The organism is Pseudomonas sp. LBUM1656 (genome assembly GCF_059716065.1).
In genome coordinates this window covers 4,744,869-4,802,539 of record NZ_CP166800.1, presented here as the reverse complement: position 1 = coordinate 4,802,539, position 57,671 = coordinate 4,744,869, and the positions used below count along the sequence as shown (strand labels likewise).

Here is a 57,671-nt window from a genome sequence, read left to right as displayed (position 1 = left end):
CGGTCTTGCTGTAGCCGAAAATCAGCTCGGCGCCTTTGTTCCAACTGGTGATCACCCCTTGCTCGTCAAGGGTGATGATCGCGTAATCGCGGGTGCTTTCGGCCACCAGGCGCATGCGTTCTTCGCCCAGGCGCAGTTCTTCTTCGGCGGCGCGGCGCTTGGTGATGTCGATGAAGGTCAGCACCGTGCCGTCGATTTGGTCTTCGCTGGAGCGGTAAGGCAGCAGGCGGGCGATGTACCAGCGGTTGTCGGTGCTGCTGACCTCGCGCTCGATCATGTTCAATGACTCGAACACCGATGCTGCGTCGCCCACCAGGTCTTCGTAGTGCAGGCGATGGGTGATGTCGAGCAACGAGCGGCCCGTATCCACCGGCAACATGCTGAAGATGTCCGTGGCCCGCGGGGTGAACCATTTGATGCGCATGCTGCGGTCAACGAACACCGTGGCAATGTCGGTCGAGGCGATCAGGTTGGTCAGGTAGTCGTTGATCTTGTCGGTTTCTTCAACTTTGGTCTTCAGCTCGTAGTTGACCGTCAGCAACTCTTCGTTGATCGACTGCAGTTCTTCCTTGCTGGTTTCCAGTTCTTCGGTGGCCGAGCGCAGCTCTTCGTTGATCGCCTGCATTTCTTCATTGGAAGCCTTTAGTTCTTCGCTGGAGACTTCCGATTGTTCGATGGTGTCCTGCAAGTGCAACTTGGTGCGTTGCAGTTCGCGTTCAAGGTTGGACAGCACCTGGCTTTCGGTTTGCAGCAGGGTGGTGGCGGCCTGTTCCGAAGGATCGACTTCGGCCTCTTCGAAAATCACCAGGACGAACTCGCCGTCCGACTCGTCGTCCTTATAAGGCTGCGCCATCAGGTCGACCTTGTAGCGCCGATTGTCGCGGGTGATTGGCACTGCACGGGATTTCACGACCAAACCGCTCTGTTGGACCTGGAACAGTGTGGTGCGAATCTCCAGACGCAACTCGGGCAGGATCAGCGTCAGCAGGTTACGCGACAACTCACCGCCGACATGGCGCAGGAAACGCCCGGCGCTTTCGCTCATGTGCAGGACGTCGGCGTTGGCATCGACGATCATGCTAGGAGGCGCGGCGCGTTCGAGGGCGCGCTGATGAATGTCGGCAACGGACAGTTTGCGCTGCACCGCGCTTTGCGGTGCCTCACGGGAAATAGTGGTGCGCACGTAACCGCCACGGGGCATGGTCGGGGTGCGTCGGCTATTGGCGGTGCCGGTCTTCGCGCGAAAGATCCGGTTGCGTTTGTCCACCGGGGCGAACAGCTCGTGGCACGCATCCGCGCTCTCGGAAGAACCCAGGAACAGGAAGCCGCCCGGGCGCAGCGCAAAGTGAAACATCTGCAGGATTTCACGCTGCACTTCGCGATCCAGGTAGATCAACAGGTTGCGGCAGACGATCAAGTCGATCTGAGAGAAGGGCGGGTCGGACAACAGGCTGTGCTTGGCAAACAAGACCTTTTCGCGGATCTCCTTGCGGATCCGGTAATGGTCGTCTTCCTTGACGAAGTAATGCCGCAGGCGCGTTGGCGGCACGTCGGTCACGATTGCTTGCGGGTATAGACCGGCTCGGCCGATGCTGATCGCACGCTCGTCAATGTCGGTGGCGAACAGTTGCAGCGAGGCTTTGCTGGCGTCCAGTTGCAGCTGATCGTTGAGCAGCATCGCCAGGCTATAGGCTTCTTCGCCCGTGGAGCAGCCGGCGGACCAGACGCGGATTTCTTCCTTCTCGGGCTGCGCCGACACAGCGGCGCTGACCAGTTGCGGTAGGACGTCACGCTCCAGGACTTCAAAAGCCTCGCGGTCGCGGAAGAAGTTGGTCACGCCAATCAACATGTCGCCCAGCAGGGCTTTGGTTTCTTCGGGGTTGTTTTGCAGGTAGCGGAAATAGGCGCCCAGGTCGGGTTGCGCCGTGACCTGCATCCGGCGCTCGATACGCCGCAACACGGTCGCGCGTTTGTAGTGCTTGAAATCATGACCGGTGCCGGTGCGCAACTGGATCAGGATGTCGTGGAGCATCTGTTCGGCGAGCACCGCTTCACGCTCGGACACTGAGGCGAACGTTTGCAGTTCCGGGTCATTGGCGGTGGGCAGGCTGATTTCCTGTGAGTTTTGCCACAGCTCCAGCAGCTTTTGCGGCATCTCCACCACCGGCAACACCAGATCGACATTGCCGGTCTCGATGGCGGCCCTGGGCATGCCGTCGAACTCGGCATCTTCCGGCGCCTGGGCCATGGTGATGCCGCCGTGTTCCTTGATCCGCGACAAGCCGACCGCGCCATCGGAGCCGCTGCCCGACAGCACCAGGCAGAAGGCGCGCTCACGGTGGACTTCGGCCAGGTCGCGGAAGAACAGATCGATCGAGGCGTGTCGCGCTTCGCGCAGGTCGTTGCTGCTGACCTCAAGCACGCCGTCATTCATGGTCAGTCGCTGCGCCGGTGAAATGACGTAAACGTGGTTTTTCTCGATCCGCACGGTCTCGGTGACCTGCAGGACCGGCATCCGGGTCGATTCCTGGATGATCTTGTCCGCGATGCTCTGATGGTCAGGCGACAGGTGAAGAATGATCACGAAGGCCATGCCGTTGTCGTGCGGCATGTTCTCGAAAAACAGTTTGATGGCTTGCAGCCCGCCTGCCGACGCACCAATGCCCACCACCGGGAAGTCCAGTGTGCTGGGGCTCAGGGCCTCTCGCTCAGGAGAATCGGCCGAGGGTGGGGGAGTGGTGGTCATGACTTCAGCCTTATACCGGCGACGGGGGATGAGTTGAGTCCAAGAGGAGATAAACGCACTCCAATGAAGCAGGATAATCCCGTTTTTCAATAACACCTTCAAATATTTAGCGACACTTCAAAGGCGGGATTTCTCAAGGGAATGGCACTCCTGGCCGATAACCCGAACGGTCATGGTCTTCTTCTCAAATTGCCTGGAAATCTTCGATGCTGTCGTATCACCAAAAGAGTTTTCTGATCGTCGATGATTTCTCGGATTTCCGCAGTTCCGTCAGGTCCATGCTGCGCGAACTGGGGGTCAAGGACGTCGACACCGCGGACACCGGGGAGCAGGCGCTGCGCATGTGTTCGCAGAAGGCCTACGATTTTATCCTGCAGGATTTCCACCTGGGTGACGGCAAGAAGAACGGCCAGCAAGTCCTCGAAGACTTGATGATCGAGAAGCTGATCAGCCATGAAAGTGTGTTTGTCATGGTCACTGCCGAAACCAGTCAGGCCATGGTGCTCAGCGCGTTGGAACACGAACCCGACGCTTACCTGACCAAGCCGTTCAACCGCTCCGGCCTGGCCCAGCGCCTGGAGCGTCTGGAGCAACGCAAGAATCTGCTCAAACCGATCCTGCAGGCGCTCGATCGTGGCAAACCGCTTGAAGTGCTCAATGCCTGCATCGAGCTGTGCAAGAAAGACATCCGTTATTCGCCGCTGTGCCTGCGTTACCGCGCGGACGCCTTGCGCGACCTGAATCAGAACGAAGCGCTGGAACGCCTCTACGACAGCATCATTGCCGATCGTCCGTTGCCGTGGGCGTTTGCCGGGTTGGGCAAGTTGCTGTTCAAGCGTGGGCAGGTCAGCCAGGCCAAGGGCATTTACGAAAAAGCCCTGAAGGTGTTTCCGATGATGCCGGCGCTGTATGACGGCATGGCCGACGTGCTGGTGGTCGAAGGCGATACCAAAGGCGCGCAGAAAGTCTTGGAAGAAGCGATTCGCCTGTCGCCGCTGGCCGTGCGTCGGCAAGCGTTGCTGGGCAAACTGGCGATGACCAACGAAGATTACGACACGGCCTCCAAGGCTTATCGCCAGGCCGTGTCCCAAGGCGCGCAGTCACGTTTCAAGGATGCCGAAAGCAACCTGGGTCTGGCCCACGCCCTGATCAGCAAGGGCAGCGAGAAAGGTCTGGATACCCGCACCCGCCTGGAAATCAACACGACCCTCAGTCTGGTGGCCAAGGAGAATCCTTCCGACCCTGGTCTGCAGATTCGGGCGCGTCTGATGAAAGCCACCAGCCTGTTGCTCAACGACGCCGAAACCGCCGAGAAGCTCACCGAGCAGGCGATGATGCGCCTCGATGGCATGGAGCAGTTCATGAGCGCCGAAGCGGCGCTGCTGGTGGCCAAGCAACTGCAAATGCTGGGTCAGGCGAGCGCCGGTGCGTCGATGCTGAAAAACTGCGCGGAAATCTACGGTGACGATCCTGTGGTGATGCAAGGCATCGCCAAATTGACTGACGACCCGACGATTCTCAGCCAGAGCAACGCGGCCTCCGAACTCAACCGTCAAGGCGTGCAGGTGTACAAGACCGGCAACCTGGCCGAAGCCCGGGCGGTGTTTCGCAAGGCCCTGCACATGCAACCGAAGAACATCAGTATCGCGCTGAACATGGCGCAGTCGCTGCTGCACGGCACGGACACCAGCGTACCGTCGGCCGAACTGGATGAATGCCGGGCCTGCCTGAAACTGGTCGGCATGATGCCCGACACCGACGCGCGGTATCCGCGCTACCAGAAACTGAAAATCAAGGCGTTCAGCGGATGAGCCAAGACAACACGACACTGGATTTCTCGACGGTGATTGCCTCCACCGTGCACGACATGAAAAACTCCTTGGCCATGCTGATGCAGGCGCACAGCCAATGGCTGGCCCGTCTGCCCGATCCCGAGCAGCACAGCCCGGAGCAGGGTGTCATCGAATACGAATTCGCTCACCTCAACGGCATGCTGGTGCAGTTGCTGGGGTTGTACAAACTGGGCGTCAATCAGCTGCCGTTGCAGCCGGCCTACCATGATCTGGATGACTTCCTCGAAGCGCAGTTGGCCTGTCATCAAGAGGTGTTCGCCAGTCGCGGCATTGTCGCGACCTACGAAGTCGACCCGTTGAGCCCCCTGGGTTTCTTCGACCGGGAGCTGGTGGCCTCGGTGCTGGCCAACACCATCACCAACGCCATTCGTTATGCCCGCCAGACACTGCTGATCAGCGTCAGCGATGAGGACGGTCAACTGGTGCTGACCATCAACGACGATGGCGACGGTTATCCAGCACAGATGATCGAGCTTCAGGCGGACTACGTGCAGGGCATCAACTACAGCAGTAGCAGCACCGGCCTGGGCCTGTACTTCGCCGGACGGATCGCCGCGCTGCACCAGCGCAATGGCGTGGGCGGGCGCACCCGAATCAGCAACGGCGGCCCGTTGGGCGGCGGTGTGTTCAGTCTCTACCTCCCCTGATAAACACGAGACCCTGTAGCAGCTGTCGAGTGAAACGAGGCTGCGATCCTTGTTTTTCAAGATCAAAAGATCGCAGCCTCGTTTCACTCGACAGCTCCTACAAAGGGATCGTGATTTCTTTGTGTGCGCTGCTTGATATTCCGAACAGGCGGAGCCTATTTTGTACGGGTCGCCGTTCGCGGCTCGCACAATTACAAAGGATTGCGTCATGACAACCGATGGCCAGCGTTCACTCGCGCAGCGATTGACGGGCATTGATGAGATTGAATGTGTTACGCCGGATCTGAACGGCGTGCCCCGTGGCAAGGTCATGACCGCCGAGGGGTTTCTCGAAGGACGTCGTTTGCAGATGGCGCGGGGTGTGCTGCTGCAATGCATCATGGGCGGATACCCGCCCGCACGTTTTTACGGCAGCGATGATGGCGACCTGGCGCTGGTGCCTGACCCGGCGCACATCCACCGCTTACCCTGGAGCCAGTCACCACGGGCATGGGCCATTTGCGACGCCGATGAACTGACCGGCGAGAGCTCGAAGCTGTCGACCCGTGGCCAACTCAAGGCAGTCATCGCGCGTTACGCGGCACTGGGCCTGGCGCCAGTGGTGGCGACCGAGCTGGAATTCTTCGTGTTCGCGCCCAATCCCGACCCGACGCAACCGTTCCAGCCGCCGCTGGGCCTGGACGGTCGGCGCGAGGAAGGCCATTCGGCGTTCAGCGTCAGTTCCAATAACGGTTTGCGGCCGTTCTTCAGTGAGGTGTATGTCTGCATGGCGGCCCTGGGCTTGCCACGCGACACCTTCATGCACGAAATGGGCGTCAGCCAGTTCGAGATCAACTTGCTGCACGGCGATCCGTTACTGCTGGCCGACCAGACATTCCTGTTCAAGCATCTGCTCAAGGAAGTCGCACTCAAGCACGGCCTGACCGTGGTCTGCATGGCCAAACCGCTGGCGCACACGCCGGGCAGTTCGATGCACATTCACCAGAGCATCGTCGAGATCGGCAGCGGGCGTAACGTGTTCAGCGACGAGGCCGGTGAGCCGACGGCGACCTTCCGTCACTTCATTGGTGGCCAGCAGGCCGGCATGGCGGACTTCACCGCGCTGTTTGCGCCCAACGTGAACTCCTATCAGCGCTTGTGCCATCCGTTTGCCTCGCCGAACAATGCCTGCTGGTCCCACGATAACCGGGCTGCCGGATTGCGCATTCCCGCCAGTTCGCCGGCCGCTCGTCGGGTCGAGAACCGTTTGCCGGGGGCCGATGCCAATCCGTACCTGGCAATCGCCGCCAGCCTTGCCGCCGGTTTGTATGGCATCGAAAACCAACTGGAGCCGAGCGAGGCGATCCAGGGCGAGTTCGAGGTCCCGGATAATCTTTCGTTACCGTGTACCTTGCACGCCGCTCTTGAGCGTCTGAAACGTAGCCAATTGGCGAAGGAACTGTTTGGCAAGGAGTTCATCGAAGGCTACGTCGCTTCGAAGACCATGGAATTGACCAGCTTCTTTGATGAAATTACTCCCTGGGAGCGCCGTGTCCTGGCCACCCAGGCCTGACGACCTGTCGTCTTCGGGCTATCTTTTCGGATAGCCCGTTTCTCACCGCAAGGAGCCGCTCGGAACGCCGATGCGCCAAATCTGGAAACCTTTTCGAGCGCTTTATTTTGCCTCGCTGATGATGTTGATCGGCTCTGGCTTGCTGAGTACGTACCTGGGCTTGCGCCTGGCGGCAGATAATGTCGACAGCCTGTGGGTCGGTGCGTTGATGGCGGCCAACTATTTCGGCCTGGTACTGGGCGGCAAGATCGGTCACCGACTGATCGCCCGGGTCGGGCATATTCGCGCCTATTCGGCCTGCGCCGGGATCGTCGGCGCGGCAGTGCTCGGCCACGGCCTGGTCGACTGGCTGCCGGCGTGGATCTTCCTGCGGGTGATCGTCGGCCTTGGCATGATGTGCCAGTACATGGTCATCGAAAGCTGGCTCAATGAGCAGGCCGAAGCGTCGCAGCGCGGTACGGTGTTCAGCGGCTACATGATCGCTTCCTATCTGGGGCTGGTGTTGGGTCAGCTGATTCTGGTCATGCACCCGGCCTTGGGCCTGGAACTGCTGATGCTGGTCGCCCTGTGCTTCGCGCTGTGCCTGGTGCCGGTGGCGCTGACACGGCGGATTCACCCGGCGCCATTGCATCCGGCGCCGATGGAACCGCGCTTCTTCATCAAACGCGTGCCGCAGTCGTTGAGTACGGTGCTGGGGGCGGGGCTGATCATCGGTTCCTTCTACGGTCTGGCGCCGCTGTATGCGTCGCAGCAAGGGCTGTCCACCGAGCAGGTCGGTCTGTTCATGGGTAGCTGCATTTTTGCCGGACTGCTGGTGCAGTGGCCGCTGGGCTGGCTGTCCGACCGTTATGACCGGGCGTTGTTGATCCGCTGTTTTGCGGTGGTCCTGGCCCTGACCGCGTTGCCGCTGGCAATCATGCAACAGGTACCGCTGGAGGTTCTGTTTGTTGCCGGGTTCTTCTGTTCGCTGGTGATGTTCTGCCTGTATCCGCTGGCCGTGGCGTTTTCCAATGACCACGTCGAAGGTGATCGTCGGGTGTCGCTGACCGCGATGTTGCTGGTGACCTACGGCGTTGGCGCCAGTATCGGGCCGTTGGTGGCCGGTGTCCTGATGAAGCTGTTCGGCAGCCACATGCTGTATGCCTTCTTCAGTTTCTTCGCGTTGGTGCTGGTGTGGCGGATCCGTCCGAAAGCGGTCACCAATCTGCACCAGGTTGAAGATGCGCCGCTGCATCACGTGGCCATGCCGGACAGCATGTCGAGTTCGCCGCTGGTGGCGTGCCTTGACCCGCGGGTCGATGAGCAGGTGGTGCAGGATCAGATGCAAAACCCGATCAGCCCGGAACCGGAGCCTGAACCCGAACCGGATCCCGAAACCGATCCACCACCCGAAGACCCGGACGCGGGCCGCGAGCAAAGTTTTACCGAAGCCAGGCCTTAAACCGACGCATAAAAAACGGGCAGTCACCGCAAGGGACTGCCCGTTTTTTGTTGAAGCGTCGTATCAGATGTCGTCTTTATCGAAGCGGCGCGCTTCACGCTGAAGCTGATAGACGAACCGTTCGACCTGGCGCTGCACCAGTCCGCTCATGTTGTGGAAGCGGATGCCGGCGAAGGTGGTGGAGATTCTTTCTTCGAAGTGCAAGTAACGCAATTCTACCGGTGCGGTCATGCTGCCGAAGGGCAGGTCGGCAATAAAGCGGTCGTAGACCTGGCCCAGTTGCAGCCGGGGGGTGATGTCACCTTCAAAGCGCAGCTTGCAGCCAGTGGCGGAAATGTCCAGCAGCTTGCCTCTGATCGGGAACTTGAGCTTTTCGCCGCCCAGTTCGACATCGACCAGTTGCGCCAGCTTCAACGCAGCCCGGAAGGCATTGCGGCGCTGGTGGTAGACCACTTCATCGGGGAGGGTGCCGCGATAGCAGCGATCACCGGACTCATCGATGGTCAGCGGGCCGTTGCTTTCCCACGCGATGCGCACGCCGTCGTGGAAGCCTTCAACGCGAAAGGGTTCGCCGGCCAGCAGATAACGTTCGCCGTCGCGAGGCACCATTTCGTCCAGGGCAATGCGGTTGCCGTCACGGTCGACGTCCACCAGATAGCTCTGGAAGCGCTGGCTGCGTTCGTGGAACGTGATGATCAGCGGGTCGTGGCTCTCTTGCAGCTGCCGCAGACTACCGGCGATCTCCATCGGCGTGGATAGCACCTTGGGTGGCTGCGGAGCATCGTCCGCGTTTAAGGCATTGAACACGGTTCATCATTCTCCAGACAAAATTTGACTGCGACTTGCCAGCATACTGCCAGCATGTGACGCGTCTTGATAGAGCGTGCTCATTAACAGGCTCAAGCCTGACTAAGCGGGCGCGGCTTCGCGAGCATGGAGGTTGATCCGCGGGCATCGTAAAGCGCTGGCGGTTCGCCGCCGGTGAGGATTTTCAGCTGATTGGCCGTGGCGGCCTGCTGGACCAGGATCGACTGGCCATTATTGACGTTGGCCGCCTGGCATTGAGCCAGGAGATCGGTCAGTTTGTCGCTCTGTTCCAGCAACTGATCGCCGATGCTCGACTGGCTGGCGAGTTGCTCCAGGCCGTTACGATTGGTCGGCAGGTTCAGGCTGGCGAGGATTTCGCTGCGCTTGCGGCCATGCTGTTCAAGCAGAATGATCATTGCCTGTTTCTGCGCCAGAATATCTTCGAGCAGCGGCATGTCGCGACCGTGCAAAGCGATGGATTCGGTTTGCAGTAACTCCAGCAAGTAGTGTGCTGGAGCAAAATCGTCGGTGATCAGTTGCAGTAAATTAGTGTCGTGCATGGCTGGCCTTGGGGTTTAAGCGTCCAAAAGCCTGGCGCAGGCCGTGGCCTAGCGCTGGGCTTCGAAGTTGAGCAGTTTGCTGGCTACACGGTTGCTGTCGACTTTATAGCTGCCATCGGCAATCGCTGCTTTCAACTCCGCCACGCGGGCGTTGTCGACGGCAGGCTGATCACGCAGCTTGTCAGTGACCTTCTGCAACTGTTGAGCCTCATTGCTGAGGTGTACCGATTCCCCGCTTTTGGCGGTACTGGCCTGTTCGGCCGGGGTATTCAGCGGCGCGGATTTGCCGGTTTCGGCAGTTTCCTTCGCGGTGCTGGTACGCGTACTACCGGTAAGTGATGAGGAACTGTTCAAACGGCTGAAATCGATGACCATGATAAAAACCTCTGGGTATTTGGACGCTTGCCATGTTTTCGGCTCTCCCTGCGAAAACTTTAGGCCCATTTATCAATGAGCTTGCATGCGCCAGCGCTTGGCACAGTTTAGGGAACAGCCGGGCGGCGCGCCATCTTTCACCCTCAGATCGTTCTACATGGCTACTTCCACCTGGCCCGGCGCCATGACTTGCGCCTTGATGACCCGCTGGGAGTTGAGGTTTTTCACCCGAATCTGTTCACGCAGGCCGCCGTTGGACAGGGCTTCGCCCGGCATACGCACACTGAGCGTACCACTGCGGGCGGTAATCACCACTTGATCGCCCTTGCTGATGACCTCCGCCTGTTCAAGATGAACCAGCGTCAGCACCTGATTGGCAACCGTTGGTCGGGTAAGTTTCTGCCCGATGGCCTGTTCCATGGAGGTGAAATAACCCTGGTTGATCAGGCTGATGTCCCGCTCGCGCAGCATGACATCGCCGGGCTCGATGACCCCAGCGCGCTTGAGCGGCCGCGTGGTCGTGACAACGTCCCGAAACAGGCGGACTTGAGCGGGTACGAAGACCGTCCAGGGGGACGTACTGTCGCAGCGGACCTTGACCGTGACCCGTCCGATCGGGGTCGCCGGACTCTCCAGGGTGGCTGTCAATTCCTTGTCGCACATGGGCATGCGCAGTCGCGGATCGAGCTGGTTGACCTCGATTTCGTAGCGGCCTTCCGTTTGACTGGTGGCCAAATAGTCCTCTACGGTGAATTCAAGAAAGCCCTGAGTGACGCCGATAAGCATGTCAGGCAAGGTAACCGCGTCAGCAAGGGCAGGGCTGCCAGCGTTGAACAGGCAAACGGCCGACATCGCGCAAAGCCATTTGCGGGAAGTTGATGTCAGGCGTCGGAAAAATGTCGGTTCTGTGTTCATAAGAGTTAAAAAGCAAGCGCCGTGCCGTTTAGCAATAAATGTGCGTCGCAACACACTTAAGCGTTGGTGTAGGAGTCTGTGCATGGCTGGTGTAATGGATGCGGTAAACCAGCGCACGCAACTGGTTGGGCAGAATCGCCTTGAGCTGTTGTTGTTCCGTCTCGACGGCCAGCAGCTGTATGGGATCAACGTGTTCAAGGTTCGGGAAGTGCTGCAATGCCCCAAACTGACCTTGATGCCCAAGTCCAGTCCTGTCGTGTGCGGTGTGGCAAATATCCGGGGGGCGACCATTCCGATTCTTGATCTGGCGATGGCGACAGGCTCCGGCGCACTTAAAGATCAAAGCAACCCGTTCGTGATCATCACGGAGTACAACACCAAGACCCAGGGTTTCCTGGTGCGATCGGTGGAGCGCATCGTCAACATGAACTGGGAGGAGATTCATCCGCCACCCAAGGGCACGGGACGCGATCATTACCTGACGGCTGTGACTCGGGTCGACAATCAGTTAGTCGAAATCATCGACGTCGAGAAAGTGCTGGCGGAAGTCGCGCCGACACCGGAAGCGATTTCGGTCGGCGTAGTGGATGTCGAAACCCAGCACAAGGCGTTGTCGTTGCGGGTATTGACGGTCGATGACTCGTCGGTGGCGCGCAAGCAGGTGACCCGTTGCCTGCAGACGGTCGGCGTCGAAGTGGTGGCGTTGAACGACGGCAGGCAAGCGCTGGACTACCTGCGCAAGCTGGTCGATGACGGCAAGAAGCCGGAAGAAGAGTTCCTGATGATGATTTCCGACATCGAGATGCCGGAAATGGACGGGTACACCCTGACGGCCGAGATCCGCAACGACCCGCGCATGCAAAAGCTTCATATCATCCTGCATACTTCGTTGTCGGGTGTATTCAATCAGGCGATGGTCAAGAAAGTCGGTGCGGATGACTTCCTTGCCAAGTTCCGTCCTGATGACCTGGCATCCCGGGTAGTCGACCGGATCAAAGCAGCAGATATCAGCTAGGGGCCTTCTGCCCCTGGTGGTTAACACGATTTAAGAGGCGGCATCTTTGTCTACGGGTAATTTGGATTTCGAACAGTTCCGGGTATTCCTGGAAAAAGCCTGTGGCATTTTGCTCGGTGAAAACAAGCAGTACCTGGTCTCGAGCCGTCTCAACAAACTGATGGAGCAGCAAGGCATCAAGTCCCTGGGTGAGCTGGTTCAGCGCATCCAGACCCAGCCGCGCAGCGGTTTGCGCGAGATGGTGGTGGATGCCATGACCACCAACGAAACCCTGTGGTTTCGTGACACCTATCCGTTTGAAGTCTTGAAGAACAAGGTGCTGCCCGAAGCGATCAAGGCGGCTCCCGGTCAGCGTCTGCGGATCTGGTCGGCGGCGTGCTCGTCGGGTCAGGAACCGTATTCGCTGTCGATGTCCATCGACGAGTTCGAGCGCGTCAACATGGGCCAGTTGAAGATGGGCGCGCAAATTGTCGCGACCGATCTGTCCGGCACCATGCTGACCAACTGCAAGACCGGCGAGTACGACAGCCTGGCCATCGGCCGTGGTCTGTCGCCCGAGCGCCTTCAGCGTTACTTCGACCCGAAAGGGCCAGGACGCTGGGCCATCAAGGCGCCGATCAAGAGCCGCGTGGAATTTCGCTCGTTCAACCTGCTGGACAGCTACGCGGCCCTGGGCAAGTTCGACATCGTGTTCTGCCGCAACGTGCTGATCTACTTCTCCGCCGAGGTGAAGAAAGACATCCTGTTGCGCATTCACAGCACGCTCAAGCCGGGCGGTTATCTGTTCCTCGGCGCCTCCGAGGCGCTGAACGGTTTGCCGGATCATTACCAGATGGTCCAGTGCAGCCCGGGGATCATTTACCAGGCGAAGTGATTGGTTGGCAGCATCAAAAAACGGGAGCCCTCATCGGCTCCCGTTTTTTTGTGCCTGATGATTTCCCTAGAACACCTCAATCCCCTGTGGGAGCGGGCTTGCTCGCGAAAGCGGTGGGTCAGGCTATGCAGATGTCGACTGACACGACGTATTCGCGAGCAAGCCCGCTCCCACATTTGGATAGTCGTTGCCAGTGACAAGCGGCAGAAAAGCGGCAGGCGGCGGAAATCGGTTGCCGCTTTTCTGGCATTGCCGCCTTGCCACCGCCCGCAAAGCCCCGGTTTCCGGGCTTTTTTGAATTGGCACGCCGCTTGCTATGTCTCTGTTACGAAAAATCAGGTCACCCGAAGGTTTCCCGACATGAGCATCAGCTTCGATAAAGCGCTCGGTATCCACGAACAAGCCTTGGGCTTCCGCGCCCAGCGTGCCGAAGTCCTGGCCAACAACATCGCCAACGCCGACACCCCGAACTACAAGGCTCGGGATCTGGAGTTCTCCAAGGTGCTCGCCGCACAGAACGAGAAATCCAAGGGCGGCACGTTTGCCTTGAACATGACCAACAACCGTCATATCGAGGCCGAAGGCCTGGGCAATGGCGACGAGTCGCTGATGTATCGCACGCCGATGCAGCCGTCGATCGACCAGAACACTGTGGACGCCCAACTGGAACAGTCGAACTACGCGGAAAACGCCGTCGGCTTCCAGGCCAGCTTCACCCTGCTCAACAGCAAATTCAAAGGGCTGATGTCAGCCCTGCGCGGAGAGTAATTCATGTCCCTATCCAGTGTTTTCAACATTGCCGGTAGCGGCATGAGCGCTCAGACCACGCGCTTGAACACCGTGGCCTCGAACATCGCCAACGCCGAAACCGTCTCGTCGAGCATCGACCAGACCTATCGCGCCCGTCACCCGGTATTCGCCACCATGTTCCAGGGCGGCCAGAGCGGCGGCAGCGATTCGCTGTTCCAGAATCAGGACGCCGCCGGTCAAGGCGTGCAAGTGCTGGGCGTGGTCGAAGACCAGAGCAACCTGGACGCACGTTACGAGCCGAACCATCCGGCCGCCGATGCCAAGGGCTACGTCTACTACCCGAACGTCAACGTCGTCGAAGAAATGGCCGACATGATTTCCGCCAGTCGTTCGTTCCAGACCAACGCCGAAATGATGAACACCGCCAAAACCATGATGCAGAAGGTCCTGACCCTCGGTCAGTGATAAGGGGCGACTCAGATGAGTGTTACCGATACCACCAGCGGCGTGAACATCAAGGACGTCCTGGCCAATTCTTCGGTCAAGACCAATAACACCAGCAGCGACGGCCTGGCCTCGGCGACGAACAGCGCCACCGGCAAAAAGGCGTTGGGCAAGGATGCATTCCTGCAATTGCTGGTCACCCAGCTGAAAAACCAGAACCCGCTTGAGCCGCAGGACAACGGTGATTTCGTGGCTCAGCTGGCACAGTTCAGTAGCCTGGAAGGCATCACCACGCTGAACGATACCGTCAGCGGCATTGCCGGCAACTACAACTCCTCGCAGGCGCTGCAAGCGTCTTCGCTGGTGGGCCGTTCGGTGGTCGCGCAGACCGACACAGCGGTTGTCGATACCTCCAAGAGCTTCAACGGCACGGCCGTTGTCCCGGCATCGGTGGATCCAGTCATGGTCAAGATCACCGACGCCGATGGCAAAGTGGTCCGCACCATCGATCTGGGCAGCCAGAAAGCCGGCAACGCCAGCTTCATCTGGGACGGCAAGAACGATGCGGGCGAAGTGGCCAAGGCCGGCACTTACAAATTTGCCGCCACCGCGACTTACGACAGCAAGGCGACCTCGCTGGTGACTTTCCTGCCGGCAACCGTCAACAGCGTGACCATCAGCCAGACCGGCGGTGAGTTGATGCTGAACCTGGCAGGCCTGGGCAGTGTTGCCCTGTCCAAAGTACAGACCATTGGTATATAGAGCCGACTAACACGGCACAAAGGAGTGGAATATGTCTTTCAATATCGGCCTTAGCGGTCTCTATGCAGCCAACAAACAACTGGACGTGACCGGCAACAACATCGCCAACGTCGCGACCACCGGTTTCAAATCGTCCCGTGCAGAATTCGAAGACGTGTATTCGGCCACGCGCCTGGGTACCGGCAGCAAGACCGTCGGCAACGGCGTGCGTCTGGCCAACGTTGCCCAGCAGTTCGGTCAGGGCGATGTGAACAACACCGGCAACGTGCTGGACATGGGTATCCAGGGCAACGGTTTCTTCATCCTCAGCGACAACGGTTCCCTGAGCTACACCCGTGCCGGCGCGTTCAAGACTGACGCTGAAAACTATGTTGTCGACAACAACGGTAACCGTCTGCAAGGTTACGGCGTTGATGACAACGGCAAGATCATCAATGGTGTGCTGACCGACCTGAAAATCGACACCTCGAGCCTGTCGCCAAAGGCGACCACTCGCGTCGACCAGACCATGAACCTTAACTCCTCGGAAACCCTTCCGACCGTTACGCCGTTCAACCCGGCCGAGCCATTGAGCTATAACAAGCCAATCTCCACACCGATCTACGACAGCCAGGGTAACCAGCACACTCTGGATCAGTATTACGTAAAAACCGGTACTAACGCGTGGACCGTGTACACCTACGTGGACGGTCGTTCGCCTTCCAATCCGGCCACCGAACCTCCGGTGCCTGTGACGGCCAACGTGACCTTCAACTCTGACGGTACCGTCAACACCATGACCGGCAGTGCGGGTTTTGCCGTGACCGGCAAAACCTTCAATCTGACCGGTTGGGTGCCCGGCGTGGTAACCAACGGCAGCGTGACGCCGAAAGTCTGGGGCCCTAATGGTTCGGTTCCGGCCACTGGGGGGGTGAAATTCGACATGACCAAAACCACCTCTTTCAACTCGGCGACTGCCCGTACCCAGCAGTATCAGGACGGCTACGCCACTGGCCAGATCTCCAGCCTGACCATCGACGAAAGCGGCATCATGACCGCCAACTTCAGCAACCAGCAAACCAAGGCCATCGGCCAGGTTGCGGTCGCCAGCTTCGCCAACGAGCAAGGCTTGCAGCCAATCGGTGGTACGCGCTGGAAAGAAACCTTCGCCTCGGGCGTGGCCGGTGTCGATGCACCGAAAACCGGTACGCTGGGTGCGGTAGTGTCCAACTCCCTGGAAGAGTCCAACGTCAACCTGACCAACGAACTGGTTGATTTGATCAAGGCGCAGAGCAACTACCAGGCGAACGCCAAGACCATCTCCACCCAGAGCACCATCATGCAGACCATCATTCAGATGACCTGATGCTGGATAGCGCTGCATAAAGAACCCCTCGCGAGAGGGGTTTTTTTATGGCCGGGATTTGTCTCGGATGCCGAATTTTTCGTTGTCAGTGATGGCCCCTTCGCGGGCAAGCCCGCTCCCACATTTAATCTGCTGTGAACACAACACCTGTGAACACCCAGATCCAATGTGGGAGCGGGCTTGCTCGCGAAGAGGCCAGCCCAGTCACCACTTTCCTTGAGGCAAAAGAAAACCCCCGACCCATCCAGAGGACTGATCGGGGGTTTCCAGGTAAGCGCCTGTCAGCGCTCACCGGCTCAGCTTATTGGCAAGCTTCGCAATCCGGCTCGTCGATGGCGCAAGCCTTCGGCACTGGAGCAGGGCCGGCAGGTGCTGCCAGGACCGAATCTTCACCGTGGTTGCCGCCGCTGGAAACAGCGTTCAGCTTGCCGGTGTTGATGGTCGACTTCTCGGTGCTGGTCGCGGCCAGGGCACGGAGGTAGTAAGTGGTTTTCAGACCACGGTACCAGGCCATGCGGTAGGTCACGTCCAGCTTCTTGCCCGAAGCGCCAGCGATGTACAGGTTCAGCGACTGAGCCTGGTCGATCCACTTCTGACGACGGCTGGCCGCGTCAACGATCCACTTGGTGTCCACTTCGAAAGCCGTCGCGTAGAGCTCTTTGAGTTCTTGCGGGATGCGCTCGATCTGTTGCACCGAACCGTCGTAGTACTTCAGGTCGTTGATCATGACCGAGTCCCACAGACCGCGAGCCTTCAGGTCGCGAACCAGGTACGGGTTGATCACGGTGAATTCGCCCGACAGGTTCGATTTCACGTAGAGGTTCTGGTAGGTCGGTTCGATCGACTGCGAGACGCCAGTGATGTTGGCAATGGTCGCGGTCGGTGCGATGGCCATGATGTTGGAGTTACGAATGCCTTTCTGCACACGGGCACGAACCGGTGCCCAGTCCAGGGATTCGTTCAGGTCAACGTCGATGTACTTCTGGCCACGCTGTTCGATCAGGATCTGTTGCGAATCCAGCGGCAGGATGCCTTTGGACCACAGCGAACCCTGGAACGTCTCGTAGGCGCCGCGCTCGTCGGCCAGGTCGCAGGAAGCCTGGATCGCGTAGTAGCTGACCGCTTCCATCGACTTGTCGGCGAACTCGACGGCCGCGTCGGAACCGTAAGGAATGTGCTGCAGGTACAAAGCGTCCTGGAAGCCCATGATGCCCAGACCGACCGGACGGTGCTTGAAGTTGGAGTTCTTCGCTTGTGGCACCGAGTAGTAGTTGATGTCGATCACGTTATCGAGCATGCGAACGGCGGTGTTCACGGTGCGTTCCAGCTTGGCGGTGTCGAGCTTGCCGTTGACGATGTGGTTCGGCAGGTTGATCGAGCCCAGGTTGCAAACGGCGATCTCGTCCTTGTTGGTGTTCAAGGTGATCTCGGTGCACAGGTTCGAGCTGTGGACCACGCCGACGTGCTGCTGCGGGCTGCGCAGGTTGCACGGGTCTTTGAAGGTCAGCCATGGGTGGCCGGTTTCAAACAGCATGGACAGCATTTTGCGCCACAGGTCTTTGGCCTGGATGGTCTTGAACAGCTTGATCTTGCCCGGGTACTGGGACAGCGCTTCGTAGTACTCGTAACGTTCTTCGAAGGCCTTGCCGGTCAGGTCGTGCAGGTCCGGGACTTCGGATGGCGAGAACAGGGTCCACGGGCCGTCATCGAAGACGCGCTTCATGAACAGGTCAGGGATCCAGTTGGCGGTGTTCATGTCGTGGGTACGACGACGGTCATCACCGGTGTTCTTGCGCAGCTCGATGAACTCTTCGATGTCCATGTGCCAGGTTTCCAGGTAGGCACAGACAGCGCCTTTGCGCTTGCCACCCTGGTTAACGGCAACGGCGGTGTCGTTCACTACTTTCAGGAACGGAACAACGCCCTGGGATTTGCCGTTGGTGCCCTTGATGTACGAACCCAAGGCACGAACCGGGGTCCAGTCGTTGCCCAGGCCGCCGGCGAATTTCGACAACATGGCGTTGTCGTGGATCGCGTGGTAAATGCCCGACAGGTCATCCGGCACGGTGGTCAGGTAGCAACTCGACAGCTGTGGACGCAGGGTGCCGGCATTGAACAGGGTTGGCGTCGAGGACATGTAGTCGAAGGACGACAACAGGTTGTAGAACTCGATCGCACGGTCTTCTTTCTGCTTCTCTTCGATCGCCAGGCCCATGGCCACGCGCATGAAGAAGATCTGTGGCAGTTCGAAGCGGATACCGTCCTTGTGGATGAAGTAACGGTCGTACAGGGTTTGCAGGCCCAGGTAGGTGAACTGCTGATCGCGCTCGTGGTTGATCGCCTTGCCGAGTTTTTCCAGGTCAAAGGTGGCCAGGATCGGGTTGAGCAATTCGAATTCGATACCCTTGGCGATGTACGCAGGCAGGGCCTTGGCGTACAGGTCGACCATTTCGTGGTGAGTCGCGCTTTCGGCAACTTCCAGGAAGCTCAGGCCTTCGGCACGCAGGGTGTCCATCAGCAGGCGAGCGGTCACGAACGAGTAGTTCGGCTCGCGCTCGACCAGGGTACGGGCGGTCATCACCAGGGCGGTGTTGACGTCGGTCAGGGCCACGCCGTCGTACAGGTTTTTCAGGGTTTCGCGCTGGATCAGGTCGCCGTCGACTTCTTCCAGGCCTTCGCACGCTTCGGTGACGATGGTGTTCAGGCGGCCCATGTCCAGAGGAGCAAAGGTGCCATCGGCGCGGGTGATGCGGATCGACGGGTGAGCGTTGACCGCTTCCTCGGTCGGTGCGTGGGCAGCGCGCTCTTTCGAACGACCGTCACGGTAGATCACGTAGTCGCGCGCCACTTTCTGCTCGCCGGCACGCATCAGGGCCAGTTCGACCTGGTCCTGGATTTCTTCGATGTGGATGGTGCCACCCGACGGCATGCGACGCTTGAAGGTCGCGGTGACTTGTTCGGTCAAGCGGGCAACGGTGTCATGGATTCGCGACGAGGCGGCAGCGGTGCCGCCCTCAACTGCGAGAAACGCTTTGGTGATCGCGACGGTGATCTTGTCATCGGTGTAAGGAACGACAGTGCCGTTACGCTTGATCACACGCAGTTGGCCAGGCGCGGTGGCGGACAGATCCGAAGTCGAATCAGCGGCCTGCGGCAAGGTGCCCTGCGGGTTCTCGCGAGTTGTGTCGGTTTGCATGGGGGAGTGTCTCCACATTCTCTATGTTTGTTTGAGCACCTTCATGGTGCCCACCGTTCTGTCCTGAAGCACTACAACCGACGGGCGTCGGGCATAACAACTTCGGGACAGTAGGAAAAGGCTAATGATGCCGCTTCCTTGCCGAAGTCTTTGGTCGCGAGCCAGGGCCCGAAACCGGATTCCATTCAGGGTGACAGTCATGACAGCAACACCCGTACCGTTCCGGCTGTTCCGGCCTAAAAAAACGGTGCCATCCGCAGGTGCGGTTTGGGCTTTCAAAATCACGCTTGGTTCAACCAGAAACAGCAATAAAGCGCTTGAGTTTCTGGTCTGAAATGTGGTTGGGCTTTTTAAGCCAAAACCCTACATGTAGGGTTTTTTTGGCGCCGTGCTACAAGATAATGCGTTTTGGAGGGTGTTGCAACGTACTACCTGTGGATAAACCTGTGCGTAAATTGTGTGTGAAACAGGGAACAGGCGTGTAGGCCGCGACCTAGCTGGAGCGAACCGTTTTTCACCGATTTTCAGCGATTGAAAACAGTCATTCGGATTTTTAAGGGCGCGAACCCTATCACAAAAAACCGGGTTGTCCGAACGCATTTGCCGGCTTGTGTTCTCGGCGTTCGGCGTTTATACAATCGGCCAGTGTGTACGCATTCTTATCCTCCCCAATCATGACAAAAAGACGGGTGGATCCTTCCTTATAAGTGTTGTTGGCAAGCAGAGGTCACCGTGGAGCAAGAAGCCTGGCAGGTATTGATTGTGGAGGACGACCAGCGTCTGGCCGAACTGACCCGCGACTACCTGGAAGCCAATGGCCTGCGCGTATCGATCGAGGGCAACGGCGCCTTGGCCGCGGCACGGATCATCAAGGAGAAACCGGACCTGGTGATCCTCGACTTGATGCTCCCTGGCGAAGATGGCCTGAGCATTTGCCGCAAGGTTCGCGACAAGTATGACGGCCCGATCCTGATGCTCACCGCCCGCACCGACGACACCGATCAAATTCTGGGCCTCGATCTGGGCGCCGACGATTACGTGTGCAAACCCGTGCGTCCACGGTTGCTGCTGGCGCGCATCCAGGCCTTGTTGCGCCGCAGCGAAGCCCCTGAAGTGGCCCCGGAAAAACAACGGCGCCTGCAGTTCGGCCCGCTGGTGGTGGACAACGCCTTGCGCGAAGCCTGGCTGAATGACAACGGCATCGAACTGACCAGCGCCGAATTTGATCTGCTGTGGCTGCTGGTGGCCAACGCCGGGCGCATCCTGTCCCGGGAAGAGATTTTCACCGCGCTGCGCGGCATCGGCTATGACGGCCAGGACCGCTCCATCGACGTGCGCATCTCGCGTATTCGCCCGAAAATCGGCGACGACCCGGAGCATCCACGGCTGATCAAGACCATCCGCAGCAAAGGGTATCTGTTCGTTCCGGAAGCCTGCACCCTGTGAACTCGATCTTCCTGCGCATCTACGGCGGCATGTGCGCGGCGCTGATTCTGGTCGCGGTGCTCGGCGTACTGGCGTTGCACTTGCTCAATCAAGTGCGCAGCGAGCAGTACCGTGAACGCCTGGCCCATGGCACTTTCTCGCTGATGGCCGACAACCTGAACCCGATGAACGAAACCGAGCGGCACCGAGCCTTATTGGTGTGGGAGCGTTTACTCGGGATTCCCTTGGCGCTGAAGACCTTTGCCCAGACCGACCTCGACCTGACGCAGCGCACCCGCGTGCTGCGCGGCCAGGCGCTGGTGGAGCAGACCGGTCCGCATGCGGCGAAGGTGTATCGACTGGTCAGCGACAAGGAGCAACTTGTTCTCACGGGCGAGGTGCAGCAGATCAGCGAGCAACTGGCGCGAGCGACTATTTACCTGTTGGCCGACGAGCTGGTGCGCGTGCCGGTGGCCGAGCAGCCCAAGCGCCTGGCGCAATTGAAGCAAGACAAGGGCTTCGGTTTTGACTTGCGCCTGGTCACTGTCGACCAGGCGGACATGGACGAAGACCAGAGTCGCCGGATCTCCGAAGGCGACACGGTGATGGCGCTGGGCAAGGGCGGCGACTCGATCCGCGTGTTTGCCGGCATGGTCGGCACGCCGTGGGTTTTGGAAATCGGTCCGCTGTACCAGATGAATCCGTATCCACCGGAATGGCTGGTGCTGATCGCAGCCCTCGGCTTGAGCCTGATCGGTTTGATCGTCTATCTATTGGTGCGACAGCTTGAGCGCCGCTTGCGTGGCCTCGAAGCCGCCGCCACGCGCATTGCCAAGGGCAGCCTGGAAACCCGCGTGCCGGCGCGCGGCGCGGACTCGGTGGGGCGACTGGCCTCTGCGTTCAACGGCATGGCCGAGCACTTGCAGCAGTTGCTGGCGATCCAGCGTGAACTGGTGCGCGCGGTATCCCACGAGTTGCGCACCCCGGTGGCGCGCCTGCGTTTTGGCCTGGAAATGATCGGCTCGGCCACCACGCCACAGGCCCTGGAGAAATACCGCGAAGGCATGGACCACGACATCGAAGACCTCGACAAACTGGTCGACGAAATGCTGACCTACGCGCGACTGGAACAGGGCTCGCCCGCGCTGAATTTCCAGCGGATCGATCTGGATGCCTTGGTCAATCAGGTGATCGAAGAGCTGGCACCGTTGCGCGCCGACGTCACGGTGCAGCGTGGGTTGTGCCTGTCCGCTGCCGATTGCGACGACGCCTGGGTCGAGGCCGAGCCGCGCTATTTACACCGGGCGATCCAGAACCTGGTGAGCAACGCCATGCGCCATGCTTCGTCGCGGGTGACTGTCAGTTACCAGGTCGGGCAGCAACGTTGCCGGGTGGACATCGAAGATGACGGGCCGGGCGTGCCGGAGTCGGCGTGGGAGAAAATCTTTACGCCATTCCTGCGTCTTGACGACAGCCGCACCCGGGCGTCGGGCGGGCATGGGTTGGGGTTGTCGATCGTGCGGCGGATTATTCACTGGCATGACGGGCGAGCGTTGATCAGCAAGAGCAAGAGCCTGGGCGGGGCTTGCTTCAGCCTGAGCTGGCCGCGGAATCAGGAGAAGCGGTGAGATTGGCGCAGAACCTGTAGCAGCTGGCGAAGCCTGCGTTCGGCTGCGAAGCAGTCGCTAAACCATGCGCCGCAGTGTTTCAGATAAACCGCGTGCGCAGGATTAGCGACTGCTTCGCAGCCGAACGCAGGCTTCGCCAGCTGCTACAGGGAAAGCGCTCTCAGGCCTTGATACTGACCAGACTCAACAACTGCCCATCCACCACCCCGAACTGCGCATCCAGCTCTGTGCCATTGCGCCATTCGCTGGACAGATCAGTCAGCAATCGCAACCGCACTTCACCCGCCTCGGTCCATTCCAGCACTTCAGCATGCTCAAAATAAAACCGCTGCTGAACAATCGGATACAGCGCCTTGAACAAACTTTCCTTCACCGAAAACGTCAGCGTCACCAGCATCGCCAGCTGATCACGAGGGCCCGCGGCCATGCGCTGCAACTCCGGCGGGGTGAGGATTTCCCCGGCCAGGCGCTCGGCCCGTTCAGGGTTGAGCAGGTTTTCCAGGTCCATCCCCAAGCCGCGCCAATCGGTTTTCTTCGCCACAATCGCCGCAGCACGGCCGGTGCTGTGGGTGATTGAGCCGCTGATATGCGCGGGCCACACCGGCGCCCGGTCTTCACCGATGGCCGGGGTAAAACTCAGCCCTTCCAGTTGCTGCAATGCCGCCCGGGCGCAGACCCGGCCGGCCAGGAACTCGGCCTGACGCTTGGCCACCGAACGCTGGATGCTGGCTGGCGGCTCGATGGCGCTGCGCTGAAAGTCATCGCTGGCCAGTTGCGAGGTATCGAAGTGCGTGCTCAACAACACCGTATCGGGCAGCACAAACGGCAGCGGCCATTGGGCATCAAGCGGGGTGCAGCAGACGGGTAGGGCGGGGGCGGGATTCATGTCGGGCATTTTGCCGGGTTGCTCTCAGGCTGGGTAGTGCAAAGGTTGAGATCGGTGTCGCGGCCATTCGCGAGCAAGCCCGCTCCCACATTCAATCGCGTTTTCTTCTGATAGAACTCGGTCAAATATGGGAGCGGGCTTGCTCGCGAATGCCGCGACGCGGTCTACCTGATCAACCAAAGATCTTCTTGAAGAACGCCTGCATATCCGCCCAGGATTTTTCATCCGCCGCCTTGCTGTAGCCAATATCCGGCCCGCCATGATCGCCATGGCCCAACCGATCCGCCTCCGGATTGCTGAACCCGTGCTTGGCGCCCTCAAGGCTGACGAACTGATAGTTGGCCCCGGCCTTGTCCATCTCAGCCTTGAACGCCGCGACGTTATCCGCCGTGATCATGCTGTCCAGTGCGCCATGCTCCACCAGAATCTTCGCCTTCACACTGCCCGGCGTTGCAGGTGTTTTGGTCGCCAGCGCCCCGTGGAAACTCACCACCCCCGCCAACGGCACACCCTGACGCGCCGCATTCAGCACCACGCCGCCACCGAAGCAGTAACCGATGGCGGCGACTTTATCCGGATTGGTTTGCGGTTGTTTTTTCAGCAAATCGAGCCCGGCCTGGAAGCGGGCGCTGGACGCGGCACTGTCTTTCAACGCCGCTTGCATGAACGCCATGGCGTCCTTCGGATGTTCGGTGTTCTTGCCGTCGCCATACATGTCGATGGCCAGTGCGCTGTAACCCAGGCCGGCCAGATCACGGGCGCGGCGCTTGGTGTAATCGTTGAGGCCCCACCATTCGTGCACCACCACCACGCCGGGCCGTTGACCTTTTATAGCGTCGTCGTAAGCGTAATAGCCGATCAGCTGGGTGCCGTCGGGGCTCTGATAGGGAATTTCCTGAGTCTTGATCGCGGCTTGGCCGAGCCCGCTCAAGGCCAGTAATACGAGGGCGAGGAAAACGCGCATGGTCGGATCTCCTGCATAAAAGTCATTAAATCAGCCGAGTCGATTTGATTCAGCTCAGGTTCAGAGTGCGTTCAGGGGGAGTTCAGGGGTGGTTGCGTAACCTTGCCCCGTACCCAAAAAGCAAATAGCGCATGAGGAAATTCCCCAATGACTAACTTCAAAAAACTGCTTCTGGCTTTCACCGTCCTGGGCGCGAGCACCGCGGCGTTCGCCTCTGACGACAATTTCGCCAGCCTTACTCTTGGACAGACCAGCGACAAGATCAAAAAGTCCCACGCCCTGAACGACAACCTCAACAGCCCGAACGCCGACGGCGTGATCGGCAAGGACACCACCTGGGGTGTGCGTCTGGGCCAGCAAAACAGCCAAGGCCGCTACTACGCCACTTACGACAACGTGTCGGGCTCGCACAATGGCATTAAACTGCGTCAGGAAAACCTGTTGGGCAGCTACGATCTGTTCTACCCGGTGGGCGGCAGCACCAAATTGTTCGGCGGTGCCACGGCCGGTCTGACCAAAATGACTCAGGAGTCCCCAGGCTTCAGCCGCGACAGCAATATCGGTTACGCCATCGGCGGCCAGGTCGGCGTGCTGCAACAAGTGTCGCAAAACACCTCGGTCGAGATGGGTTACCGTTACCTGCGCAGCAACGCCAGCACCGAGATGAGCGAGCGTGGTGGCAGCAAGCAGGGTTCGCTGGACCTGACCAGCAGCGCCCAGACGTACCTGTCGGCGAACTACGCTTTCTGATAAGTAATGTCTGTCAGATAAGCGCAATCCCTGTGGGAGCGGGCTTGCTCGCGAAAGCGGTGTGTCAGGCGAAATTAATGTCGGCTGATACGACGCCTTCGCGAGCAAGCCCGCTCCCACAGGGTCGGCGGCTTAGCTGGCTGGCGTCTGTCGCGCACTAGAGGTGCGAAACTATGCTGCTGGAGATAATGATTTGCCTGGGAGAGCGTTATGAAACTGCTGGTCGTCGAAGATGAAGCGCTGTTGCGCCATCACCTGCAAACCCGCCTGACGGACAGCTGCCACGTGGTCGAGTCCGTGGCCAATGCCGAAGAGGCGCTGTACCAGACCGAGCAGTTCAATCACGACCTGGCGGTGATCGACCTCGGCCTGCCGGGCATGAGCGGCCTCGACTTGATCCGCCAGCTGCGCTCGCGCGGCAAGACCTTTCCGATCCTGATCCTCACCGCGCGCGGAAACTGGCAGGACAAGGTCGAAGGCCTCGCCGCCGGTGCCGACGATTACGTGGTCAAACCGTTCCAGTTCGAAGAACTCGACGCGCGCCTGAATGCCTTGCTGCGCCGCTCCAGCGGATTCACCCAGTCGACCATCGTCGCCGGGCCGCTGCTGCTGGACCTCAATCGCAAACAGGCGTCCCTCGATGAACAACCGCTGGCGCTGACCGCGTACGAATACCGAATCCTCGAGTACCTGATGCGGCATCACCAGCAGGTGGTGGCCAAGGACCGCTTGATGGAGCAGCTCTATCCGGACGACGACGAGCGCGATCCGAACGTCATCGAAGTGCTGGTCGGCCGTCTGCGCCGCAAACTTGAAGGCCCGGCGGGTTTCAAACCGATCGACACCGTGCGTGGCCTCGGCTACCTGTTCAATGAGCGCTGCACTTGATTCGATCCCTTCGTGTCCGATTGATGCTCGCCGCCGCCACCCTGGCGGTGCTGTTCATGCTGGCGTTGCTGCCAGCCATGCAGGGCGCGTTCAGCCTGGCGTTGCAGGACTCCATCGAGCAGCGCCTGGCATCGGACGTCACCACGCTGATCTCTGCCGCGCGGGTGGAAAACAACACCCTGCAAATGCCGGCGCAGCTGCCCGATGAACGCTTCAACCTGACAGACAGCCGTTTGATCGGCTACATCTATGACCGCGAAGGGCATCTGGTGTGGCGCTCGAAAGCCACCCGCGAAGAGAAGATCAACTACAAACCGCGTTACGACGGACGCGGCAATGAATTCGCGCGGATTCGCGAGGCCGATGGGCAGGAATTCTTCGTCTACGACGTTGAAGTCAAACTGCTCGGCGGCAAAAGCGCGGCGTTCAGCATCGTCGCCTTGCAACCGGTGCGCGAATACGAAGTCACCCTCGAAGGCCTGCGCGAAAACCTCTACCTCGGTTTCGGCGCCGCGTTGCTGGTACTGCTGGCGCTGCTGTGGATCGGCCTGACCTGGGGCTTGCAGGCCTTGCGCCGGCTCAGTCAGGAACTCGACGAAATCGAAAGCGGCGCCCGCGAAAGCCTCAGCGAACAACACCCGCGCGAACTGCTGCGCCTGACCGGCTCCCTCAACCGCTTGCTGCACAGCGAACGCGAACAGCGCAGCCGCTACCGCGACTCCCTCGACGACCTGGCCCATAGCCTGAAAACCCCGCTGACCGTGCTGCAAGGCGTCAGCGAAGACATGGCCCAACGCCCGGAAAACCGCGATCAGGCCTGGCTGCTGCAAACCCAGATCGAACGCATGAGCCAGCAGATTGGCTATCAACTGCAACGCGCCAGCCTGCGCAAAAGCGGTCTGGTGCGCCACCAGGTGCGCCTGCAACCGGTGCTGCAAAGCCTGTGCGACACCCTGGACAAGGTCTACCGCGACAAACGCGTGCGCGTCGCTTTCGACCTGCCGGATCAGTGTTACGTGCCGATCGAGCAAGGCGCGCTGCTGGAAATGATGGGCAACCTGCTGGAAAACGCCTATCGCCTGTGCTTGAGCGAAGTACGCATCAGCGTGCGTGAAACCCTTAGCGGCATTGAGCTGTGCGTTGAAGATGATGGGCCGGGCGTGCCACCGGATCAGCGCGCGCGGATTCTGCAAAGGGGCGAGCGGCTGGATCGCCAGCATCCGGGGCAGGGGATCGGGTTGGCGGTGGTGAAGGACATTATCGAGAGCTACAGCGCGAAGCTGACGCTCGGGGATTCGCCGATGGGCGGGGCGGCGTTCCGGATTCATTTTCCGGTGGTTTGAGGGTGTTCTTGCGGGCCTCTTCGCGAGCAAGCCCGCTCCCACATTTGATCTCCTGAGTTAACACAATTTTGTGTTCACTGAAGTTCCCTGTGGGAGCGGGCTTGCTCGCGAAGGGGCCCGCCCAGACAACGCAAATCCCACAGAATCTCAGCAGTAAACAGCGCTGTTTAAAACACATCTCCAGACACTCACTCAGGCTACACATCCTTGCGCCGCTGCCTACGACTACGCCAGAATCCGCCGGCTTGTGCGCCTGGGGCGTGGGTTCTATCGTTTCCGGGTCGCTGACGAATCAGCGATCGGGTTTAGCAGCCCGGGTTTCTCTAGACGCACAACGTCCGTCGTTCATGTCATGGCGGCTTTGCGTGGGGCACTTCGGTGCGCCGGGTTCTAGAGTCCTGGTCTGCTAACCCGCGTACAGCCGCCACCTCTTTTTCGTTTAGCAGCGATGTGTTGCGGCTCCATGACTCTAGGAGCTTCATATGTTCAAGATCACACCCAACCCTCCCGAAACCGACGACGTTTCTCCCTACGATTCCACCGACTCCAAAAAACTCAACGAAGCCGCCGACCGCGCTCTCGATTACTACCTCAAACCGGTCATTCCAAAAGACACCCCACGCAAACCCAGCACCATTTATCTCGTGGCCCCTGATACAGATGACGAAACGTTGCTGGTCAACGCCTGTGAGACTTTGGCGTCAGCGAGTGTGATGTTGAGTGATTTCGCGGGACAGCTGAACGGCCCGCAACGCCACACCCTGCTCGGCATCCAGCACTCCGTCATGTTGGGTGAGCTGGCGGTGAACCGGATGCTGGACAGGCTTGATCCGCCGTAGCCGTTTGGTCAGGTAGACCGCGTCATCGTTCTTCGCGAGCAAGCCCGCTCCCACATTTGATCTCCTGAGTTCACACAATTATGTGTTCACTGAAGATCCTGTGGGAGCGGGCTTGCTCGCGAAGGGGCCTGTCAGTTCAACCGAAGATTCAGCTCTCTTGCGCGCGATAGGCCCCAGGCGTCAACCCGGTCCACTTCTTGAACGCCCGATGAAACGCCGAAGGCTCGGAAAACCCCAGCTGCTCGGCAATCTGCTGCAACGACAGATCCGCCCGCCCCAGGTGATAAATCGCAATGTCCCGGCGCAATTGATCCTTCAACTCCTGAAAACTCGACCCTTCTTCACGCAAGTGCCGGCGCAAGGTCTGCGGGCTGATGTGCAAATGGGCGGCCACGGCTTCCAGATCCGGCCAGCGTGAACTGTCGCGGCTGAGCAAACGGCGCAATTGACTGCTCAGGCTGTCGCCATCATCCGGGCGCGACAGCAGGTCGGCGGGGGAGTGTTGGAGGAAATGCTTGAGGGTGCGTTCGTCCTGCAACAGCGGCATGTTCAGATAGCGGCTGTGAAACAGCAGGCTGCTCTGCGCCGAGGAAAACACCATGGGGCAGGGGAACAGCAAGTCGTATTCGGCGCCGTGCTCGGGCCTTGGGTAGCTGAACGTCGCCTGCTCCAGCCGAATGCGCTGGCCGATCAGCCAGCTGCCGAGGCGATGCCACACCATCAGTTGGGATTCGGTGAGGAAATGGTCCGGGTCCTGGAATTTCGAGTCATCGAGGCTCAGGCGGATCAATTCGTCTTCGCGGGTCAGGGTCAGGCTCGGACCGTCGGGGAACAGGCTATAAAACAATAGGCCGCGATGCAGGGCCTTATCGAGGTTGCGGCAGTGAATCACAGCGTGGCACATCATCGCGAAGGTGCCGGTTTTACTGGGGGTCGGCCCGAAACCGAGGTACTCGTCGTCGAGGGCCAGCCACAATCCCTGGATCAATCGCGTGAACTGCTCCGGCGCAATCCGCGCGCGCGGCTCGTCGAGCAATTCGGGGCTGATCCCCAATTGCTGCAACAACTCTGAATAGTCATACCCCAACCGGCGTGCGCCACCAAGGACGGCACGGGCGAAATGACTGGCGATGGTGCGTTCACGCATGGCAGGCAGGTCCGACCCATTGAACGACGGATGGTAGCTGTCGCTCCTGATGATGAACAGGCGGATATCCGCCAAATTGTAGGACGAGGTCTGGTGGATGGGCGGAAATCCGCCACATTGTTGTGACCGGTCAGTGGCAAGGTTGAACCTGTATCCCCTGATGTCATAAGGCTTGGAGGCACTTTTTGAAAGGTGGCACGGGCCTTGCGATGCAACAAGCAGATGCCTGCCGTTGCGCAGCTCGACAAAACAAATCCCTCCAGTGCAGGAGGGTTCGCAATTGAAGTGTCTTGGGCAACAGACGGATGTTGTCGCGGGGCACTCTTGAGGAACTTTGCAATGACGACTCGTCAGCCACTGTACAAATCCCTGTATTTCCAGGTGATCGTTGCAATTGCCATCGGCATCCTGCTTGGTCACTTCTATCCGCAGACCGGTGTGGCCCTCAAGCCGCTGGGTGACGGGTTCATCAAACTGATCAAAATGGTCATCGCGCCGATCATTTTCTGTACGGTCGTCAGTGGTATCGCCGGCATGCAGAACATGAAGTCGGTCGGCAAGACCGGCGGTTATGCGCTGCTGTACTTCGAAATCGTTTCCACCATTGCCTTGCTGATCGGTCTGGTCGTGGTCAACGTTGTGCAACCGGGCGCCGGCATGCACATCGACGTGACGACGCTGGACACCAGCAAAATCGCTGGTTTCATTTCGGCCGGTAAAGACCAGAGCATCGTTGCCTTTATCCTCAATGTGATCCCGAACACCATCGTCGGTGCATTCGCCAATGGCGATATCCTGCAAGTGCTGATGTTCTCGGTGATCTTCGGTTTTGCCCTGCACCGCCTGGGTGCCTACGGCAAACCGGTGCTGGACTTCATTGATCGCTTTGCTCACGTGATGTTCAACATCATCAACATGATCATGAAGCTCGCCCCAGTCGGTGCCTTCGGTGCCATGGCCTTCACCATTGGTGCTTACGGTGTCGGCTCGCTGGTGCAACTGGGTCAGTTGATGATCTGCTTCTACATCACCTGCATCCTGTTCGTGGTGGTTGTCCTGGGCGCCATCTGCCGCGTCCACGGCTTCAGCGTCTTGAAGCTGATCCGTTACATCCGTGAAGAACTGCTGATCGTGCTGGGCACTTCCTCTTCGGAATCCGCACTGCCTCGCATGCTGATCAAGATGGAACGCCTGGGCGCGCAGAAATCCGTTGTCGGTCTGGTGATCCCGACGGGTTACTCGTTCAACCTCGACGGCACTTCGATCTACCTGACCATGGCCGCCGTCTTCATCGCTCAGGCGACCGACACCCACATGGACATCACTCACCAGATCACCCTGTTGCTGGTGCTGTTGTTGTCCTCCAAAGGTGCTGCGGGCGTAACCGGCAGTGGTTTCATCGTGCTGGCCGCTACCCTGTCTGCCGTGGGTCACCTGCCGGTTGCCGGCCTGGCGCTGATCCTGGGTATCGACCGCTTCATGTCTGAAGCCCGCGCGCTGACCAACCTTGTTGGTAACGCTGTTGCGACCCTGGTCGTGGCCAAGTGGGTGAAAGAGCTGGACGAAGACAAGCTGCAAGTCGAGCTGGCTTCCGGTGGTCGCGGTATCTCCGACACTCGTGAAGAAGACGACCTGGGTGTGGCTGAAGGCCCAACCCCAAGCAACGTCAAGTAAGACTGGCTGCACTGAAAAACCCGCTTCGGCGGGTTTTTTCATGTCCGGGATTTGAGCGTAACGGTCACAGCTGCTGACACTTCAGGTGATTGCTGCAATGCCATTGCCTGCCTAGGCTGGAGGCATCGTTCACGGAGATCACTCATGCCCGGTCCACTGGCAACACTCAAGGTTCTGGATTTCTCGACACTGCTGCCGGGGCCGTTTGCTTCGTTGCTGCTGGCGGACATGGGCGCGGAAGTCTTGCGCATCGAATCGCCGACCCGCATGGATCTGCTGCGGGTGTTGCCACCGCACGACCACGGGGTCTCGGCGAGTCATGCCTACCTCAATCGCAACAAGCGCAGCCTGGCGCTGGACCTCAAGCAGCCCGAGGCGCTGGAGGTGATCAAGCAATTGCTGGCGGACCACGACATCGTGCTGGAGCAGTTCCGTCCCGGCGTGATGGAGCGCCTGGGCCTGGGTTATGAAGCCTTGAAGGCGGTCAATCCGCGGCTGATCTACGTGTCGATTACCGGTTACGGCCAGACCGGCCCCTACAAGGACCGCGCCGGCCACGACATCAACTATCTGGCGCTGGCGGGGCTGGCCAGCTACACCGGCCGCACCGAGAGCGGGCCGCTGCCGTTGGGCATGCAGGTGGCGGATGTCGCCGGGGGCTCGCTGCACGGCGTGATCGGGTTGCTGGCGGCGGTGATCGCCCGGCAGCACAGCGGGGTGGGGCAGCATCTGGATGTGAGCATGACCGACTGTGTCTTCAGCCTCAACGCCATGGCCGGCGCCGGGTACCTGGCTTGTGGCATGGAGCCGGGCAGGGAGGACCAGATGCTCAATGGCGGCAGTTTCTACGACTATTACCGCTCGCGGGACGGGCGCTGGTTATCGGTGGGCAGTCTGGAGCCGGTGTTCATGCAGCAACTGTGTTTGGCGCTGGGGCGGCCGGAACTCGCGGCGAAGGGCCTGTCGCCCACGCCCGCCGAGCAACAGGCGCTGAAGAATGAGTTGAAAGCCGAATTCGAGAAGCATGACTTTGCGCAGCTGTGCGAGTTGTTTGCGGGGGTTGATGCGTGTGTCGAGCCGGTGTTGAGCCTGAGCGAAGCGGTGCAGCATCCGCAGTTTCAGGCGCGGGAGTTGGTGACGGAGGTGCCGCGGGGGGATGGTTCTACTCAGTCGCAGATGGCTTGTCCGTTGAAGTTTTCCGAGGGGTTGCCGGCACCACGGTATACCGGCGCAACGCTGGGGCAGCATACGGATCAGGTGTTGGGGGAGTTGGGGGTTGGTGCTGAGCGGATCGCAGGTCTGCGCCGTGCCAAGGTGATTCTCTAGCGTCTGTGCCGGCCCCTTCGCGAGTAAGCCCGCTCCCACATTGGATCTGTGTCACGGCGAAGATCAAATGTGGGAGCGGGCTTGCTCGCGAAGGGGCCGGCACAGCCACCACAAATCCTGCTACTCGACCCGCATCTCCCCACTGAACACCAACGTACTCCGGCACCGCCGGCACAAATACCGCCGTCCCTGGCGCACCAGGCCATGGCGCTGCGCGGAAAACGGGAAGTCGCTGTCGACGCACGGGCATTTGTAGATGTAGCGCGTCACGCTGCGACGTTTGACGTCGTAGGTGTGGCAGCGGTTGGGCGGCAGTTCGTACACGCCGCGCATGATCAATTGCCACTCTTCACCGTGCGGCTGAATGCGGTCGCCGAACAGCTGATGGGCGATCAGGTGCGCCACTTCGTGGGCCACGGTCTGCTTGAGAAAGTCGTCAGTGTTTTCCCGGTACAACTGCGGATTGAAGCGCAGCAGGTTCTCGTGCAAATGCGCGACACCGGCTTTTTGACCGCGCAGCTTGAGGCTCACCACGGGGCGTTTGAAAGGTCGTTTGAAAAAGGATTCGGCTAGCTGGTAACAGTCTTCGACGCGGGTATTGAGTTGCTCGGGCATGCTTGATGGATCTCCAGAGACGTCGAGTATGCCGCAACGCCGGGGCCTTGCGAATCGCCGAGGCGCCGAATGGTCGTTACTCCTTACATTAGAAGGCCGCCTTGCGGCGGCCTGTGTTGGCAGATCTTGTTTTTGGGTGATGTGTTGCTAATTGGTATAGACCGGCCCCACGCCGAGTCCCCAGACAATCACTGTAAACGCCATGATGGCGACCAGCACCACCAGGCCTACGGCAAGTACCGAACTGGAAAACAGGAAGCCCTCGTCTGATGGAATGTTCATGAAAGTGGGTAGCCCCACATACAGTAAATACACCGTGTAGCAGATGGCCGCCGTCCCGACGATCATGCCCAGCCACATGTGTGGGTACAGCGCCGCCAGACCGCCGATGAACAGCGGGGTCGCGGTATAGGTCGCAAATGCAACGCAGCGGGCCAGACTTGGATTGGCGTCATAGGTCCGGGCCATCCAGTGAATGAATGCGCCCATGACCGCGACGCCGCCGAGCATCGCCAGGTACGACATGATCGTCATCCATAGCGCGCTTTCCTGGGTCAGCATGACCGGCGCCCGGCTGCCGATGACCCAGCCGACCTGGGTGGTGCCGATAAACGCCGACACAGCGGGGATCGCCGCCAGAATCAGCGTGTGAGTCAGGTACATGTGGCTGATGCTTTCCTCTTGGTCGCCACGGATTTCTTTCCATTCCTGGTCGGGGTGGGTGAAGAGCCCCACTACGTGATGGATCATGCCAGTCACTCCTCTTGTTTTTACCGTCGCCCCCCAGTGGAGCGCCTACAGGCCAAAGTGGCCAAGTAAGTAGTAGGTCTGAATATGTATGCGACCTTATGTCGCAGTATAGAAAGGTCTTAACGGCGCAGGTTGCAGGGCTTTAGAGCAAATTGCGCTGTAAACACTGCTGTTAATCGCTGCAGGGTCTGTCACCACACTTCCTTGTGGGAGCGGGCTTGCTCGCGAATGCGGTGTGTCAGCCAACATTGCGTCAACTGACACACCGCATTCGCGAGCAAGCCCGCTCCCACAAGGGGATAGTGGACACTTCGCCGACGAGAAGTTTTTGCGTAAAATGCCGGCCTTTCGTCACACCTCACGGATTTCGCGTCATGGGCACTCTCACGGTCAACCAGAACAAACTGCAAAAGCGCCTTCGCCGCCAGGCGGGGGAGGCGGTTGCCGATTTCAACATGATTGAAGACGGCGACAAGGTCATGGTCTGCCTGTCCGGTGGCAAGGACAGCTACACCCTGCTCGATGTGCTCTTGCACTTGCAGAAGGTCGCTCCGATCAAGTTTGAGATTGTGGCCGTGAACATGGACCAGAAGCAGCCAGGTTTCCCTGAACACGTGCTGCCGGCCTATCTGAAAGCGCTGGGCATCGAGTACCACATCGTCGAAAAAGACACTTACTCGGTGGTCAAGGAGCTGATCCCGGAAGGCAAGACCACCTGCTCGCTGTGCTCGCGCCTGCGTCGTGGCACGCTCTACACCTTTGCCGACGAAATCGGCGCGACCAAAATGGCCCTCGGTCACCACCGCGACGACATCGTCGAGACGTTCTTCCTCAACATGTTCTTCAACGGTTCGCTCAAGGCCATGCCGCCAAAACTGCGTGCTGACGACGGCCGCAACGTGGTGATCCGCCCGCTGGCCTACTGCAACGAAAAAGACATTCAGGCCTACTCGGACTTCAGGCAATTCCCGATCATTCCGTGCAACCTCTGCGGTTCCCAGGAAAACCTGCAACGTCAGGTGGTCAAGGACATGCTGCAAGAGTGGGAGCGCAAAACCCCGGGACGTACCGAAAGCATTTTCCGCAGCTTGCAGAACGTGCAACCGTCGCAATTGGCGGACCGTAATCTGTTCGATTTCACCAGCCTCAAGATCGACGAAACCGCCGCTTCGCGGTTCGTCAACGTAGTCAACCTCTAATCACAATCCCTGTGGGAGCCAGCCTGCTGGCGATGGCGGTCGGTCAGACACATCTTTGTTGACTGATCCACCGCTATCGCCAGCAGGCTGGCTCCCACATGGGTCTATTCACTTATTCATCTGGAGAGGGCATGCGCGATTACAAGTGGCTGCACGAATACTGTCTGAACCGCTTCGGTTCAGCAGCTGAACTGGAAGCCCATCTGCCCGTTCCCAAGACCCCGGCGCAATTGCGCAAGATCAGCGACGACCGCTACCTCTCGACCATGGCGCTGCGCGTTTTCCGCGCCGGGCTCAAGCACAGCCTGGTGGATGCCAAGTGGCCATCGTTCGAAGAAGTGTTCTTCAAGTTCGACCCGGAAAAGGTCGTGCTGATGAGCGCTGAACATCTTGAGCGCCTGATGCAGGACGCGCGGATCATCCGTCACCTGGGCAAACTCAAGAGCGTGCCGCGCAATGCGCAGTTCGTGCTGGACGTGGCGCATGAGAAGGGCAGTTTTGGCGAACTGATTGCCGATTGGCCGGTAACCGATATCGTCGGGCTGTGGACCTACCTGAAAAAACGCGGCCATCAATTGGGCGGGTTGTCGGCACCGCGCTTCCTGCGCATGGTCGGCAAGGATACGTTCGTGCCGAGTTACGACGTGGTCGCGGGGTTGAATGCTCAGAAGATCGTCGACAAGGTGCCGACCAGCCAGCGGGACCTGGCGTTGGTGCAGGATGTGTTCAACCAGTGGCATGAACAGAGTGGCGGGCGGGCGATGAGCCAGATTTCGATGATGCTCGCGTATACCGTGAATCATTAAGACCGAGTCGCGGCAATCGCCAGCAGGCTGGCTCCCACATTGGATCTGTGGCGTACACAAATCCCTGTGGGAGCTAGCCTGCTAGCGATTGCAATCTGTCAGGCGACGGAAATCTCACCTTCACCCGCCAACTTGCGGTTGAGCTGAAACCGCCACCGCACATACAACAGCGCCGAACAGAACACCGCCAGGCTCGCGCCCATTTCCAGCAAGCCAAACAGCTGCCGGTTCGGGTCGTACGCGGCCAATGCGCCCTTGATGAAATATAGGTTCACCACAAAACACATCCACGAATGCCCGCGCGCGCTGCCGATGATCATCCCCGGCGCCAGCAAAAGCAGGGGCACCAGTTCAATCAGCAAAATCACCCACGGCCGGGCGCCATGCAGGTCGGCAAACACCAGGTAGTAGGCGCACAGCAGCCCCACTAGCCCGAAAAAGCACAGCAGGCTGATCACTCGCATCGCCCGGACCCGCGGTTCGAGCCATTCGATCGAGGGCAGAATCTTCGGCTTTTTCGCCACGTCAGTTCCCCAGCTTTTGCGAAGTCTTCGCCAGACGCAGGCCCAAGGCCCGGCACAGCGCGACTTCATGTTCATTCAAACCGCTTTTGCCGTCCGCCCCAGCGTGATGACTCGCGCCATACGGCGTGCCGCCGCCACGGGTTTCCAGCAAGGCCGATTCGCTGTAAGGCAGGCCGGTGATCAGCATGCCGTGGTGCAACAACGGCAACATCATCGACAGCAGCGTGGTTTCCTGACCGCCGTGCAGGCTCGCGGTGGAGGTGAACACGCCAGCCGGTTTACCCACCAGGGCGCCGGTCAGCCAAAGATTGCTGGTGCCGTCGAGGAAGTATTTGAGCGGCGCCGCCATGTTGCCGAAGCGGGTCGGGCTGCCCATCGCCAGGCCGGCGCAGTTCTTCAGGTCGTCGAGGCTGGCGTACAGCGCGCCTTCGTCGGGGATGTCCGGCGACACGGCTTCGCATTCGGTGGAGATCGGCGGGACCGTACGCAGGCGCGCTTCCATCCCGGCCTGCTCGACACCGCGGGCAATCTGCCGGGCCATTTCATTGGTCGAGCCGCTGCGGCTGTAATACAGAACCAGAATGTACGGCGCACTCACGGCAGCAACTCCAGTACGTTCTCCGGCGGGCGGCCGATGATGGCTTTGTCGCCGACTTCGAGAATCGGTCGTTCCATGAGTTTTGGATTGGCGGCGATGGCGGCGATCAATTGCGCCTCGGTCAGGCTGCTGTCCGCCAGACTGAGGGTTTTGTACTCGTCCTCGCCGGTGCGCAGCAGTTGCCGGGCGCTGATGCCGAGCTTTTTCAGCAAGCTCTGGATTTGCGCGGCGTCCAGCGGGGTTTCCAGGTAGCGGACCACGGTCGGCGTCAGGCCACGGGCTTCCAGCAGTTCGAGCGCACCGCGGGATTTCGAGCAGCGCGGATTGTGATATAGCGTCAGATCGGTCATGTGCGGGTCGCATCTTGCGTAAGGTGGCGGCTATTCTAACTGTGCAGCGCGTAATCCAGAACCTCGGGAGGCGATGGGTCGCAGGCGCATTTAATTTTGAACAAGGATCAAGACATGACAAGACGACTGGCAGCGGCATTGGCGATCATCGGGACGTTGATGCTGGGGGGCTGTGGCAACGACTATGGCATCGACCAGAACGGCCAGAAAGTCGCGGCCGAACGTCTGGACAAACAATGGGTGGTGCTCAATTACTGGGCCGAATGGTGTGGCCCGTGCCGGACCGAGATCCCGGAGTTGAATGGGCTGGCCGATCAGTTGAAGGACAAGAAGATTGGTGTGTTCGGGGTCAACTTCGACAATGTGCAGGGGGAAGAGCTGAAAAGTGCCAGTGAGAAACTGGGGATCAAGTTCACTGTTCTGGCGTCTGACCCGGCGGATCTTTTCGAGTTGCCGCGCAGTGAGGCGTTGCCGGTGACCTACATCATCGATAACAAGGGCAAGGTGCGCGAGCAGTTGATGGGCGAGCAGACGGCGGCGGGGGTGATGGAGAAGCTTAAGGCGTTGCAGGCAGTCAACTGATCCGTTAAGCCGTGCCGCGATCCTGTAGCAGTTGGCGAAGCCTGCGTTCGGCTGCGCAGCAGTCGTAAACCCTGAGAATGTGGTCTATCTGTTAGACCTCACAGCCTGATTTCACGACTGCTTCGCAGCCGAACGCAGGCTTCGCCAGCTGCTACAAGGGTTGCGTTGCGTCGATCAACCCTCTTCAAGCCACCAACGCAACGGCTTGCCTTGCGCCGGCCAGAAGCGCATCTGCTCGATCGGCGATACATCCCAGCGCTGCACGTTTTCCAAGGCCTGCATGAAGCGCTTTTCCTGCTCCATCACCGCCGGCGCGCACATTTTGCGGGTGCTGCCAATCTTGCCGAAGCTCAGCTTGTCGCCTTCCAGCGTGTACGGCGCAAACCAGTGGTTGCAACCGCCATTGCCGTAAGCCCGGCCGTCTTCACCGAGGGTGATGGTCAGGTGGCTGTAATCCATCAACGGACGTTCGCCGATCCATTCCAGGATGTAGCTGCGGTTTTGTTGCAATTTCACCGGCTCGGCGGCGCAGCCCAGCAGGCTGGCACCGACCAGGGCGGTCAGGGCGAGGCGTTTCATCACGCGGGCTCCTGGCATTTCGGGCACAGGTGCTTCTCGCCAACGGTGGTCCAGCCCAACTCGGCAATCCGCGCGGTGGCGGCAGGTTTTTCAGCCTTGTTGCCCAGCTTGGCGTCGACCGCGAACTCAAAGCTCAATTCTTTGGCGCAGCTGTCGCAGTTGACTTTCCAGGTGTGGATCGCCAATTCGCCGAACACCGGACCACTGGCCACCGCGACCCATTGGCCGGGCGGGTTGATCAGGTGGCGAACCGTTTCCACGGTCAGGCGCATGGACAAGTCCTTGGCACCTTTGAGGGTCACGACCAGCACGTCATTATTACGAATCGAGCCGCCGTTGCCGGTGACTTGATAACGCCCCGGCACAAGGGCGCGGCATTCGGTGAGGGTGTGTTGCGGGTTCATCAGGTTATAGCGGAAATCGTGTTCGACCATGGGTCCTCCAAATATGCGCGGTATGCTATCACGGGCCTGCACGCAGCATGGCGCGGGCAGATGACCTTCGATCTGGTTCAAATTACCTGTCGACTCATGGCACACTGCCGCTTTTGCATTTCTAAGGAACGGACATGGCGTTAATCGAATGTTATGAGTGCAAGCAAAGCATCAGCTCCACGGCGCCTGCTTGCATTCATTGCGGTGCGCCGGCGGGAACGGTGCAAGCGGCCACTTCGACGGCAGCGCCTGTGCAGGCGCCCCTTTCTTTCGGGCGTTTGCCGGCCGACGAGAAGGTAGCCAGGGTGACCCCGGCCGCGTTCGGACGTAAACGCAAAACCGAAGCCCCAGCCGAGACGGCGGCGCCGATGCCCGCCCCCAATGGTGTGCGTCCGGTGGAACTGTGGTTGAAGCTGATGATTTTCTTTCTGCCGCCGTTTTTTGTCTGGTTCCTGCTGCGTCGCGGGCATTCCGTGGGGCAACGCTTGCTGGGGTTCGGCTGGCTGGGCTTGATGATCCTCTTGTCCAAGGCCTGACCGGCTCAGCCCTCGACCCGATTCTGCGGCGTGCCGGCGGCCCAGGCCGCGATGTTCTGCAGGGTCGTCGTGGCAATCGCGTCCAGGGCTTCGCGGGTCAGGAAGGCCTGGTGCGCGGTGATGATCACGTTTGGAAAGGTCAGCAGCCGCGCCAGCACATCGTCCTGCAGCGGCAGGTCGGAGCGGTCTTCGAAAAACAGCTGCGCCTCTTCTTCATAGACATCCAGTCCCAAGTAACCCAACTGGCCGTCCTTCAGCGCATCGATCAGTGCCGGCGTGTCCACCAGACCGCCACGCCCGGTGTTGATCAACATTGCGCCGGGCTGCATGTGCGCCAGTGATTCGCGGTTGATCAAGTGTTTGCTTTGCTCATTGAGTGGGCAGTGCAGGCTGATGATTTGCGACTCGGCGAGCAACTCCGGCAAGCTCAGGTAACGGGCGCCGAGGGCTTCGACTTGCGGGTTGGGATAAGGGTCGTAGGCCAGCAATTGGCAGCCGAAACCGTTCATGATTTTCGCGAAGGTCGCGCCGATCTGCCCGGTGCCGACCACGCCGACGGTCTTGCCCACCAGGTCGAAACCGGTCAGGCCGTGCAGGCTGAAATCCCCTTCGCGGGTGCGGTTGTAGGCGCGGTGCAGACGCCGGTTGAGCGCCAGGATCAGCGCCACCGCGTGTTCAGCCACCGCATGCGGCGAGTAGGCCGGGACCCGCACAATCGAAAGCCCCAAAAGCTTCGCGGCGTTCAGGTCTACATGGTTGTAGCCGGCCGAGCGCAGGGCGATCAGGCGTGTGCCGCCCGCAGCCAAACGTTCCAGCACCGGGGCGCTCAAGTCATCATTGATGAACGCGCAGACCACCTCGTGATACTCCGCCAGCGCCACCGTATCGAGACTCAGCCGCGCCGATTGAAAGTGCAGCTCGATATTGGCCGGCAGCTCGGCGCCGAGGAAACTGTCACGGTCGTAGGTCTGGCTGCTGAAAAGAATCGTGCGCATGCGGTCCTCCTGGATGACTCGGTTCACGCTTTATGTAGCAGCTGGCGAAGCCTGCGTTCGGCGACGCAGTCGTCGTAAACCCGGCAAGCGCGGTTTACCTGAATGACCGCAGCGCCTGATTTTTACGACGACTGCGTCGCCGGACGCAGGCTTCGCCAGCTGCTACAGTGCCCGTGAGCTTAGCGCCGATGGGGGGCGGTGCCATTGCGCTGCATCAAGCGTTTATTCGGGCGTGGGCGGCCAGGCGATTGATCGCCCGGTCGAGATCTTCCAGCGCACCGGAGGCTTTCGGGTCCTGTTGCTTGAGCAGGGTTTCGCTGCGCTGGCAGGCAGCACGCAGTTGCGGGACGCCGCAATAACGGGTCGCGCCGTGCAGACGGTGAACGCGCTCGATCAAGGCGTTATGGTCATTGGTTTCCCGGGCCATGCGAATGGCCTCGCGGTCGGCTTCCAGTGAGGCCAGCAACATCGCGAGCATGTCGGCGGCCAGATCGGCTTTGCCGGCAGCCAGGCGCAAACCTTCGTCGTGGTCGAGCACCTGCAATTCATGGGCGCCACCATGGCTGTCGCTGGAGCGCTCCGGTCCGTGATTGCGCAACGCCAGGCCAGTCCACTTCAACACCACCTGGGCCAGTTGCCGTTCGCTGATCGGTTTGGTCAGGTAGTCGTCCATGCCGCTTTGCAGCAGCGCGCGTTTTTCATTGGCCATGGCGTGGGCGGTGAGGGCGACGATCGGCAGTGGCGTGCAATGCCGCTCGCTTTCCCACTGGCGAATCGCCTCGGTGCTTTGACGCCCGTCCATGCCGGGCATTTGCACGTCCATCAACACCAGGTCAAAGGTCTCGCTTTGCACCGCTTTGACCGCCGCGTAACCGCTTTCCACCGCGAGCACCTTGGCGCCCATGTCTTCAAGCAGGGTTTGCACCAGCAACAAATTGGCCGGGTTGTCGTCGACGCACAGCACTTTCGGCGCGCGGCTGGACACCGGTTCGCCGGGTTCGCTGCGCTGCTGGCGCGGGTTGACCAGATCGGACAACGCCCGACGAAGTTTGCGCGTGCAGGCTGGCTTGGCCTGAAGCTGACTGTGCGGGTTGGGCACCGAGAGGTGGAACAGCGTCTGCTCGGTGGTCGGGCACAGCACCAGCACTTTGCAGCCCAGGTGTTCGAGGTCCCAGATGTGTTGGTTGAGGCGCTCCGGCGGCATGTCGTTGCTGGTGATGCCAAGCACCGCCAGGTCGATCGCCTGATCGGTCTGATGCGCCCCGGTGACGCCATTGGCCAGGCTTTCCAGAGTATTGAACGGCGTCACGACCAAACCGCAATCTTCCAGCTGATGCTGTAAGGCTTGACGCGCCAATTCATGGTTTTCCAACACCGCCACGCGGCGCCCGAGCAGCGGTGGGCCGGGCAGGTCTTCAGCGTCGTCGCGGGTCTTGGGCAGGCTGAGGCTGATCCAGAATTCCGAGCCTTCGCCCGGCGTACTGTCGACGCCGATCTCGCCGCCCATCTGCTCGATCAGGCGCTTGGAAATCACCAGACCGAGGCCGGTGCCCCCTGGCTGGCGGGACAGCGAGTTGTCGGCCTGGCTGAACGCCTGGAACAGGGCGCGCACGTCCTGGTTCGACAGGCCGATGCCGGTGTCCTGAATGCTGATGCGCAGTTGCACGCTGTCTTCGTGTTCTTCTTCAAGCATGGCCCGGGCGACGATGGTGCCTTCGCGGGTGAACTTGATCGCGTTGCTCACCAGGTTGGTGAGGATCTGCTTGAGTCGCAGCGGATCGCCCACCAGCGACAACGGCGTGTCGCGATACACCAGGCTCACCAGCTCAAGCTGTTTGGCATGGGCGGCCGGGGCGAGGATGGTCAGCGTGTCCTGCAAAAGGTCGCGCAGGTTGAACGGAATATTGTCGAGTACCAGTTTGCCGGCCTCGATTTTCGAGAAGTCGAGGATCTCGTTGATGATCCCTAGCAGGCTGTCGGCAGACTTCTCGATGGTGCCCAGATAGTCGAGCTGGCGCGGGGTCAGCTCGCTTTTTTGCAAGAGGTGCGTGAAACCGAGAATGCCATTGAGTGGCGTGCGGATTTCATGGCTCATGTTGGCCAGGAACTCGGATTTGATCCGGCTCGCTTCCAGGGCTTCCTTGCGCGCCAGGTCCAGCTCGATGTTCTGGATCTCGATGGTTTCCAGGTTCTGGCGCACGTCCTCGGTGGCCTGGTCGACGCTGTTCTGCAATTCTTCCTGAGCGTTTTGCAGCGTGCCGGCCATGCGGTTGATGCCGGACGCGAGCTCATCCAGTTCCTGGCTGCCAAGGGGCGGCAGGCGGGTCTCCAGGTGACCGTCCTTGAGTTGCGCCACCGCCAGTTTGATCTGGCTGATCGGCCGGTTGATGGTCCGGCCCATGCGCAAGGCGAGCAGTGCCGCACCGGCCAGGCCCGCGCCGATCAGCAGCAGGCTGGCGAATAGACTACGGTAACCGCGCAGCAGCATGCCGCTGTGGGACAGTTCGAGCTCGACCCAGCCCAGCAGGCGCTCGGCTTCATCCGGGATCAGGTCGCCGGCGAGGTTGCGGTGCTTGCCGAATACCGGCAGCAGATAACGCGTCGCATCGTTACCACTGCGGCGCAACATCTGCGCGCCACTGCCCATCGGCGCGGGGTTGAGCATGGTCGGGCCAGCGTGGGCCACGGGTGTGCGGTCGGGGGCGAGAAAGGTCACGGCGCGTACGTCCGGTGTTTCCAGCGACTGGGTGGCGATGCGCTCCAGCAACTCATTGTCTTTGTGGCCCATGGCCGGGGCGACCAAGGGCGCGAGCTGTTCGGCGATCATCTCGCCGCGCTGCATCAATTGGGCTTGCAGGTCCGATTGCTGCGTCCAGGTGAAATAGCCGCCCAGGACCAGCGCCATCAGGGTGGTCGGCAACAGGGTCAGCAACAGCACGCGGCCTTTAATTCCCAGTTTCTTGAGCACGCATCTCTCCTGCATCCAGCTATTGATTGACCTGCACGTACGTCCGGCACGCGCCACCGGGCCAGTGTAGCGATTTGCAGGCAGGCAATCTTCGTAAAATTGATGTCGTCATTCGTCGGCTGGATTGCCGCTTTTGCGCCACGGGCAAACCTTGGGTTGCCCATCGGCGGGCAATCTTGAATAATCGCCAACTGAGAATTATTTGCAGATACTCATGACTCCCATCTCTGTTGGCCACCCGCGCATCCTGTCCATCGAAGACGACCTCGTCCTCGGTGCTTATGTGCACGAGCATTTGGGCCGCTGCGGTTTCCAGGTGACCTGGTGCCAGAACGGCCAGGAAGGCCTGGACATTGCGCGCCGGCAGCCCTTCGACGTGGTGTTGATGGATATTTTGCTGCCAGGGCTGAACGGCTTGAACGTGCTGACGCAATTGCGCCAGAGCCATTCGACCCCGGTGGTGCTGATGTCAGCGCTGGGCGCGGAAGCGGATCGCATCAGCGGTTTTCGCCTCGGGGCCGATGATTACCTGCCCAAACCCTTCAGCATGGCCGAGTTGCGTGTGCGCATCGAAGCGATTCTGCGCCGGGTGGCGCTCGACCGTCGGCCGGAGCCGGCAGCGGTCGCGGCCCCGGTCGACAGCCTGCGTTTCGATGACGAACTCAGCGAGGTTTTCTATGGCGAACACGCCGCCGGCCTGACCCGCAGCGAGTATCGATTGCTGGACACACTGAATCGCAATGGCGATGAAGTGCTGAGCAAAGCCTTCCTTTACCAGCACGTGCTACAACGCGGTTTCGCGGCCCATGACCGCAGCCTCGACATGCACATCAGCCAGATCCGCCGCAAACTCAAAGGCATCGGCTACACCGAGCGGGAAGTACGCACGGTCTGGGGCAAGGGTTACGTGTTGAGTTCGGCCGATGAAATGGTCTGACCTGCCGGGCCGGCACTCGCTGTTCTGGAAACTGGCGTGTCTGCTGGTGGCGTTCTGTCTGCTGATGATCTGGCTGAGTTGGTCCTGGGGCCGCTACATGGAGCAACGGAACCAGTTTCTGTCCGATGAGGCCCGGGGCACGCTGACGGGGTATGCGGCCGAAGCGGAACAGGCGTGGCGGCAGGGCCAGCGTGCGGGCGTGGATCGCTGGCTACACACCATGCGACAGCGCGAAGCGGGTTGGGTCGGTGTCATTGGCGGTGATTTACAGTCGTTGAGCGGCCAGCCGCTGATAGACAAGGACATCGAGCGCCTGACCTTTCTCCGCGGCCTGGATTGGCCCATTCACAAGAAACGCCTGCCGTGGCTGCGGGTGCCGTTTCCCGGCGACGCGACCGCTGGCAGCCTGGTCATCGAACTGCCCCAACGCTTCATGCCGGGCCAATACCGGGTGTTCTGGCGCGTGATCACCAATGGAGTGATCCCCGGCCTGTTCACCCTTTTATTGTGCGTCGGTCTTTATCGATTACTGGTCGTGCCGTTGAACCAGTTACGCGAACAGGCCAATGCCTGGCGCGCCGACCAGTTGAACGTGCGTCTGTCGAGCCACACCACCAATCGGTCCGATGAACTCGGTGAGCTGGGCCGCGCGTTCGATCACATGGCCGAACGGCTGCAAAGCACCGTGGCCCTGCAACAGCAATTGCTGCGCGATTTGTCCCATGAACTGCGTACGCCGCTGAGTCGTCTGCGGGTTGCCAGCGAAAGCGAGCAGGGGCTGGCGCAATTGCGCGAGCGCATTGGTCGAGAAGTCGATGGCATGCAGCGCCTGGTGGAAGACACGCTGCAACTGGCCTGGCTCGACACCGAGCGCGCGCCGTTGCCCGACGAAGCGATTCAGGTCCAGGCGCTGTGGGAAATGCTCACCGAAAACGCCTGTTATGAAAGCGGCTGGCCGGCGAGCCAGTTGCAGTGTGCGGTGGATTCGTCGTGCTGGGTGAGGGGCAATCTCAACACCTTGGCCCAGGCGCTGGAAAATATTCTGCGCAACGCCATCCGTCATTCACCGAGTGGCGGCATCGTGCGGCTCGGCGGTCAGCGCGATGGCGACTTCTGGCATTTGTGGCTGGAGGATGAGGGCGGCGGGGTGGCTGAGGCGGATCTTGAGCGGATCTTCTGCCCGTTCATTCGACTCGACGGTTCGCGGCCGGGGGATGGTGGGTTCGGGTTGGGGTTGAGCATTGCGAGGAATGCGGTGAAGCGTCAGGGCGGGAGTCTTTGGGCACAGAACACTGGGCGTGGGTTGCGGCTCAATATGCGGTTAGTGGCTGAGATTGATGGCGTCAGTGATGACGCCTTCGCGGGCAGGATCGCTCCCACAGTGGATGTGTGTCTCCCACAAATCGTGTGACCAAACCCGATCCCTGTGGAAGCGGGCTTGCTCGCGAAGAGGTCCTCCCGCGACCTCCATTCTGATTTTGCCGGAGCGTTCGCGTTTTTTTGTACGACCTTTCCCAAAGCGTGTCGCCGACACCTTATGGCTGCCTTGACGGATTAGAGTCTCGCTTTTCCTCGTCCTCAAGGAGTTGGGCATGAATGCACCCAATGTTGCCGGCAGCACAGCAGATGTCCGTTTCGATGAGGTACTTGAGCTGATTCACAGTGCCAAATTGCAAGCCATGCAGGCGGTCAATACCCAACTGATCGAACTGTATTGGCAGGTTGGTGCTTACATCAGTCGCAAGCTGGAACAGGCTGAGTGGGGGGATTTGGTGGTCAATCAACTGGCCGAGCATCTGGCGCAGACTCAACCAGGGTTGCGTGGCTTTAACAGGCGCAATCTGTTTCGTATGCGTCAGTTCTACGAGGCTTATCGGGACGATGAAATAGTGTCAGCACTGCTGACACAATTACCCTGGACCCATAATCTACTTATTTTAAGTCAGGGAAAGCTTCCGGAGGAGCGTGAGTTTTACCTGCGTATGGCGATTCAGGAGAGATGGTCGACGCGTGAGCTTGAACGTCAGTTCAAAGCTGCCTTGTTCGAGCGCAGTGTGACCCAACCGGCAAAAGTCTCAGCAGCGCTGAGACAAACTCACCCGGCGGCACTTGAGATATTCCGTGACGCCTACATGCTCGAGTTTCTCGACCTGCCCGGGGGGCATGCCGAAACGGATCTGCATAAAGGGTTGCTGGCGCGCCTCAAGGAATTTCTGATCGAGCTTGGCCGCGACTTCTGCTTCGTCGGCTCCCAATACCAACTGCAAGTTGGAGGGCGTGATTTTGCTCTGGACCTATTGTTCTTCCACCGTGGGCTCAACTGCCTGGTGGCCATTGAACTCAAGGTCGGGCGTTTCGAACCGGAGTATCTGGGCAAGCTCAACTTCTATCTGGAAGCGCTGGACCGCAATGAACGCAAATGCCACGAAAACCCGGCCATTGGTGTGCTGCTCTGTGCCAGCAAGGATGACGAAGTGGTCGAGTACGCCCTCAACCGCAGCCTGTCGCCAGCGTTGATTGCTGAATATCAGGTTCAGCTACCGGACAAACAGTTACTGCAGGCCAAGTTGCATGAGTTCTATGCATTGAATATTGCGCAGGGAGAACAGTCCTGAACAGCCGCTTATTCCCATAAGCCATAAGCACCACACTTTGCGTGATATGGCCTGCGCAGGTTTGCCGGTATGATAGGCGCCCCCGCAGTCTGGATTGCGAATACGCCATGACCTTGCAGTACCCAACCATCGCCGATTGCGTCGGCAACACTCCGCTGGTCCGTTTGCAGCGCCTGCCTGGCGCCACCAGCAATACCCTTTTGCTCAAGCTCGAAGGGAATAACCCGGCGGGTTCGGTCAAGGACCGTCCGGCGCTGTCGATGATTACCCGCGCGGAATTGCGCGGGCAGATCCACGCCGGCGATACGCTGATCGAAGCGACCTCGGGTAACACCGGTATTGCGCTGGCCATGGCTGCCGCGATCAAGGGTTACAAGATGATCCTGATCATGCCGGACAACTCCAGCGCCGAGCGTAAAGCCGCGATGACGGCCTATGGCGCCGAGCTGATTCTGGTCACCCAGGAAGAAGGCATGGAAGGCGCGCGCGACCTCGCCCAGCGAATGGAAGCAGAAGGCCGCGGCAAGGTGCTGGATCAGTTCGCCAACGGGGATAACCCGCAAGCGCACTACACCACCACCGGCCCGGAAATCTGGCGCCAGACCGAGGGCACCATCACCCATTTCGTCAGTTCGATGGGCACCACCGGCACCATCATGGGCGTGTCGCGCTACTTGAAAGAGCAGAGCGACAACGTGCAGATCATCGGCCTGCAACCGATGGAAGGTTCGGCGATTCCAGGCATCCGTCGCTGGCCGCAGGAATACCTGCCGAAGATCTACCAGGCCGAGCGCGTGGACCGGATCGTCGACATGGCGCAAAGCGAAGCCGAAGACGTGACCCGTCGTCTGGCCCGCGAAGAAGGCATCTTCTGCGGCGTGTCCTCGGGCGGTGCCGTGGCAGCCATGCTGCGCCTGTCCCGGGAAGTTGAAAACGCGGTGATCGTCGCGATCATCTGCGACCGTGGCGACCGTTACTTGTCGACCGGCATTTTCGACGCGCCCAACTGATGGCCAAGCAAGAGAGAGGCCTGCGCTTCCAACCCACCGGTGGCAGCAAGGCCCCGCAAATTCCGACCGGCAAAAAGCAGCGCTTGAGCATCGAGCGCCTGGCCAATGACGGTCGCGGTATCGCGTTTTTCGAAGGCCGCACCTGGTTCGTCATCGGCGCATTGGCCGGTGAAGAAGTCGAGGCGCGCGTATTGGGCGCCCACGGCAAAGTGGTCGAGGCGCGCACCGAACGTGTGTTCCAGGCCAGCGAATTGCGTCGTCCGGCCCCCTGTCCGCATGCCGGTCGTTGCGGCGGTTGCAGCGTGCAACATCTGCCGCACACCGAACAACTCGCCCTCAAACAGCGCATGCTCGCCGAGCAACTGTCCAAGGTCGCCGGCGTCGAACCCCAAGAGTGGGCAGCGCCATTGAGCGGTCCGGAATTCGGTTACCGCCGTCGCGCCCGAGTGGCGGTACGTTGGGACATGAAAGCGAAGAAGCTCGAAGTCGGGTTCCGCGCGGCAGGCAGTCAGGACATCGTGGCCATCAACGAATGCACGGTGCTGGTACAGCCCTTGCAGCCGATCATGACCCGTTTGCCGGAAATGCTTCGACGCTTGAGCAAACCTCAGGCGCTCGGGCATGTGGAATTGTTCGCCGGATCGTCGCTGGCCGTTTTGCTGCGGCACATGGCGCCGTTGTCCGACGCCGACCTGACGATCCTCAAGGATTTCTGCGCGTTCCATGAAGCCCAGTTGTGGCTGCATGGAGACGGCGAACCACAACCGGTCGAGGCCGATCAGTCGCTGGGTTATCGCTTGGAGCAGTGGGACTTGAACCTGGCGTACCGGCCGGGGGATTTCATCCAGGTCAACGCCGGGGTCAACGAAGCGATGATTGCCCAGGCGCTGGAGTGGCTGAAGCCGACAGCGGATGAGCGCGTTCTCGATCTATTCTGTGGGTTGGGTAACTTTGCTTTGCCCTTGGCCAAAGCCGTTCGCGAAGTGGTAGCGGTGGAAGGCGTGCAGGCAATGGTCGAGCGCGCGGCCGACAATGCGGCTAGCAATAATCTGCATAACGCAAAGTTTTTTCAGGCCGATTTATCCCAGCCTTTGTCCGATGCCGAATGGGCGCGCGAAGGCTTTTGTGCGGTACTCTTGGACCCACCGCGTGACGGTGCTTTCGAGGTCGTGCGCAAGCTGGCGTCCCTGGGCGCCAAGCGGTTGGTGTACGTGTCGTGCAACCCGGCAACGCTGGCGCGCGATACGGCCGAATTGATCAAGCAGGGCTACCGGTTAAAACGTGCCGGGATTCTCGATATGTTTCCTCAGACGGCACATGTCGAGGCCATGGCGTTATTTGAAGCGAGCTAGGACGGCTCGTCTGGTCCGACTGGCCGCCCGTGCTGCTCTCGCATAGCCCCGTGAGGGCAATCGGGCAATGAAGGTCAGCGAATTGACGCATTGAATCTGCGTCGTAGGGAAGGTAAGCAAGATGGTACAGGTGAGAGCACACCAGCCGATCAACACCGACGGCAGTATCAATCTCGAGGCTTGGCTCGATCATGCGGTCAGTGTCGATCTGGCACTGGATCGCGAAGCCTTGAAGGAAGCGTGCGAGTTCGCTCGCGTGTCTGAACAACAAGCCAATGCGGCGAAGAATCTATGGTCTGAAGGGACCTCGAGTTTCCGCACGGGCCTTGAGATCGCCGAGATTCTCGCCGACCTCAAACTGGATCAGGATTCGTTGGTCGCAGCGGTCCTGTACCGCGGCGTGCGCGAAGGCCAGATCGAACTGCCGGCGGTCAGCCAGCGCTTCGGTCCGGTGGTCGCCAAACTCATCGACGGCGTGTTGCGCATGGCGGCGATCAGCGCCAGCCTGAGCCCCCGTCAATCGCTGGTGCTGGGCACGCAAGGCCAGGTCGAAAACCTGCGCAAAATGCTCGTGGCCATGGTCGACGACGTTCGCGTCGCGCTGATCAAACTGGCTGAGCGCACCTGTGCGATCCGTGCGGTGAAAACCGCCGACGACGAGAAGCGCAACCGCGTTGCCCGTGAAGTCTTCGACATTTACGCGCCACTCGCCCACCGCCTCGGCATCGGTCATATCAAATGGGAACTGGAGGACTTGTCCTTCCGTTACCTTGAGCCCGATCAATACAAGCAGATCGCCAAGTTGCTCCACGAGCGGCGCCTGGATCGCGAGCGTTTCATCGCCGATGTGATGAGCCAGCTGAAAGTCGAATTGCAGGCCACCGGCGTCGATGCCGACATCAGCGGTCGGGCCAAACACATCTATTCGATCTGGCGCAAAATGCAGCGCAAGGGTCTGGAGTTCAGCCAGATCTACGACGTGCGTGCCGTGCGCGTGCTGGTGCCGGAAATGCGCGACTGCTACACCGCGCTTGGCATCGTCCACACCTTGTGGCGCCACATCCCGAAAGAATTCGACGACTACATCGCCAACCCGAAAGAGAACGGCTACCGCTCGCTGCACACCGCGGTGATCGGGCCCGAGGGCAAGGTGCTGGAAGTGCAGATCCGCACCCACGCCATGCACGAAGAAGCCGAGTTGGGCGTTTGCGCGCACTGGAAGTACAAGGGCACCGACGTCAAATCCGGCTCCAATCACTACGAAGAGAAAATCTCCTGGCTGCGTCAGGTGCTCGAGTGGCATGAAGAGCTGGGCGACATCGGCGGTCTGGCCGAACAGCTGCGGGTCGATATCGAGCCGGACCGGGTCTACATCTTTACCCCGGACGGTCACGCCATCGACCTGCCGAAGGGCTCGACGCCGCTGGACTTCGCCTACCGCGTGCACACCGAAATCGGTCACAACTGCCGTGGCGCGAAGATCAACGGGCGCATCGTACCGCTCAACTACAGCCTGCAAACCGGTGAACAGGTCGAGATCATCACCAGCAAGCACGGCACCCCGAGTCGTGACTGGCTGAACTCGAACCTGGGTTACATCACCACCTCGCGAGCGCGGGCGAAGATCGTTCACTGGTTCAAATTGCAGGCGCGCGACCAGAACGTCGCGGCCGGCAAAACCTTGCTCGAACGCGAACTCACTCGCCTTGGCTTGCCCGCGGTGGACTTCGACAAGCTGGCCGACAAGGCCAACATGAAGACCGCCGAGGACATGTACGCCGCGTTGGGCGCCGGTGATTTGCGCCTGGCGCAACTGGTGAACCTGGCGCAACAACTGGTCGAGCCGGAACGCGGCAACGAGCAGCTGGAACTGATCCCGCGCAAAGCCACCGGCTATAAACCGGGCAAGCGTGGCGACATTCAGATCCAGGGCGTCGGCAACCTGATGACGCAAATGGCCGGTTGCTGCCAGCCGCTGCCGGGCGATGCCATCGTCGGCTACATCACCCAGGGCCGTGGCGTGAGCATTCACCGTCAGGACTGCGCCTCGGTGCTGCAACTGGGTGGGCGCGAGCCGGAGCGGATCATCCAGGTCAGCTGGGGCCCGGTGCCGGTGCTCACTTATCCGGTGGACATCATCATCCGCGCCTACGACCGTTCCGGTCTGCTGCGTGACGTGTCGCAGGTGCTGCTCAACGAGCGGATCAACGTGCTGGCGGTCAACACCCGCTCGAACAAAGAGGACAACACCGCGTTGATGTCCCTGACCATCGAGATTCCGGGGCTGGATGCACTGGGGCGGTTGCTGGGGCGGATTTCCCAGTTGCCGAATATCATCGAAACCCGGCGTAACCGTACGCCGTGATGATGGAATGTGTGGTGTCCACACCTGACATGTCCAGCACCGATCCAGGGTGGGAGCGGGCTTGCTCGCGAAAGCGGTCTAAAGGACACATTGATGTTGAATGTGCCGCCGTCTTCGCGAGCAAGCCCGCTTCCACAAGTTCTCGCAGAGACTGATTGATGTATTCACTTGAAGATTTATTGCACCTGATGAGCCGTCTGCGCGACCCGCAGTTCGGCTGCCCGTGGGACATCAAGCAAACCTACGCCACCATCGTCCCGCACACCCTTGAGGAAGCCTACGAAGTCGCCGACGCCATCGAGCGCGGAGACTTCGATCACTTGCAGGGTGAGCTGGGCGATTTGCTGTTCCAGGTGGTTTATTACAGCCAGCTGGCCCGGGAAGAAGGGCGCTTCGAATTCGCCGGCGTCATCGACAGCATCACCCGCAAGCTGATCCGTCGTCATCCTCACGTGTTTCCCACCGGCGATCTTTACGCACCGCTGGATGTTCCGCGTCTGAGTGAAGAACAGGTCAAGCAGCGCTGGGAAGAGATCAAGGCTGAAGAACGCGCCGAGAAATCTCCGGCACCTGAACAACTGTCCTTGCTCGATGATGTACCGGCCGCGCTGCCAGCACTGTCCCGCTCAGCGAAGTTGCAGAAGCGCGCAGGGCAGGTCGGTTTCGACTGGCCGGACGCCTTGCCGGTGCTGGACAAGGTCCGCGAGGAGCTTGATGAAGTGCTCGAAGCCATGGCCGACAACGACTCGGCAGCGATTGCCGATGAAGTCGGTGACCTGCTGTTTTCCGTGGTCAATCTGGCGCGTCATTTGAAGGTTGATCCGGAAACTGCACTGCGTGGCGCCAACAGCAAATTCGAAAGACGCTTCCGTTTTATCGAACAGGCATTGCGCGACACCCTCCGTCCCATAGAAGATTGCACCCTCGAAGAGTTGGACGCCCTGTGGGGTGAAGCCAAACGCCAGGAAAAGAATTTGCCCAGCTGCGGTTGAGCAGTTGCCTAAGTGAGAAATAAGCACCATGAGCATTTCCCTTCGCGACCAGTTGCTCAAAGCAGGGCTGGTCAACCAAAAGCAGGCCAAACAGGTCGGCAAAGAGAAGCAGAAGCAGCAACGCCTTGTCCACAAAGGCCAGATTGAACTCGATGACTCGCAGCAGCGTGCAGCCCAGGAAGCGAAGGCCGAGAAGGTCAAGCGCGACCAGGAGCTGAACCGTCAGCAGCAGGAAAAGGTCGAGGCCAAAGCCCGCGCGGCCCAGATCAAGCAGTTGATCGAAGTCTCGCGCCTGCCGAAGTTGAACACCGAGGACTACTACAATTTCGTTGACGACAAGAAGGTCAAGCGCCTCTGCGTCAACACGCTGATGCGCAACCAGTTGAGCAATGGCTTCCTGGCGATCGTGCACCACGCCGGCGGTTACGAAGTGATCCCGCGTGAGGCGGCCCTGAAGATCCAGGAGCGCGATCCACAGCGGATCGTGCAGCTGAATGTGAAAGCCGAAGAAGTCGCTGCCGAGGACGATCCGTACGCGGCCTACCAGATCCCTGATGATCTGATGTGGTAAGCCTTTAAAGGCTTCAATAACGACAAACCCCGCTCAATGGCGGGGTTTGTCGTTTTCAATGCTGTCATTGCTTATGCGGATTGGAGCGCTCGTTGCTGCTCCAGTGTTTCCAGTTCGGCCTTGTAGCTGTGCGCGTCGGTCTCGGAGTGAAACATCCCCACCAGCATGTCTTGTTGATGTACATCCCAGATACGGATACCGGCGGCTATACCTTCATGGGATTTATGTGAATCGTCGCGTTCAGTTACTTTTACAGTCATCTGCTAGCTCCAATCTCTGTTATCTGCAGCAAGGCGTGTGCAGGACTCCGTTATATGTTTGGTTAGCCTGCTAAGTAAACGACTGAGTTCGGTAACGGACTTTTGCAAAAACGGAGAAAGTCCCACAGCCCGCCAAACACGCGGCATTCGGTCGCAGGGTGTTGAGTTTTATGACAAAAGCTTCATGTTCACGAAGAACAAAACTGCAGGCTACGCACGACTTGTAGCAGCTGGCGAAGCCTGCGTTCGGCTGCGAAGCAGTCGTAATTCCTGCAAATGCGATTTGCCTGATATACCGAGGTGCTGATTTCACGACGACTTCGTCGCCGAACGCAGGCTTCGCCAGCTGCTACAGGGAGCGGCAGTGAAGTCATTTTCTTCGGGCACAAAAAAAACGCCCCGAACCAGTCGGGGCGTTTTGTGTGCAGCGTAGCGGCGGGGTATTACTTACCCTGCCAGCGCTTCAGTACCAGCGTGGCATTGGTGCCACCGAAGCCGAAGCTGTTGCTCATCACGGTATTGATGGTGGCGTCTTCGCGAGTCTTGGTCAGAATCGGCATGTCTGCCACTTCCGGGTCCAGTTCGTCGATGTTGGCGGAACCCGCCATGAAGTTGCCTTCCATCATCAGCATGCAGTAGATCGCTTCGTGAACGCCGGCGGCGCCCAGGGAGTGACCCGACAGGCTCTTGGTGGAGCTGATGGCCGGAGCCTTGTCGCCGAACACTTCACGCACACCTTTCATCTCCGCGACGTCGCCGACCGGAGTCGAAGTGCCGTGGGTGTTCAGGTAGTCGATCGGAGCGTCAACGGTGGACATGGCCATCTGCATGCAGCGGATGGCGCCTTCGCCGCTTGGGGCGACCATGTCGTAGCCGTCGGAGGTCGCGCCGTAGCCAACGATTTCCGCGTAGATCTTCGCGCCGCGGGCCAGAGCGTGTTCCAGCTCTTCGACCACGACCATGCCGCCACCGCCGGCGATGACGAAACCGTCACGCTTGGCGTCGTAGGCACGGGAAGCTTTTTCCGGGGTTTCGTTGTACTGGCTGGACAGTGCGCCCATGGCGTCGAACAGGAACGACTGGCTCCAATGTTCTTCTTCACCGCCGCCGGCGAACACGATGTCCTGCTTGCCCATCTGGATCTGTTCCATGGCGGTACCGATGCAGTGAGCACTGGTGGCGCAAGCAGAAGCGATGGAGTAGTTCAGGCCCTTGATCTTGAACGGCGTGGCCAGGCAAGCGGAAACGGTGCTGCTCATGGTCCGCGTTACACGGTACGGGCCAACGCGCTTCACACCTTTCTCGCGCAGGATGTCCAGCGCTTCCATCTGGTTCAGCGTGGAGGCGCCACCGGAACCGGCGATCAGGCCGGTACGCGGGTTGGAGACTTGCTCATCGGTCAGACCGGAGTCGGCGATGGCATCTTTCATGGCCAGGTAGGCGTACGCCGCCGCGTGGCCGACGAAGCGATAGATCTTGCGATCGATCAGCTCTTCGAGGGGAAGGTCAATGGAGCCGGAAACCTGGCTACGCAGACCCATTTCGGCATATTCCGGGTTGAACCGGATGCCAGGGCGGCTTGCACGCAGGTTAGCGGAGACGGTCTCTTTGTCATTGCCCAGGCACGATACGATGCCCAGACCAGTGATAACGACGCGGCGCATGCGGATAACCCTTAGAAGTTGTCAGTGGAGGTGAAAACGCCGACCCGAAGGCCTTCGGCGGTATAGATCTCGCGGCCGTCGACACTGACCGAACCATCGGCGATGGCCAGGTTCAGCTTGCCCTTCAGCACGCGCTTGATCTGAATGTTATAGGTGACTTTCTTGGCGGTCGGCAGGACCTGGCCAAAGAATTTCACTTCGCCCGAACCCAGCGCCCGGCCGCGGCCCGGCAGACCTTGCCAGCCGAGGAAGAAACCGACCAGTTGCCACATGGCGTCGAGGCCCAGGCAGCCTGGCATCACCGGATCACCTTCGAAGTGGCAGGCGAAAAACCACAAGTCCGGAGTGATATCCAGCTCGGCGACCAATTCACCTTTGCCGTACTTGCCACCCTCGGCACTGATATGGGTGATGCGATCCACCATCAGCATGTTCGGGGCGGGCAGTTGTGCGTTACCTGGGCCGAACAGCTCACCGCGACTGCAGCGCAGCAGGTCTTCCCGAGTAAAGGCGTTTTGTTGGGTCATGCGAGCTCCTCAATAGTCCCATGCGGCAGGGTGGGGCAAATCTTCCCGGCCGATCGAGGCGTTCATGCCTCGAATCAGCAGCCTACTCATAGACTATTGCGTTGTGGTGAAAGTCACAGCACCAAGGACATGAATGTACACTTGTGCACTGAAATTATTATTCAAGCCCCTTTTCGGGCCTGTTCGGGTGCCTAAGACTGCCGCACTTTCGCCTTTCACGCCAGTCGCAGATGGTCGAAAGGCCTGTACTACTGCACCCAGCGCTGCAGAATTTGCTGCAAATCAGTGCGTTTGAACGGCTTGGCCAGGTAATCGTTCATTCCGGCGGATAAACACGCTTCACGGTCGCCCTGCAAGGCATTGGCGGTCAGGGCGATGATCGGCAAGTCTGCGCAGCCGGGCAGTAGGCGTATCTGGCGGGTGGCTTCGTAGCCGTCGATGATTGGCAGTCGGCAATCCATCAGAATCGCTTCGAAAGTCAGGCTCTCGGCACTTCGCACGGCCTGCGCGCCATCGATCGCGACGCTGACAGTAAAGCCCAGACTGCGCAACATTGCTTCGATGACCGTCTGGTTGACCGGGTTGTCCTCCACCAGCAGCACATTGCGCCCTTCGCCATGGTCATCGCCGGCCTGTGTCCGTGGCTTCAATTCCGGCAACGACTGCTTATAGAGGGCCAGCGGAATTTCCAGGGTGAACACCGAGCCCTGGCCTTCTTCACTCTGGGCGCGCAAGGTGCCGCCCATGCGTTCGGCCAGGGTGCGCGCAATCGGCAACCCAAGCCCGGTGCCGCCGTAACGCCTTGAAATAGAACTGTCGGCCTGCTGGAACGCGTTAAACATCAATTCCAGGCTTTCGGCCGAGATGCCAATCCCGCTGTCGCGCACGGTGCAGGTGAACCACAGCAGTTCGTGATCCAGTGACTGCCACTGCGGTTCGATGCTGACGCGGCCTTGCTCGGTGAACTTCAGCGCGTTGCCCACCAGGTTGACCAGAATCTGCCGGATCCGCGTCGGGTCGCCCTGAACCTGCAAGGCGCGCATGTCCTCGGGAATCGCCAGGGCCAGATCGAGCCCGCGTTGCGCCGCGCTGTGCTGGAACGACTGGGCGCAGCTGCTGATCAGGTCCGCGAGGTTGAACGGAATGTGTTCAAGCTCCAGTTCCGAACGCTCGATGCGCGAGAAGTCGAGAATGTCATTGATGACTTTGAGCAGGTGTTCGGTGGACTCCGAAGCCAGCGCCGCGTACTCGATCTGCTCCTCGGTCATGTCGGTGGTTTCCAGCAGTTGCAGCATGCCCAATACGCCATTCATCGGCGTGCGCAATTCGTGACTCATCATCGCCAGGAAGTCGGATTTGGCGTTGTTGGCCTTTTCCGCTTCTTCGCGGGTCTGGATCAATTGCGCCATGGCCTGATGCTGCTCACGGCTGGCCTGCTCGAGGCCCTGGGCGAGGTTGTTGATGTGTTGCGACAACGCGCCCAATTCGGTGTCGTCGACGATCGGCAGCGGTGTTTTGTAATCGCCGTCCTGGATCGCTTTCACGGCGTGGCCGATGTCGCGGATCGGCTGCGACAGACTGCCGGCCAGGCGCCGGGCCACCAGAAAGGTAAACAGCAGCGCGAACAAGGCGAGAATCCCGGCCTTGAACAGGATTTCCTGCTGGCGCTGGCTGAAGGCGTCATTGGACAAACCAACGATCACCCGGCCCAGATAGTCCTCGGGCGGCGCCGTGTTACTAGCTCTGCTGCCCTGGAAAAAATCATTGTTCAGGGCGATCCGTTGCAGCCGCACCGGCGCCTGGAACACTTCGACCTGGTGCGAGCGGGTATGGGTTTCCGACGGTTGCTCGACGTACACCAGAATCCGGTTGGCGCTGTCCTGAACTTCGAGAAAGCGCACGTTGGGCGTGGCCAGTGTGGCCTTGAGCAAACTTTCGAGCACTTCGTTGTTGCCCGAAATCACCCCGTATTCCGTGGCGGGCGCCAGTTGGTTGGCGATCAGTTGCCCGGTGTGGTTGAGCTCCTGACGCAGGTCCTGAATGCGCACGAAGGTGAAGAAACTGATCAGCAGCAACGTCAGCAACAGGGCGGGACCGAGGCTGATGATCTGCGTGCGGGTATTGATGTCCCATCCGCGACGGAAGGTCATGGGCGGCGTTCTCCTTCGGCCAACTGTGCTGCGACAAACGCTTCAGTCACCTGTTCAATACCCAATGAACGAGCCACCTGCGGGTTACTTAACACTTTGAAGTGTTGCGGATACAACGCACGCGGCCAGTCTGCCGACGG

General features: G+C 59.9%; 53 protein-coding genes (2 of these 53 cut by a window edge). 30 read left to right on the top strand and 23 right to left on the bottom strand.

Annotated elements, in window-relative coordinates; all coding sequences use genetic code 11:
- Positions 1-2,746, bottom strand: partial view of a CheR family methyltransferase gene (locus tag ACA072_RS21635; RefSeq protein WP_497620470.1) — the 5' portion only. It extends 1,406 nt beyond the left edge of the window; 2,746 of the gene's 4,152 nt are visible here — the first part of the coding sequence; the start codon lies at positions 2,744-2,746; its stop codon lies beyond the left edge, outside the window.
- Between the two features lie 206 nt (positions 2,747-2,952).
- On the opposite strand from ACA072_RS21635, the gene ACA072_RS21630 reads away from it, so the two are divergent.
- From ACA072_RS21630 to ACA072_RS21615, 4 genes are all read left to right on the top strand, one after another.
- On the top strand, positions 2,953-4,557 hold the full coding sequence (locus tag ACA072_RS21630; protein ID WP_497620468.1) for a response regulator: 1,605 nt from the start codon (positions 2,953-2,955) through the stop codon (positions 4,555-4,557).
- Complete coding sequence (locus tag ACA072_RS21625) at positions 4,554-5,246, top strand: sensor histidine kinase (RefSeq protein ID WP_497620467.1); 693 nt, start codon at positions 4,554-4,556, stop codon at positions 5,244-5,246. Before ACA072_RS21630 ends, ACA072_RS21625 begins: the two co-directional genes overlap by 4 nt.
- 310 nt (positions 5,247-5,556) lie before the next feature.
- Entirely contained in the window at positions 5,557-6,798 is a 1,242-nt protein-coding gene (locus ACA072_RS21620) for a glutamine synthetase family protein (RefSeq protein WP_497625027.1), read from the top strand.
- Positions 6,799-6,868: 70 nt separating this feature from the next.
- Entirely contained in the window at positions 6,869-8,239 is a 1,371-nt protein-coding gene (locus ACA072_RS21615; protein WP_497620466.1) for an MFS transporter, read from the top strand.
- Between the two features lie 63 nt (positions 8,240-8,302).
- Here ACA072_RS21615 and ACA072_RS21610 read toward each other — a convergent pair whose 3' ends face one another.
- The 4 genes from ACA072_RS21610 to flgA form a co-directional block, all read right to left on the bottom strand.
- A complete protein-coding gene (locus ACA072_RS21610; RefSeq protein ID WP_497620465.1) occupies positions 8,303-9,046 on the bottom strand; it encodes a flagellar brake protein in 744 nt (247 codons plus the stop codon).
- A gap of 92 nt (positions 9,047-9,138) precedes the next feature.
- A complete protein-coding gene (locus ACA072_RS21605) occupies positions 9,139-9,606 on the bottom strand; it encodes a flagella synthesis protein FlgN (RefSeq protein WP_497620464.1) in 468 nt (155 codons plus the stop codon).
- Positions 9,607-9,654: 48 nt separating this feature from the next.
- A complete protein-coding gene (gene flgM, locus ACA072_RS21600; RefSeq protein WP_109633993.1) occupies positions 9,655-9,981 on the bottom strand; it encodes a flagellar biosynthesis anti-sigma factor FlgM in 327 nt (108 codons plus the stop codon).
- 153 nt (positions 9,982-10,134) lie between these two features.
- Positions 10,135-10,896, bottom strand: coding sequence for a flagellar basal body P-ring formation chaperone FlgA (gene flgA / locus ACA072_RS21595; RefSeq protein WP_497620462.1), 762 nt, complete (start codon positions 10,894-10,896; stop codon positions 10,135-10,137).
- 82 nt (positions 10,897-10,978) lie between these two features.
- Here flgA and ACA072_RS21590 point away from each other — a divergent pair, with 82 nt between their 5' ends.
- The 6 genes from ACA072_RS21590 (at position 10,979) to flgE (ending at position 16,086) form a co-directional block, all read left to right on the top strand.
- Positions 10,979-11,911: a chemotaxis protein CheV gene (locus ACA072_RS21590; RefSeq protein WP_497620461.1), complete on the top strand. Its 933-nt coding sequence runs from the start codon at positions 10,979-10,981 to the stop codon at positions 11,909-11,911.
- A gap of 46 nt (positions 11,912-11,957) precedes the next feature.
- Positions 11,958-12,785: a protein-glutamate O-methyltransferase CheR gene (cheR, locus tag ACA072_RS21585; RefSeq protein WP_010457158.1), complete on the top strand. Its 828-nt coding sequence runs from the start codon at positions 11,958-11,960 to the stop codon at positions 12,783-12,785.
- A gap of 360 nt (positions 12,786-13,145) precedes the next feature.
- Positions 13,146-13,553, top strand: a complete 408-nt coding sequence (gene flgB, locus ACA072_RS21580; protein ID WP_497393621.1) for a flagellar basal body rod protein FlgB — start codon at positions 13,146-13,148, stop codon at positions 13,551-13,553.
- Positions 13,554-13,556: 3 nt separating this feature from the next.
- Entirely contained in the window at positions 13,557-14,000 is a 444-nt protein-coding gene (gene flgC, locus ACA072_RS21575; protein WP_010457154.1) for a flagellar basal body rod protein FlgC, read from the top strand.
- 15 nt (positions 14,001-14,015) lie between these two features.
- A complete protein-coding gene (gene flgD / locus ACA072_RS21570; protein ID WP_497620460.1) occupies positions 14,016-14,741 on the top strand; it encodes a flagellar hook assembly protein FlgD in 726 nt (241 codons plus the stop codon).
- 31 nt (positions 14,742-14,772) lie between these two features.
- Positions 14,773-16,086 carry a flagellar hook protein FlgE gene (flgE, locus tag ACA072_RS21565; RefSeq protein WP_403106500.1) on the top strand — a complete coding sequence of 438 codons (1,314 nt, stop codon included), beginning with the start codon at positions 14,773-14,775 and terminating at the stop codon, positions 16,084-16,086.
- A gap of 301 nt (positions 16,087-16,387) precedes the next feature.
- Here the strand turns inward: flgE and ACA072_RS21560 are convergent, their stop codons facing one another.
- Entirely contained in the window at positions 16,388-19,282 is a 2,895-nt protein-coding gene (locus ACA072_RS21560) for a ribonucleoside-diphosphate reductase subunit alpha (RefSeq protein WP_497620459.1), read from the bottom strand.
- 732 nt (positions 19,283-20,014) lie between these two features.
- On the opposite strand from ACA072_RS21560, the gene ACA072_RS21555 reads away from it, so the two are divergent.
- Together ACA072_RS21555 and ACA072_RS21550 are read left to right on the top strand one after the other, a co-directional pair.
- On the top strand, positions 20,015-20,728 hold the full coding sequence (locus tag ACA072_RS21555; RefSeq protein WP_074879161.1) for a response regulator: 714 nt from the start codon (positions 20,015-20,017) through the stop codon (positions 20,726-20,728).
- Entirely contained in the window at positions 20,725-22,335 is a 1,611-nt protein-coding gene (locus tag ACA072_RS21550) for an ATP-binding protein (protein ID WP_497620458.1), read from the top strand. The genes ACA072_RS21555 and ACA072_RS21550 overlap by 4 nt, the downstream gene beginning before the upstream one ends.
- A 160-nt stretch (positions 22,336-22,495) precedes the next feature.
- Here the strand turns inward: ACA072_RS21550 and ACA072_RS21545 are convergent, their stop codons facing one another.
- Both ACA072_RS21545 and ACA072_RS21540 read right to left on the bottom strand, forming a co-directional pair.
- Positions 22,496-23,221: a 4'-phosphopantetheinyl transferase family protein gene (locus tag ACA072_RS21545; protein ID WP_497620457.1), complete on the bottom strand. Its 726-nt coding sequence runs from the start codon at positions 23,219-23,221 to the stop codon at positions 22,496-22,498.
- 172 nt (positions 23,222-23,393) lie between these two features.
- Positions 23,394-24,185 carry a dienelactone hydrolase family protein gene (locus tag ACA072_RS21540; protein ID WP_497620456.1) on the bottom strand — a complete coding sequence of 264 codons (792 nt, stop codon included), beginning with the start codon at positions 24,183-24,185 and terminating at the stop codon, positions 23,394-23,396.
- Positions 24,186-24,332: 147 nt separating this feature from the next.
- On the opposite strand from ACA072_RS21540, the gene ACA072_RS21535 reads away from it, so the two are divergent.
- The 4 genes from ACA072_RS21535 to ACA072_RS21520 all read left to right on the top strand — a co-directional run bounded on the left by ACA072_RS21535 (position 24,333) and on the right by ACA072_RS21520 (position 28,005).
- Positions 24,333-24,935 carry a hypothetical protein gene (locus tag ACA072_RS21535; protein ID WP_461975935.1) on the top strand — a complete coding sequence of 201 codons (603 nt, stop codon included), beginning with the start codon at positions 24,333-24,335 and terminating at the stop codon, positions 24,933-24,935.
- A 210-nt stretch (positions 24,936-25,145) separates the two neighbouring features.
- Positions 25,146-25,823 carry a response regulator gene (locus ACA072_RS21530; RefSeq protein ID WP_497620455.1) on the top strand — a complete coding sequence of 226 codons (678 nt, stop codon included), beginning with the start codon at positions 25,146-25,148 and terminating at the stop codon, positions 25,821-25,823.
- Positions 25,820-27,166 carry an ATP-binding protein gene (locus ACA072_RS21525; protein ID WP_497620453.1) on the top strand — a complete coding sequence of 449 codons (1,347 nt, stop codon included), beginning with the start codon at positions 25,820-25,822 and terminating at the stop codon, positions 27,164-27,166. Before ACA072_RS21530 ends, ACA072_RS21525 begins: the two co-directional genes overlap by 4 nt.
- Positions 27,167-27,648: 482 nt before the next feature.
- Positions 27,649-28,005: a DUF6124 family protein gene (locus tag ACA072_RS21520; RefSeq protein WP_497620451.1), complete on the top strand. Its 357-nt coding sequence runs from the start codon at positions 27,649-27,651 to the stop codon at positions 28,003-28,005.
- Positions 28,006-28,153: 148 nt separating this feature from the next.
- Here the strand turns inward: ACA072_RS21520 and ACA072_RS21515 are convergent, their stop codons facing one another.
- Entirely contained in the window at positions 28,154-29,152 is a 999-nt protein-coding gene (locus tag ACA072_RS21515; RefSeq protein ID WP_497620449.1) for an AraC family transcriptional regulator, read from the bottom strand.
- Positions 29,153-29,491: 339 nt separating this feature from the next.
- Between ACA072_RS21515 and ACA072_RS21510 the strand changes: the two genes are divergently transcribed.
- A complete protein-coding gene (locus tag ACA072_RS21510) occupies positions 29,492-30,826 on the top strand; it encodes a dicarboxylate/amino acid:cation symporter (protein WP_497620447.1) in 1,335 nt (444 codons plus the stop codon).
- 144 nt (positions 30,827-30,970) lie between these two features.
- Positions 30,971-32,152: a CaiB/BaiF CoA transferase family protein gene (locus ACA072_RS21505; RefSeq protein ID WP_497620445.1), complete on the top strand. Its 1,182-nt coding sequence runs from the start codon at positions 30,971-30,973 to the stop codon at positions 32,150-32,152.
- A 120-nt stretch (positions 32,153-32,272) separates the two neighbouring features.
- Here the strand turns inward: ACA072_RS21505 and ACA072_RS21500 are convergent, their stop codons facing one another.
- Both ACA072_RS21500 and ACA072_RS21495 read right to left on the bottom strand, forming a co-directional pair.
- On the bottom strand, positions 32,273-32,767 hold the full coding sequence (locus tag ACA072_RS21500) for a SprT family zinc-dependent metalloprotease (RefSeq protein WP_497620444.1): 495 nt from the start codon (positions 32,765-32,767) through the stop codon (positions 32,273-32,275).
- A 147-nt stretch (positions 32,768-32,914) separates the two neighbouring features.
- Entirely contained in the window at positions 32,915-33,517 is a 603-nt protein-coding gene (locus tag ACA072_RS21495; RefSeq protein ID WP_131060286.1) for a Yip1 family protein, read from the bottom strand.
- 374 nt (positions 33,518-33,891) lie between these two features.
- Between ACA072_RS21495 and ttcA the strand changes: the two genes are divergently transcribed.
- Positions 33,892-34,716 carry a tRNA 2-thiocytidine(32) synthetase TtcA gene (gene ttcA, locus ACA072_RS21490; protein WP_497620441.1) on the top strand — a complete coding sequence of 275 codons (825 nt, stop codon included), beginning with the start codon at positions 33,892-33,894 and terminating at the stop codon, positions 34,714-34,716.
- Between the two features lie 131 nt (positions 34,717-34,847).
- Positions 34,848-35,522, top strand: coding sequence for a DNA-3-methyladenine glycosylase I (locus tag ACA072_RS21485; protein ID WP_109633955.1), 675 nt, complete (start codon positions 34,848-34,850; stop codon positions 35,520-35,522).
- Between the two features lie 98 nt (positions 35,523-35,620).
- Here the strand turns inward: ACA072_RS21485 and ACA072_RS21480 are convergent, their stop codons facing one another.
- The 3 genes from ACA072_RS21480 to arsC are packed head-to-tail and all read right to left on the bottom strand — an operon-like array spanning position 35,621 to position 36,994.
- A complete protein-coding gene (locus ACA072_RS21480) occupies positions 35,621-36,046 on the bottom strand; it encodes a DUF2069 domain-containing protein (protein ID WP_059182318.1) in 426 nt (141 codons plus the stop codon).
- A 1-nt stretch (position 36,047) separates the two neighbouring features.
- Positions 36,048-36,644, bottom strand: coding sequence for an NAD(P)H:quinone oxidoreductase (gene wrbA, locus ACA072_RS21475; protein WP_497620439.1), 597 nt, complete (start codon positions 36,642-36,644; stop codon positions 36,048-36,050).
- Positions 36,641-36,994 carry an arsenate reductase (glutaredoxin) gene (arsC, locus tag ACA072_RS21470; RefSeq protein WP_497620437.1) on the bottom strand — a complete coding sequence of 118 codons (354 nt, stop codon included), beginning with the start codon at positions 36,992-36,994 and terminating at the stop codon, positions 36,641-36,643. The genes wrbA and arsC overlap by 4 nt, the downstream gene beginning before the upstream one ends.
- 114 nt (positions 36,995-37,108) lie before the next feature.
- Between arsC and ACA072_RS21465 the strand changes: the two genes are divergently transcribed.
- Positions 37,109-37,576 (top strand): TlpA disulfide reductase family protein, encoded by a 468-nt coding sequence (locus ACA072_RS21465; protein WP_497620435.1) that lies wholly within the window; start codon positions 37,109-37,111, stop codon positions 37,574-37,576.
- A 174-nt stretch (positions 37,577-37,750) separates the two neighbouring features.
- On the opposite strand, the gene ACA072_RS21460 is transcribed toward ACA072_RS21465, so the two are convergent.
- Both ACA072_RS21460 and ACA072_RS21455 read right to left on the bottom strand, forming a co-directional pair.
- Entirely contained in the window at positions 37,751-38,155 is a 405-nt protein-coding gene (locus ACA072_RS21460) for an META domain-containing protein (protein WP_438661062.1), read from the bottom strand.
- Positions 38,155-38,589, bottom strand: a complete 435-nt coding sequence (locus ACA072_RS21455; protein ID WP_131060340.1) for a hypothetical protein — start codon at positions 38,587-38,589, stop codon at positions 38,155-38,157. Before ACA072_RS21455 ends, ACA072_RS21460 begins: the two co-directional genes overlap by 1 nt.
- Before the next feature lie 134 nt (positions 38,590-38,723).
- Here ACA072_RS21455 and ACA072_RS21450 point away from each other — a divergent pair, with 134 nt between their 5' ends.
- A complete protein-coding gene (locus ACA072_RS21450) occupies positions 38,724-39,125 on the top strand; it encodes a hypothetical protein (RefSeq protein WP_497620434.1) in 402 nt (133 codons plus the stop codon).
- Between the two features lie 5 nt (positions 39,126-39,130).
- Here the strand turns inward: ACA072_RS21450 and ACA072_RS21445 are convergent, their stop codons facing one another.
- A complete protein-coding gene (locus ACA072_RS21445) occupies positions 39,131-40,120 on the bottom strand; it encodes a 2-hydroxyacid dehydrogenase (protein WP_497620433.1) in 990 nt (329 codons plus the stop codon).
- A 214-nt stretch (positions 40,121-40,334) separates the two neighbouring features.
- Positions 40,335-43,088, bottom strand: coding sequence for a response regulator (locus tag ACA072_RS21440; RefSeq protein ID WP_497620432.1), 2,754 nt, complete (start codon positions 43,086-43,088; stop codon positions 40,335-40,337).
- Between the two features lie 214 nt (positions 43,089-43,302).
- Between ACA072_RS21440 and ACA072_RS21435 the strand changes: the two genes are divergently transcribed.
- The 8 genes from ACA072_RS21435 to ACA072_RS21400 all read left to right on the top strand — a co-directional run bounded on the left by ACA072_RS21435 (position 43,303) and on the right by ACA072_RS21400 (position 52,930).
- Positions 43,303-44,025: a response regulator transcription factor gene (locus ACA072_RS21435; protein WP_497620431.1), complete on the top strand. Its 723-nt coding sequence runs from the start codon at positions 43,303-43,305 to the stop codon at positions 44,023-44,025.
- Complete coding sequence (locus tag ACA072_RS21430) at positions 44,012-45,436, top strand: sensor histidine kinase (protein ID WP_497620430.1); 1,425 nt, start codon at positions 44,012-44,014, stop codon at positions 45,434-45,436. The genes ACA072_RS21435 and ACA072_RS21430 overlap by 14 nt, the downstream gene beginning before the upstream one ends.
- A 181-nt stretch (positions 45,437-45,617) precedes the next feature.
- Positions 45,618-46,640 carry a PDDEXK nuclease domain-containing protein gene (locus ACA072_RS21425; protein WP_497620428.1) on the top strand — a complete coding sequence of 341 codons (1,023 nt, stop codon included), beginning with the start codon at positions 45,618-45,620 and terminating at the stop codon, positions 46,638-46,640.
- 107 nt (positions 46,641-46,747) lie between these two features.
- Entirely contained in the window at positions 46,748-47,650 is a 903-nt protein-coding gene (gene cysM / locus ACA072_RS21420; RefSeq protein ID WP_497620426.1) for a cysteine synthase CysM, read from the top strand.
- Positions 47,650-49,002, top strand: coding sequence for a 23S rRNA (uracil(1939)-C(5))-methyltransferase RlmD (rlmD, locus tag ACA072_RS21415; RefSeq protein ID WP_497620424.1), 1,353 nt, complete (start codon positions 47,650-47,652; stop codon positions 49,000-49,002). The genes cysM and rlmD overlap by 1 nt, the downstream gene beginning before the upstream one ends.
- A 121-nt stretch (positions 49,003-49,123) precedes the next feature.
- Positions 49,124-51,367: a GTP diphosphokinase gene (relA, locus tag ACA072_RS21410; protein WP_497620422.1), complete on the top strand. Its 2,244-nt coding sequence runs from the start codon at positions 49,124-49,126 to the stop codon at positions 51,365-51,367.
- Between the two features lie 158 nt (positions 51,368-51,525).
- The gene (gene mazG, locus ACA072_RS21405) at positions 51,526-52,359 is read left to right on the top strand and encodes a nucleoside triphosphate pyrophosphohydrolase (RefSeq protein WP_497620420.1); all 834 of its coding nucleotides are present in this window, start codon (positions 51,526-51,528) and stop codon (positions 52,357-52,359) included.
- A 28-nt stretch (positions 52,360-52,387) separates the two neighbouring features.
- Complete coding sequence (locus tag ACA072_RS21400; protein ID WP_497620418.1) at positions 52,388-52,930, top strand: DUF2058 domain-containing protein; 543 nt, start codon at positions 52,388-52,390, stop codon at positions 52,928-52,930.
- 71 nt (positions 52,931-53,001) lie between these two features.
- Here the strand turns inward: ACA072_RS21400 and ACA072_RS21395 are convergent, their stop codons facing one another.
- From ACA072_RS21395 to ACA072_RS21375, 5 genes are all read right to left on the bottom strand, one after another.
- A complete protein-coding gene (locus ACA072_RS21395; RefSeq protein WP_497620416.1) occupies positions 53,002-53,190 on the bottom strand; it encodes a hypothetical protein in 189 nt (62 codons plus the stop codon).
- A gap of 443 nt (positions 53,191-53,633) precedes the next feature.
- Positions 53,634-54,854, bottom strand: coding sequence for a beta-ketoacyl-ACP synthase I (gene fabB, locus ACA072_RS21390; RefSeq protein ID WP_461955223.1), 1,221 nt, complete (start codon positions 54,852-54,854; stop codon positions 53,634-53,636).
- An 11-nt stretch (positions 54,855-54,865) separates the two neighbouring features.
- Entirely contained in the window at positions 54,866-55,381 is a 516-nt protein-coding gene (gene fabA, locus ACA072_RS21385) for a 3-hydroxyacyl-[acyl-carrier-protein] dehydratase FabA (RefSeq protein ID WP_008148022.1), read from the bottom strand.
- Positions 55,382-55,629: 248 nt separating this feature from the next.
- Positions 55,630-57,531 (bottom strand): ATP-binding protein, encoded by a 1,902-nt coding sequence (locus tag ACA072_RS21380; protein ID WP_497620414.1) that lies wholly within the window; start codon positions 57,529-57,531, stop codon positions 55,630-55,632.
- Positions 57,528-57,671 carry the 3' portion of an ABC transporter substrate-binding protein gene (locus ACA072_RS21375; protein ID WP_497620412.1) on the bottom strand. Its footprint extends 789 nt past the window's final position, so 144 of the gene's 933 nt are visible here — the last part of the coding sequence; its start codon lies beyond the right edge, outside the window; it ends in the stop codon at positions 57,528-57,530. Before ACA072_RS21375 ends, ACA072_RS21380 begins: the two co-directional genes overlap by 4 nt.

Coding starts and splice junctions, on each gene's coding strand:
- ACA072_RS21400 (WP_497620418.1), top strand. CDS start 52,388: ATGAGCATTTCCCTTCGCGACCAGTTGCTCAAAGCAGGGCTGGTCAAC.
- ACA072_RS21425 (WP_497620428.1), top strand. CDS start 45,618: ATGAATGCACCCAATGTTGCCGGCAGCACAGCAGATGTCCGTTTCGAT.
- ACA072_RS21620 (WP_497625027.1), top strand. CDS start 5,557: ATGACCGCCGAGGGGTTTCTCGAAGGACGTCGTTTGCAGATGGCGCGG.
- flgE (WP_403106500.1), top strand. CDS start 14,773: ATGTCTTTCAATATCGGCCTTAGCGGTCTCTATGCAGCCAACAAACAA.
- ACA072_RS21520 (WP_497620451.1), top strand. CDS start 27,649: ATGTTCAAGATCACACCCAACCCTCCCGAAACCGACGACGTTTCTCCC.
- ACA072_RS21615 (WP_497620466.1), top strand. CDS start 6,869: ATGCGCCAAATCTGGAAACCTTTTCGAGCGCTTTATTTTGCCTCGCTG.
- ACA072_RS21465 (WP_497620435.1), top strand. CDS start 37,109: ATGACAAGACGACTGGCAGCGGCATTGGCGATCATCGGGACGTTGATG.
- flgM (WP_109633993.1), bottom strand. CDS start 9,981: ATGGTCATCGATTTCAGCCGTTTGAACAGTTCCTCATCACTTACCGGT.
- ACA072_RS21605 (WP_497620464.1), bottom strand. CDS start 9,606: ATGCACGACACTAATTTACTGCAACTGATCACCGACGATTTTGCTCCA.
- fabA (WP_008148022.1), bottom strand. CDS start 55,381: ATGACCCAACAAAACGCCTTTACTCGGGAAGACCTGCTGCGCTGCAGT.
- ACA072_RS21630 (WP_497620468.1), top strand. CDS start 2,953: ATGCTGTCGTATCACCAAAAGAGTTTTCTGATCGTCGATGATTTCTCG.
- ACA072_RS21435 (WP_497620431.1), top strand. CDS start 43,303: ATGACTCCCATCTCTGTTGGCCACCCGCGCATCCTGTCCATCGAAGAC.
- fabB (WP_461955223.1), bottom strand. CDS start 54,854: ATGCGCCGCGTCGTTATCACTGGTCTGGGCATCGTATCGTGCCTGGGC.
- relA (WP_497620422.1), top strand. CDS start 49,124: ATGGTACAGGTGAGAGCACACCAGCCGATCAACACCGACGGCAGTATC.
- ACA072_RS21455 (WP_131060340.1), bottom strand. CDS start 38,589: ATGGTCGAACACGATTTCCGCTATAACCTGATGAACCCGCAACACACC.
- ACA072_RS21625 (WP_497620467.1), top strand. CDS start 4,554: ATGAGCCAAGACAACACGACACTGGATTTCTCGACGGTGATTGCCTCC.
- ACA072_RS21450 (WP_497620434.1), top strand. CDS start 38,724: ATGGCGTTAATCGAATGTTATGAGTGCAAGCAAAGCATCAGCTCCACG.
- ACA072_RS21540 (WP_497620456.1), bottom strand. CDS start 24,185: ATGCGCGTTTTCCTCGCCCTCGTATTACTGGCCTTGAGCGGGCTCGGC.
- ACA072_RS21530 (WP_497620455.1), top strand. CDS start 25,146: ATGAAACTGCTGGTCGTCGAAGATGAAGCGCTGTTGCGCCATCACCTG.
- rlmD (WP_497620424.1), top strand. CDS start 47,650: ATGGCCAAGCAAGAGAGAGGCCTGCGCTTCCAACCCACCGGTGGCAGC.
- ACA072_RS21590 (WP_497620461.1), top strand. CDS start 10,979: ATGGCTGGTGTAATGGATGCGGTAAACCAGCGCACGCAACTGGTTGGG.
- ACA072_RS21380 (WP_497620414.1), bottom strand. CDS start 57,531: ATGACCTTCCGTCGCGGATGGGACATCAATACCCGCACGCAGATCATC.
- ACA072_RS21485 (WP_109633955.1), top strand. CDS start 34,848: ATGCGCGATTACAAGTGGCTGCACGAATACTGTCTGAACCGCTTCGGT.
- ACA072_RS21545 (WP_497620457.1), bottom strand. CDS start 23,221: ATGAATCCCGCCCCCGCCCTACCCGTCTGCTGCACCCCGCTTGATGCC.
- flgC (WP_010457154.1), top strand. CDS start 13,557: ATGTCCCTATCCAGTGTTTTCAACATTGCCGGTAGCGGCATGAGCGCT.
- ACA072_RS21510 (WP_497620447.1), top strand. CDS start 29,492: ATGACGACTCGTCAGCCACTGTACAAATCCCTGTATTTCCAGGTGATC.
- ACA072_RS21500 (WP_497620444.1), bottom strand. CDS start 32,767: ATGCCCGAGCAACTCAATACCCGCGTCGAAGACTGTTACCAGCTAGCC.
- ACA072_RS21535 (WP_461975935.1), top strand. CDS start 24,333: ATGACTAACTTCAAAAAACTGCTTCTGGCTTTCACCGTCCTGGGCGCG.
- ACA072_RS21560 (WP_497620459.1), bottom strand. CDS start 19,282: ATGCAAACCGACACAACTCGCGAGAACCCGCAGGGCACCTTGCCGCAG.
- ACA072_RS21395 (WP_497620416.1), bottom strand. CDS start 53,190: ATGACTGTAAAAGTAACTGAACGCGACGATTCACATAAATCCCATGAA.
- ttcA (WP_497620441.1), top strand. CDS start 33,892: ATGGGCACTCTCACGGTCAACCAGAACAAACTGCAAAAGCGCCTTCGC.
- arsC (WP_497620437.1), bottom strand. CDS start 36,994: ATGACCGATCTGACGCTATATCACAATCCGCGCTGCTCGAAATCCCGC.
- flgD (WP_497620460.1), top strand. CDS start 14,016: ATGAGTGTTACCGATACCACCAGCGGCGTGAACATCAAGGACGTCCTG.
- mazG (WP_497620420.1), top strand. CDS start 51,526: ATGTATTCACTTGAAGATTTATTGCACCTGATGAGCCGTCTGCGCGAC.
- ACA072_RS21495 (WP_131060286.1), bottom strand. CDS start 33,517: ATGATCCATCACGTAGTGGGGCTCTTCACCCACCCCGACCAGGAATGG.
- cysM (WP_497620426.1), top strand. CDS start 46,748: ATGACCTTGCAGTACCCAACCATCGCCGATTGCGTCGGCAACACTCCG.
- flgB (WP_497393621.1), top strand. CDS start 13,146: ATGAGCATCAGCTTCGATAAAGCGCTCGGTATCCACGAACAAGCCTTG.
- flgA (WP_497620462.1), bottom strand. CDS start 10,896: ATGAACACAGAACCGACATTTTTCCGACGCCTGACATCAACTTCCCGC.
- ACA072_RS21430 (WP_497620430.1), top strand. CDS start 44,012: ATGAAATGGTCTGACCTGCCGGGCCGGCACTCGCTGTTCTGGAAACTG.
- ACA072_RS21460 (WP_438661062.1), bottom strand. CDS start 38,155: ATGAAACGCCTCGCCCTGACCGCCCTGGTCGGTGCCAGCCTGCTGGGC.
- ACA072_RS21445 (WP_497620433.1), bottom strand. CDS start 40,120: ATGCGCACGATTCTTTTCAGCAGCCAGACCTACGACCGTGACAGTTTC.
- ACA072_RS21505 (WP_497620445.1), top strand. CDS start 30,971: ATGCCCGGTCCACTGGCAACACTCAAGGTTCTGGATTTCTCGACACTG.
- ACA072_RS21515 (WP_497620449.1), bottom strand. CDS start 29,152: ATGCGTGAACGCACCATCGCCAGTCATTTCGCCCGTGCCGTCCTTGGT.